60 protein-coding genes (2 of these 60 running past the window's edge) are annotated in these 57,671 nt (G+C 42.2%); 47 read left to right on the top strand and 13 right to left on the bottom strand.

The window, feature by feature from the left end; translation table 11 throughout:
• The 16 genes from SUN_RS08065 to SUN_RS07995 form a co-directional block, all read left to right on the top strand.
• Positions 1 to 1,985, top strand: the 3' portion of a protein-coding gene (locus SUN_RS08065; RefSeq protein WP_012083312.1) for a GumC family protein. It extends 328 nt beyond the left edge of the window; 1,985 of the gene's 2,313 nt are visible here — the last part of the coding sequence; its start codon lies beyond the left edge, outside the window; the stop codon is at positions 1,983 to 1,985.
• Positions 1,986 to 2,030: 45 nt separating this feature from the next.
• Positions 2,031 to 2,765 (top strand): tyrosine-protein phosphatase, encoded by a 735-nt coding sequence (locus SUN_RS08060; RefSeq protein ID WP_012083311.1) that lies wholly within the window; start codon positions 2,031 to 2,033, stop codon positions 2,763 to 2,765.
• A gap of 66 nt (positions 2,766 to 2,831) precedes the next feature.
• Positions 2,832 to 3,593, top strand: a complete 762-nt coding sequence (locus tag SUN_RS08055; protein WP_012083310.1) for a polysaccharide biosynthesis/export family protein — start codon at positions 2,832 to 2,834, stop codon at positions 3,591 to 3,593.
• 8 nt (positions 3,594 to 3,601) lie between these two features.
• The gene (locus SUN_RS08050; protein ID WP_012083309.1) at positions 3,602 to 4,606 is read left to right on the top strand and encodes an MraY family glycosyltransferase; all 1,005 of its coding nucleotides are present in this window, start codon (positions 3,602 to 3,604) and stop codon (positions 4,604 to 4,606) included.
• A gap of 97 nt (positions 4,607 to 4,703) precedes the next feature.
• Positions 4,704 to 5,972: a nucleotide sugar dehydrogenase gene (locus SUN_RS08045; RefSeq protein ID WP_012083308.1), complete on the top strand. Its 1,269-nt coding sequence runs from the start codon at positions 4,704 to 4,706 to the stop codon at positions 5,970 to 5,972.
• Positions 5,972 to 6,844, top strand: coding sequence for a glucose-1-phosphate thymidylyltransferase RfbA (gene rfbA, locus SUN_RS08040; RefSeq protein ID WP_012083307.1), 873 nt, complete (start codon positions 5,972 to 5,974; stop codon positions 6,842 to 6,844). The genes SUN_RS08045 and rfbA overlap by 1 nt, the downstream gene beginning before the upstream one ends.
• Positions 6,845 to 6,867: 23 nt before the next feature.
• On the top strand, positions 6,868 to 7,056 hold the full coding sequence (locus SUN_RS13785; RefSeq protein WP_232501321.1) for a four helix bundle protein: 189 nt from the start codon (positions 6,868 to 6,870) through the stop codon (positions 7,054 to 7,056).
• A complete protein-coding gene (locus SUN_RS13780; protein ID WP_232501320.1) occupies positions 7,016 to 7,231 on the top strand; it encodes a four helix bundle protein in 216 nt (71 codons plus the stop codon). Before SUN_RS13785 ends, SUN_RS13780 begins: the two co-directional genes overlap by 41 nt.
• A 1-nt stretch (position 7,232) precedes the next feature.
• A complete protein-coding gene (locus SUN_RS13375) occupies positions 7,233 to 8,642 on the top strand; it encodes a dTDP-glucose 4,6-dehydratase (protein ID WP_012083306.1) in 1,410 nt (469 codons plus the stop codon).
• Positions 8,629 to 9,375 (top strand): ElyC/SanA/YdcF family protein, encoded by a 747-nt coding sequence (locus tag SUN_RS08025; protein WP_012083305.1) that lies wholly within the window; start codon positions 8,629 to 8,631, stop codon positions 9,373 to 9,375. Before SUN_RS13375 ends, SUN_RS08025 begins: the two co-directional genes overlap by 14 nt.
• 425 nt (positions 9,376 to 9,800) lie before the next feature.
• The gene (locus SUN_RS08020; protein ID WP_012083304.1) at positions 9,801 to 10,868 is read left to right on the top strand and encodes a TDP-N-acetylfucosamine:lipid II N-acetylfucosaminyltransferase; all 1,068 of its coding nucleotides are present in this window, start codon (positions 9,801 to 9,803) and stop codon (positions 10,866 to 10,868) included.
• Between the two features lies 1 nt (position 10,869).
• A complete protein-coding gene (gene rffA / locus SUN_RS08015; RefSeq protein ID WP_012083303.1) occupies positions 10,870 to 12,573 on the top strand; it encodes a dTDP-4-amino-4,6-dideoxygalactose transaminase in 1,704 nt (567 codons plus the stop codon).
• Positions 12,570 to 13,148 (top strand): serine acetyltransferase, encoded by a 579-nt coding sequence (locus tag SUN_RS08010; RefSeq protein ID WP_012083302.1) that lies wholly within the window; start codon positions 12,570 to 12,572, stop codon positions 13,146 to 13,148. Before rffA ends, SUN_RS08010 begins: the two co-directional genes overlap by 4 nt.
• Positions 13,149 to 13,179: 31 nt before the next feature.
• A complete protein-coding gene (locus SUN_RS08005) occupies positions 13,180 to 14,631 on the top strand; it encodes an MOP flippase family protein (protein ID WP_012083301.1) in 1,452 nt (483 codons plus the stop codon).
• 490 nt (positions 14,632 to 15,121) lie between these two features.
• The gene (locus SUN_RS08000) at positions 15,122 to 15,409 is read left to right on the top strand and encodes a hypothetical protein (protein ID WP_012083300.1); all 288 of its coding nucleotides are present in this window, start codon (positions 15,122 to 15,124) and stop codon (positions 15,407 to 15,409) included.
• Positions 15,384 to 15,824 (top strand): type II toxin-antitoxin system VapC family toxin, encoded by a 441-nt coding sequence (locus SUN_RS07995; protein ID WP_198407644.1) that lies wholly within the window; start codon positions 15,384 to 15,386, stop codon positions 15,822 to 15,824. Before SUN_RS08000 ends, SUN_RS07995 begins: the two co-directional genes overlap by 26 nt.
• Here SUN_RS07995 and SUN_RS07990 read toward each other — a convergent pair.
• Positions 15,808 to 16,731, bottom strand: coding sequence for a polysaccharide deacetylase family protein (locus SUN_RS07990; RefSeq protein WP_012083298.1), 924 nt, complete (start codon positions 16,729 to 16,731; stop codon positions 15,808 to 15,810). The two genes, SUN_RS07995 and SUN_RS07990, sit on opposite strands and share 17 nt — an antisense overlap.
• Positions 16,731 to 17,714 carry a formyltransferase family protein gene (locus tag SUN_RS07985; RefSeq protein WP_012083297.1) on the bottom strand — a complete coding sequence of 328 codons (984 nt, stop codon included), beginning with the start codon at positions 17,712 to 17,714 and terminating at the stop codon, positions 16,731 to 16,733. The genes SUN_RS07990 and SUN_RS07985 overlap by 1 nt, the downstream gene beginning before the upstream one ends.
• A gap of 128 nt (positions 17,715 to 17,842) precedes the next feature.
• Between SUN_RS07985 and SUN_RS07980 the strand changes: the two genes are divergently transcribed.
• The 3 genes from SUN_RS07980 to SUN_RS07970 are packed head-to-tail and all read left to right on the top strand — an operon-like array spanning position 17,843 to position 19,594.
• Complete coding sequence (locus SUN_RS07980; RefSeq protein WP_012083296.1) at positions 17,843 to 18,100, top strand: hypothetical protein; 258 nt, start codon at positions 17,843 to 17,845, stop codon at positions 18,098 to 18,100.
• A complete protein-coding gene (locus SUN_RS07975; protein WP_012083295.1) occupies positions 18,093 to 18,635 on the top strand; it encodes a GNAT family N-acetyltransferase in 543 nt (180 codons plus the stop codon). The genes SUN_RS07980 and SUN_RS07975 overlap by 8 nt, the downstream gene beginning before the upstream one ends.
• Positions 18,632 to 19,594, top strand: a complete 963-nt coding sequence (locus SUN_RS07970; RefSeq protein ID WP_012083294.1) for a glycosyltransferase family 2 protein — start codon at positions 18,632 to 18,634, stop codon at positions 19,592 to 19,594. Before SUN_RS07975 ends, SUN_RS07970 begins: the two co-directional genes overlap by 4 nt.
• A 441-nt stretch (positions 19,595 to 20,035) precedes the next feature.
• Here the strand turns inward: SUN_RS07970 and SUN_RS07960 are convergent, their stop codons facing one another.
• The 3 genes from SUN_RS07960 to SUN_RS07950 are packed head-to-tail and all read right to left on the bottom strand — an operon-like array spanning position 20,036 to position 22,410.
• Positions 20,036 to 20,383 carry a DUF2304 domain-containing protein gene (locus tag SUN_RS07960; RefSeq protein ID WP_012083292.1) on the bottom strand — a complete coding sequence of 116 codons (348 nt, stop codon included), beginning with the start codon at positions 20,381 to 20,383 and terminating at the stop codon, positions 20,036 to 20,038.
• Positions 20,377 to 21,093: a glycosyltransferase family 2 protein gene (locus SUN_RS07955; protein ID WP_012083291.1), complete on the bottom strand. Its 717-nt coding sequence runs from the start codon at positions 21,091 to 21,093 to the stop codon at positions 20,377 to 20,379. Before SUN_RS07955 ends, SUN_RS07960 begins: the two co-directional genes overlap by 7 nt.
• A gap of 21 nt (positions 21,094 to 21,114) precedes the next feature.
• The gene (locus SUN_RS07950) at positions 21,115 to 22,410 is read right to left on the bottom strand and encodes a hypothetical protein (protein ID WP_012083290.1); all 1,296 of its coding nucleotides are present in this window, start codon (positions 22,408 to 22,410) and stop codon (positions 21,115 to 21,117) included.
• 274 nt (positions 22,411 to 22,684) lie between these two features.
• Between SUN_RS07950 and SUN_RS13100 the strand changes: the two genes are divergently transcribed.
• From SUN_RS13100 to SUN_RS07850, 20 genes are all read left to right on the top strand, one after another.
• Positions 22,685 to 23,632, top strand: coding sequence for a glycosyltransferase family 2 protein (locus SUN_RS13100; protein WP_012083289.1), 948 nt, complete (start codon positions 22,685 to 22,687; stop codon positions 23,630 to 23,632).
• Positions 23,632 to 25,104 carry an MBOAT family O-acyltransferase gene (locus tag SUN_RS07940; RefSeq protein ID WP_012083288.1) on the top strand — a complete coding sequence of 491 codons (1,473 nt, stop codon included), beginning with the start codon at positions 23,632 to 23,634 and terminating at the stop codon, positions 25,102 to 25,104. The genes SUN_RS13100 and SUN_RS07940 overlap by 1 nt, the downstream gene beginning before the upstream one ends.
• A gap of 8 nt (positions 25,105 to 25,112) precedes the next feature.
• Complete coding sequence (locus SUN_RS07935; protein WP_012083287.1) at positions 25,113 to 26,087, top strand: hypothetical protein; 975 nt, start codon at positions 25,113 to 25,115, stop codon at positions 26,085 to 26,087.
• Between the two features lie 65 nt (positions 26,088 to 26,152).
• Positions 26,153 to 27,025, top strand: coding sequence for a sulfotransferase family protein (locus SUN_RS07930; RefSeq protein WP_012083286.1), 873 nt, complete (start codon positions 26,153 to 26,155; stop codon positions 27,023 to 27,025).
• A gap of 146 nt (positions 27,026 to 27,171) precedes the next feature.
• Positions 27,172 to 28,257: a glycosyltransferase family 4 protein gene (locus SUN_RS07925; RefSeq protein ID WP_012083285.1), complete on the top strand. Its 1,086-nt coding sequence runs from the start codon at positions 27,172 to 27,174 to the stop codon at positions 28,255 to 28,257.
• Positions 28,254 to 28,958, top strand: a complete 705-nt coding sequence (locus SUN_RS07920) for a sugar nucleotide-binding protein (RefSeq protein WP_012083284.1) — start codon at positions 28,254 to 28,256, stop codon at positions 28,956 to 28,958. The genes SUN_RS07925 and SUN_RS07920 overlap by 4 nt, the downstream gene beginning before the upstream one ends.
• Positions 28,942 to 30,201 (top strand): glycosyltransferase, encoded by a 1,260-nt coding sequence (locus tag SUN_RS07915; protein ID WP_012083283.1) that lies wholly within the window; start codon positions 28,942 to 28,944, stop codon positions 30,199 to 30,201. The genes SUN_RS07920 and SUN_RS07915 overlap by 17 nt, the downstream gene beginning before the upstream one ends.
• A 104-nt stretch (positions 30,202 to 30,305) precedes the next feature.
• The gene (locus tag SUN_RS07910; RefSeq protein ID WP_012083282.1) at positions 30,306 to 30,623 is read left to right on the top strand and encodes a BrnT family toxin; all 318 of its coding nucleotides are present in this window, start codon (positions 30,306 to 30,308) and stop codon (positions 30,621 to 30,623) included.
• Entirely contained in the window at positions 30,598 to 30,861 is a 264-nt protein-coding gene (locus SUN_RS07905; protein ID WP_012083281.1) for a BrnA antitoxin family protein, read from the top strand. Before SUN_RS07910 ends, SUN_RS07905 begins: the two co-directional genes overlap by 26 nt.
• A gap of 27 nt (positions 30,862 to 30,888) precedes the next feature.
• Positions 30,889 to 31,875 carry a polysaccharide deacetylase family protein gene (locus SUN_RS07900; protein ID WP_012083280.1) on the top strand — a complete coding sequence of 329 codons (987 nt, stop codon included), beginning with the start codon at positions 30,889 to 30,891 and terminating at the stop codon, positions 31,873 to 31,875.
• Complete coding sequence (locus tag SUN_RS07895; protein WP_012083279.1) at positions 31,868 to 32,638, top strand: formyl transferase; 771 nt, start codon at positions 31,868 to 31,870, stop codon at positions 32,636 to 32,638. The genes SUN_RS07900 and SUN_RS07895 overlap by 8 nt, the downstream gene beginning before the upstream one ends.
• Positions 32,639 to 33,688: an EpsG family protein gene (locus tag SUN_RS07890; RefSeq protein WP_012083278.1), complete on the top strand. Its 1,050-nt coding sequence runs from the start codon at positions 32,639 to 32,641 to the stop codon at positions 33,686 to 33,688.
• Positions 33,689 to 33,694: 6 nt separating this feature from the next.
• Complete coding sequence (locus SUN_RS13095) at positions 33,695 to 34,300, top strand: YdcF family protein (protein WP_012083277.1); 606 nt, start codon at positions 33,695 to 33,697, stop codon at positions 34,298 to 34,300.
• A gap of 96 nt (positions 34,301 to 34,396) precedes the next feature.
• The gene (locus SUN_RS07880) at positions 34,397 to 35,266 is read left to right on the top strand and encodes a decaprenyl-phosphate phosphoribosyltransferase (protein WP_012083276.1); all 870 of its coding nucleotides are present in this window, start codon (positions 34,397 to 34,399) and stop codon (positions 35,264 to 35,266) included.
• Positions 35,266 to 35,673: a GtrA family protein gene (locus SUN_RS07875; protein ID WP_012083275.1), complete on the top strand. Its 408-nt coding sequence runs from the start codon at positions 35,266 to 35,268 to the stop codon at positions 35,671 to 35,673. Before SUN_RS07880 ends, SUN_RS07875 begins: the two co-directional genes overlap by 1 nt.
• On the top strand, positions 35,670 to 36,971 hold the full coding sequence (locus SUN_RS07870; protein ID WP_012083274.1) for an FAD-binding oxidoreductase: 1,302 nt from the start codon (positions 35,670 to 35,672) through the stop codon (positions 36,969 to 36,971). Before SUN_RS07875 ends, SUN_RS07870 begins: the two co-directional genes overlap by 4 nt.
• A gap of 78 nt (positions 36,972 to 37,049) precedes the next feature.
• Positions 37,050 to 37,781, top strand: a complete 732-nt coding sequence (locus tag SUN_RS07865; protein WP_012083272.1) for an SDR family oxidoreductase — start codon at positions 37,050 to 37,052, stop codon at positions 37,779 to 37,781.
• 46 nt (positions 37,782 to 37,827) lie between these two features.
• The gene (locus SUN_RS07860; protein ID WP_012083271.1) at positions 37,828 to 38,448 is read left to right on the top strand and encodes an HAD family hydrolase; all 621 of its coding nucleotides are present in this window, start codon (positions 37,828 to 37,830) and stop codon (positions 38,446 to 38,448) included.
• Between the two features lie 64 nt (positions 38,449 to 38,512).
• Positions 38,513 to 38,767: a hypothetical protein gene (locus tag SUN_RS07855; protein ID WP_012083270.1), complete on the top strand. Its 255-nt coding sequence runs from the start codon at positions 38,513 to 38,515 to the stop codon at positions 38,765 to 38,767.
• A complete protein-coding gene (locus SUN_RS07850; RefSeq protein ID WP_012083269.1) occupies positions 38,764 to 39,939 on the top strand; it encodes a glycosyltransferase family 4 protein in 1,176 nt (391 codons plus the stop codon). The genes SUN_RS07855 and SUN_RS07850 overlap by 4 nt, the downstream gene beginning before the upstream one ends.
• Here SUN_RS07850 and SUN_RS07845 read toward each other — a convergent pair whose 3' ends face one another.
• Together SUN_RS07845 and SUN_RS07840 are read right to left on the bottom strand one after the other, a co-directional pair.
• Positions 39,940 to 41,211: a nucleotidyltransferase domain-containing protein gene (locus SUN_RS07845; protein WP_012083268.1), complete on the bottom strand. Its 1,272-nt coding sequence runs from the start codon at positions 41,209 to 41,211 to the stop codon at positions 39,940 to 39,942.
• A 192-nt stretch (positions 41,212 to 41,403) separates the two neighbouring features.
• Positions 41,404 to 41,955, bottom strand: coding sequence for a YSC84-related protein (locus tag SUN_RS07840; protein ID WP_012083267.1), 552 nt, complete (start codon positions 41,953 to 41,955; stop codon positions 41,404 to 41,406).
• Between the two features lie 72 nt (positions 41,956 to 42,027).
• Here SUN_RS07840 and SUN_RS07835 point away from each other — a divergent pair, with 72 nt between their 5' ends.
• The 4 genes from SUN_RS07835 to SUN_RS07820 all read left to right on the top strand — a co-directional run bounded on the left by SUN_RS07835 (position 42,028) and on the right by SUN_RS07820 (position 46,832).
• Positions 42,028 to 42,318, top strand: a complete 291-nt coding sequence (locus SUN_RS07835) for a hypothetical protein (RefSeq protein ID WP_012083266.1) — start codon at positions 42,028 to 42,030, stop codon at positions 42,316 to 42,318.
• On the top strand, positions 42,315 to 43,238 hold the full coding sequence (locus tag SUN_RS07830; RefSeq protein WP_012083265.1) for a histone deacetylase family protein: 924 nt from the start codon (positions 42,315 to 42,317) through the stop codon (positions 43,236 to 43,238). The genes SUN_RS07835 and SUN_RS07830 overlap by 4 nt, the downstream gene beginning before the upstream one ends.
• A gap of 64 nt (positions 43,239 to 43,302) precedes the next feature.
• Entirely contained in the window at positions 43,303 to 45,024 is a 1,722-nt protein-coding gene (locus SUN_RS07825) for an efflux RND transporter permease subunit (RefSeq protein WP_012083264.1), read from the top strand.
• The gene (locus SUN_RS07820; protein ID WP_012083263.1) at positions 45,021 to 46,832 is read left to right on the top strand and encodes an efflux RND transporter permease subunit; all 1,812 of its coding nucleotides are present in this window, start codon (positions 45,021 to 45,023) and stop codon (positions 46,830 to 46,832) included. The genes SUN_RS07825 and SUN_RS07820 overlap by 4 nt, the downstream gene beginning before the upstream one ends.
• A 212-nt stretch (positions 46,833 to 47,044) precedes the next feature.
• On the opposite strand, the gene SUN_RS07815 is transcribed toward SUN_RS07820, so the two are convergent.
• The 5 genes from SUN_RS07815 to SUN_RS07795 all read right to left on the bottom strand — a co-directional run bounded on the left by SUN_RS07815 (position 47,045) and on the right by SUN_RS07795 (position 52,513).
• Positions 47,045 to 47,890, bottom strand: coding sequence for an efflux RND transporter periplasmic adaptor subunit (locus tag SUN_RS07815; RefSeq protein WP_012083262.1), 846 nt, complete (start codon positions 47,888 to 47,890; stop codon positions 47,045 to 47,047).
• Positions 47,891 to 48,056: 166 nt separating this feature from the next.
• Complete coding sequence (locus tag SUN_RS07810; RefSeq protein WP_012083261.1) at positions 48,057 to 49,310, bottom strand: OmpP1/FadL family transporter; 1,254 nt, start codon at positions 49,308 to 49,310, stop codon at positions 48,057 to 48,059.
• 223 nt (positions 49,311 to 49,533) lie between these two features.
• Positions 49,534 to 50,127 carry an adenylate kinase gene (locus tag SUN_RS07805; protein ID WP_012083260.1) on the bottom strand — a complete coding sequence of 198 codons (594 nt, stop codon included), beginning with the start codon at positions 50,125 to 50,127 and terminating at the stop codon, positions 49,534 to 49,536.
• A gap of 21 nt (positions 50,128 to 50,148) precedes the next feature.
• Complete coding sequence (gene aspS / locus SUN_RS07800; RefSeq protein WP_012083259.1) at positions 50,149 to 51,903, bottom strand: aspartate--tRNA ligase; 1,755 nt, start codon at positions 51,901 to 51,903, stop codon at positions 50,149 to 50,151.
• A 163-nt stretch (positions 51,904 to 52,066) separates the two neighbouring features.
• Positions 52,067 to 52,513 carry a phosphoribosyltransferase gene (locus tag SUN_RS07795; RefSeq protein WP_012083258.1) on the bottom strand — a complete coding sequence of 149 codons (447 nt, stop codon included), beginning with the start codon at positions 52,511 to 52,513 and terminating at the stop codon, positions 52,067 to 52,069.
• A 365-nt stretch (positions 52,514 to 52,878) separates the two neighbouring features.
• Here SUN_RS07795 and SUN_RS07790 point away from each other — a divergent pair, with 365 nt between their 5' ends.
• From SUN_RS07790 to SUN_RS13600, 4 genes are all read left to right on the top strand, one after another.
• Positions 52,879 to 54,069 (top strand): vWA domain-containing protein, encoded by a 1,191-nt coding sequence (locus SUN_RS07790; protein ID WP_012083257.1) that lies wholly within the window; start codon positions 52,879 to 52,881, stop codon positions 54,067 to 54,069.
• Positions 54,070 to 54,157: 88 nt separating this feature from the next.
• The gene (locus SUN_RS07785) at positions 54,158 to 55,261 is read left to right on the top strand and encodes a MotA/TolQ/ExbB proton channel family protein (RefSeq protein ID WP_012083256.1); all 1,104 of its coding nucleotides are present in this window, start codon (positions 54,158 to 54,160) and stop codon (positions 55,259 to 55,261) included.
• Between the two features lie 4 nt (positions 55,262 to 55,265).
• Complete coding sequence (locus SUN_RS07780; RefSeq protein WP_012083255.1) at positions 55,266 to 56,483, top strand: OmpA family protein; 1,218 nt, start codon at positions 55,266 to 55,268, stop codon at positions 56,481 to 56,483.
• A complete protein-coding gene (locus SUN_RS13600; RefSeq protein WP_158298187.1) occupies positions 56,473 to 56,634 on the top strand; it encodes a hypothetical protein in 162 nt (53 codons plus the stop codon). Before SUN_RS07780 ends, SUN_RS13600 begins: the two co-directional genes overlap by 11 nt.
• 57 nt (positions 56,635 to 56,691) lie before the next feature.
• Here the strand turns inward: SUN_RS13600 and SUN_RS13090 are convergent, their stop codons facing one another.
• Positions 56,692 to 57,671: the 3' portion of a L,D-transpeptidase family protein gene (locus SUN_RS13090; protein ID WP_012083254.1), read on the bottom strand. 214 nt of this gene lie beyond the right edge of the window; 980 of the gene's 1,194 nt are visible here — the last part of the coding sequence; the start codon falls outside the window, past its right edge; the stop codon is at positions 56,692 to 56,694.

The raw sequence follows: 57,671 nt of genomic DNA, 5'->3' as shown, positions 1-57,671 counted from the left end.
CGACAAGAAAATTCAGAGAGATTGAACTCTATAAAGATGCTCCGTTTAAAGTAGGTATGTTGAAAGGGTATGGTATACCGTTCAACCTTTACCCGGTAGATGCAAAACAGTATCGCATAGAAGTAAAAGAGGCAGTAGACAGAAATGGGACTTCCTGGAATTATGACAAAATCCACATGTATGGTGAGGAGGTCATTACACCATATTTCCATCTCAATATCCGACGAACAAAACCGGCACAGGACCAAGCGTATCATTTTGTGATAAACCGTTCCAATCATCCGGTAGGAGGTGTCAGTGTAGGACAGCATACAAAAGCATCTACGATCCTGCATATTTCGTATGAAGAGAATGTACCGCTCCGTGCCCAGGAATATACGAATGCATTGGCAGATGCCTATATGACTCAAAATATTGAAAAGAAGACAAGGCAGGCGACACTCCAGCTAAAATTTTTAGATAAGGAACTGCAAAACATTACCGAAAACCTAAAGGGTTCAGCTGTAAAGATAGAAGAATTCAAAAAAGGTGCCAATACCGTCAGTTTGAGTTCCAAGGCAGAAAACATTATTCGTAAGATGAGTGATGCAGAAGCAAAACTTGAAGCATTGCAGATAGAATCTGAAATGCTTGATAATTTGCACAAACAGGTTAAAAAAGGAAAGAATCTTGAAACGATCTCTGTTGCCGGCATGGAAGGAAGTGCCAGTACAGCCTTGGCAGACAAAGTTACACAGCTGCAAAATGCGATCATTAAAAAGAAACTACTGCGGGAAGATTATACCGAACTGTATCCGGGGGTCATTAAGCTGAGAAAACAGATCTCAGAGCTTAAAAATATCATTATAACCACTATTGCAAACCTAAGAACAAACCTGAAGGAAAAGCATTCTCTTTTACAAAAATCGATTGCCAGGTACCAAAAAGAGTTAAACGTAATTCCTGCAGATGAGAGAATGTACGGACAGTTGCAGCGTAAGTTTGCTGTCAATGAAAAAATTTACTCCTATTTGCTTGAAAAACGTTCTTCCACCGCTATCGTCAAAGCATCCACCGTGAGCAAGAACAGGGTTATCGATTATGCTTTAGTGCCCCATGCTCCTATCAAGCCGAAACGTATGCTTATCGTATTGATAGGTGTGGTCCTGGGACTGGTGCTGGGACTTGTTGTTGCCTTTTTACGTTACTACTTTGACGACAGACTGCAGAATGAAGATGATATTGTCGATCATTTGGATATTCCTTTGCTGGGGATTATTCCCCATATGAAAAAAGATTCTGATAAATTGAAAGTCATACTGAAACCAAAATCGTCTCTTGCCGAATCTTTCCGAAATATACGGACCAATTTGCAATTTATGTATACAGGGCAGAAATCTCATGTTATAGCGGTTACTTCTACGATCAGTGGAGAAGGCAAGACAACGATCTGTATCAATCTTGCGGCGATCATGAGCCTTGCAGGGAAGAAAACGATCATTTTGAATCTTGATATGCGAAAACCGACACTGCATGAAAAATTCGGGATCCAGAATGTGAAGGGTATGAGTTCGTTACTTTCGAAAACTGCTTCCCTGGGAAGCATCATTCAAAAGACTGAATATCCCAATCTCGATGTAATCACCTCCGGCCCTATTCCTCCCAACCCCAGTGAACTGATACAGGGAGTTCTTATGGAAAAAGTTATTGAAAAGCTTAGGGAAGTCTATGATGTGATCATTCTTGATACCCCTCCCATAGGGCTGGTGACAGATGCAAGAACATTGATGCATCTTGCAGATACCAGCCTCTATGTGTTACGTGCGGGACATTCAAAAAGAGGTTTTCTCAAGAATATTCAACAGCTTTCAACTTTAAAAGAGATACACGGATTGAGTATTGTCCTCAATGATGTCAAGAGAGATCAGCATGGTTACGGCTATGGCTATGGCTATGGCTATGGCTATGGCTACGGCTACGGATATTATGAGGATGACAAGGATTAAAATGCAGTATAATGAGACACTAAATGTCGAATCGGACAAGCATTAATGTTCTCTTTCTTTAAAAAGAAGAAAGTACTTCAACGGGGTCCACTCCTGGAAGTGGACCTGCATTCCCATCTGATACCGGGGATAGATGACGGTTCTCATAGTATGGATGAAAGTCTATCATTGATAAAGGGACTCAGTGCCTTGGGATATAAAAAACTTATTACCACACCGCATATCATGTCTGATGCCTACAAAAACGGAGCAGAAAATATTAATGCAGGCTTGAAGGAACTTCAGGAAGCAGTAAAAAAGAAAGAAATTCCTGTCGAGATAGAAGCCGCGGCAGAATATTATCTGGATGATATGTTCTATGAAGAATTGAAAAAGCCGGAAGTGATGAGCATCAGAGGGAAATACCTTTTGTTTGAAAGCTCCTATTTTTCCAAACCGATGCAGATGGAAGAGATGGTCTTTGCCGTAGGTACAGCTGGTTACCTGCCTATACTGGCCCATCCGGAACGTTATCGATATATTAAAGATCCTGACAAAGAGTACAGACGTTTGAAAGAATTAGGGGTATTGTTTCAGGTCAACCTGAATTCTTTTGGGGGGCATTACGGTAAAAATGCGAAAGCATTGGCACATTTCCTGTCCGAAAAAGGAATGATCGATTTTCTCGGTTCAGACACGCACCATCAAAAACAGGTCAAAAGTCTTATGACTGTATTTCATCTTGAGGCATATCATCATATTTTTAAGTATAACCAGATCAAAAATAACGAATTATTATGATTTTATAATCACAGCTATGATATCATATGAAAAAATATGAAAGTATTTTAAAACAAGGAGAAGGACATGGGAAGGAATGATACGTTAAAGATTTTAGTATTGATTGGTTTTGTATTCACTCTTGTGGGGTGCAGTAATGACTATGAATTGCTGAAAACAGACAAAAGTGTGTCGCAACTAAAAAGTGTCAAGGTATCCGCAAGGAGTATCGAGTACCGTATTTTGCCACAGGATAGACTGGAAGTCATACTGTACAAAGATCCCAGTCAACTGTCTGAATCACGTACGGGTCTGGCAGGTGACAGTATGAATAGTAAAGGTGTTCTGGTCAATGCAGCGGGATACATTACCATGCCGCTGATCGGGAAAGTCAAAGTTTCCGGACTCACGCAGACCCAGGCGGCAGAAAAGATCACCCGTATGTATAAGAAATATTTGAACACACCTTCTGTCTACCTTGAAGTACTCAATAAACGCATTTTGGTTCTGGGAGAAGTGAATAGCCCGGGTGTAGTCGAGATAGATAAAGAAAAGATGACACTTTTTGAAGCCCTGGCTCATGCCGGTGACCTGAGCAATTCAGCGGTAAGAAATGAAATTATTATCGTTTCGAGTGACAAGAACGGTATGTGGATGAGAATGGTCGACCTGACCAACTTTGACAAAATGAACTATGCGAGTTTGATGTTGCGGCCTAATGACATTGTGTATGTTAAACCAAATAACTGGAAGCAGTTCAAGGTCGCTTCAGGTGATGTGACTTCAGTCCTTGATCCAATTCTGAAAATTGCAGGTGCGTATGCGGCCTTTGCATATATTGTAGATTAATTGCATAGATGACAGTAGAATTTTTACTGATATTCTTTGTCAGTGTCCTGTTCGTATGGGGTATGAAGCATTATTCTCCCAGAATAGGCCTTGTAGACATACCCAACATAAGAAGCAGCCATAACGATGTGATCCCCAGAGGTGGGGGTGTCGGTTTCACTATGGCAGTATGGCTGCTACTCCCTTTTATCTGTTTTTCTGTTGTTACTGAGTACTTTTGGACCTTTATAGCGATTTTTCTTGTTCTTATCGTAGGTTTTCTCGATGACCATAGAGATACCTCCCCCAATACGAAATTCATTGTGATCATACTTGCTACGATATTGATCTATTTTGATAACATAGTCATTGATGATATTGGTGTTTTTTTTGGATGGCATCTGCAGTTGGGATGGTTGGCTTTACCCTTCACTGCGCTGGCAGTAGTAGGTTTTACCAATGCCCTCAATCTCATAGACGGCCTTGATGGCTTGGCAGCGGGAATCAGTATAGTGATCTTCACATCACTCTTTTCTGTAGGGTATATGCATGATGATACATTTATTACCTGTATTTCTTTAGCCTTCATTGCCGCACTGTCTGCATTTCTTCTTTTTAACTGGAATCCTGCCTCTATATTCATGGGTGACAGCGGTTCTCTGGTACTCGGTTTTGTGATCGCTGTTTTATCTGTCAAAGCATTAGCCTATATCCCGGCTGTCAGTATTCTTTTCCTTGCAGCAATACCCAACATGGATGTAATGATCATACTGGTAAGGAGAAAAATGCATGGACATTCAGCTTTTGCTGCAGATAAATGTCATTTTCACCATATTTTACATCAGTTTTTTTCAAACAATACAAAGAAGACGGTATTTTTTCTTATTGTTCTTCAGGTGATCTATTCGATGACAGGATTACAATTGGATAAAAATATCGATGAAGGGTATCTGCTTGTTCTTTTTATTTTAAACACTGTTATGCTCTATCTGATACTCAGCACTATGATCAAAAGGCAGAAGAGAGACTGCTGATTTGAGTGCCAAGTATTACGATTAACACTTAACCAATTACCAATTATCAATTACTAATTTGCTATAATATCTACCAAATAAAGGAAGAGGATCCTCCATGAATTATAAAATAGCTGTTATCGGCCTCGGCTATGTAGGCCTGCCTTTGGCACATGCTTTCAGCAAAAAATATGAAGTGGTTGGTTTCGATATCAACAAAGAGCGAATTGATGAACTGAATACTGGGTACGACAGTACATTGGAACTTGATAAAAACCAGATGAAAGAAGCCCTTGAAAATGGAATGCAGTTCAAAACACAGCCGGAAGAGATAGCAGGTTGCAACATTTACATCGTGACAGTACCTACCCCTATAGACAGTTCCAACCGTCCAGACCTTACACCGCTGGTCAAGTCTTCGGAGTCGGTAGGAGAAATACTCAAAAAAGGTGATATCGTCATTTATGAATCTACTGTCTATCCGGGTGTTACCGAAGAGATATGTGTACCGGTGCTTGAAAAGGTTTCGGGCCAGAAGTTCAATGAAGACTTTTTTTGCGGCTACAGCCCTGAGCGTATCAATCCGGGAGACAAGGAACATACAGTCACCAAGATCCTCAAGGTTACCTCCGGCTCTACCCCTGAAGTTGCCAAGATCGTCGATGATCTCTACAAAAGCATTATTACGGCTGGAACCTATCTGGCCTCTTCTATCAAAGTGGCAGAAGCTTCCAAGGTCATCGAAAATACGCAAAGAGATGTCAATATTGCACTTATCAACGAACTGGCCCTCATCTTTGACACCATGGACATTGATACCAGAGAGGTTATAGAGGCGGCTGCGACGAAATGGAACTTCATCAAACTCACTCCGGGGCTGGTCGGCGGCCACTGCATCGGTGTGGACCCGTACTATCTGACCTACAAGGCACAGGAGCTTGGCTACAAACCAAATCTCATTTTGGGCGCACGGCAGATCAACAACAGCATGAGCAAATACATTGCTGAACGTACCATCAAAGAGATGATCGCACATGACAAGAAGATCAAAGATGCGAATGTTCTGGTTTTGGGTCTTACCTTCAAAGAAGATTGTCCCGATATCCGTAATTCCAAAGTCTTCGATATCATCGATGAACTATCCGACTATGGCTGCATCGTCGATGCCTATGATCCGTGGGTAGAGAAGAAGGACATAATTCAGAACAACTTTACATTTATTGCTGACCCTTTCCAAAGTGACAAAAAATATGATGCAGTTATTGTTGCAGTTGGACATAAAGAGTTTAAAGTACTAGAGCGAGGCAACTATGATTGTATTAGCATAACTAAGCCAGTGCTTATAGACATAAAGGGGATTATTGAAAATCCTACCTGGAGGCTGTAATGAAAGGTATCATTCTGGCAGGAGGAAGCGGCACACGTCTTTATCCTATTACAAAAGGTGTAAGTAAACAACTATTGCCTATATATGATAAGCCAATGATCTACTATCCGTTGTCTGTACTTATGCTGGCAGGGATAAAAGAAGTTCTTATTATCTCAACCCCTCATGATCTACCGCGATTTGAAGAGCTGTTGGGTGATGGTAGAGATCTGGGGATGAAGTTCAGCTATATTGTTCAGCCTTTTCCGGACGGATTGGCTCAGGCATTTATTTTAGGTGAAACGTTCATAGGGGATGACAATGTAGCGCTTGTACTTGGTGACAATATCTTTTATGGACAAGGATTTACGCCTATTCTCAGGAGAGCTGCATCACAAAAGAGTGGTGCTACAGTATTTGGTTATCAGGTAAAAGATCCTGAGCGTTTTGGTGTGGTTGAGTTCGATGAAAACCAAAAAGCGATCAGTATAGAAGAAAAACCGACACATCCAAAATCCAATTTTGCTGTTACAGGACTTTATTTTTACGATAATAATGTTATAGAGATCGCAAAAAATATTGAGCCTTCTCATCGGGGTGAACTTGAGATTACTTCTGTCAATAATGCGTATCTTGAAAGAGGTGCATTGAACGTCGAACTTTTAGGCCGTGGTTTTGCATGGCTCGATACCGGAACACATGATTCTATGATGGAAGCAGGTCAATTTGTACAGACAATAGAAAACAGACAAGGTTACAAAATTGCATGTATCGAAGAGATAGCTTTCAGGAATGGATGGATAACCAAAGTGCAGCTTTTAAAGCTGGCCCAAGCGCTTAAAAAAACAGGATATGGCCAATACATGCTAGAAATAGCAGAGGAAATAATTTAATTATGAATGATGAAGGTTAAGTGATGAGTAAAAGAAATATTACCTTAAATAAATCATTTGAATTTGCCATAAGAATTGTAAAATTATATAAATATCTTTGTGATAATAAAAAAGAGTATATAATTTCAAAACAACTTTTAAGATGCGGTACATCCATAGGAGCAAATATCAATGAAGCTCAAGCTGGTAACAAAAAAAGATTTTATAGCTAAAATGAGTATAGCAAGTAAAGAATCTAGAGAAACAAAATATTGGATAGAATTATTAATTGCAACAAACTATTTATCAGAAGAAGACAAACATACAAAAAGTTTGCTTTTAGAGATAGATGAACTTATCAAACTCTTAACTTCCATAGTAAAGACATCTCAAACAAAAGAAATATGATTTGGAAACACTCACCACTAAACATTCACCACTAAAAACTATCCTCGTAACCGGTTGTGCTGGTTTCATAGGATCAAACTTTGTTCCTTATTTTCTGGAAAAATATCCAAATTACCGCATTGTCAACTTAGACTTATTAACTTATGCAGGCAACCTCGACAATCTAAAAGAAGTCGAAGACATCCTTAACAACAACTCAACACTTCTGGCACTAAATGCCGATACCCCCGTTTCTAAAGAACAAGAGGGGTGCAACACTCAACACTCAACCCTACAAAACGATCGCTATCATTTTGTGAAAGGTAATATCTGCAATCGAGAGTTAGTCGAGTTTATCTTCAACGAGTACGACGTCCAGGCTGTTATCCACTTTGCCGCAGAGTCTCATGTGGATAACTCCATTAAGAACCCTGGTGTTTTCGTAGAAACTAATGTTAATGGGACATTTACACTTTTGGATGTAGCATACAAATACTGGATGGAAAAGCCTTTCAAGTATCGGGAACGATATATGGAAGGAGTGTTTAGTGATGAGTGTTTCACCCCAAGGGCATTTCCTAATCGGGCAGTGATGAGTGAGAAAGAGCAAGAGCAAGAGCAAGAGAAAAACAACTGCCCAACGGAAATGCCTTTAGGTGCAACACTCAACACTCATCACTCAAAACTTGATGAAATTACTCTGCCGAGATTTCATCACATTTCCACCGATGAAGTCTACGGAACACTCAGCGACGACCCGGACGATCTTTTTACTGAAGAGACTCCCTACGCTCCGAACTCTCCATACTCCGCATCCAAAGCAAGCTCCGATATGATCGTTCGAAGCTATGTGGAGACCTACGGTATGGACTGTGTCATCACCAACTGCTCAAACAACTACGGCCCAAAGCAGCATGACGAAAAGCTCATTCCGACCATCATCAGAAAAGCATTGGTGGGTGAATCCATCCCCATTTACGGAGACGGGAAGAATATCCGTGACTGGCTCTATGTGCTCGACCACTGCAAAGGGATAGACCTTGCCTACCACACAGGGAAGAAAGGCGAGGTCTACAACATCGGTGGACGAAACGAACGCACCAACCTCCAGATCGTAGACCGTATCTGCGAGATTCTTGACGAAAAGATACCTCCCCAAACTAACTCAAAACTTCTGGCACTAAATGGCGATACCCCCGTTTCTAAAGAACAAGAGGGGTGCAACACTAAACACTTAACACTCAAATCCTACAAAGACTTGGTAACTTTTGTTGACGACCGGGCTGGCCATGACCGCCGCTACGCCATCGATGCCACCAAAATAGAAAATGAACTTGGCTGGAAGGCAGATGAAGATTTTGATAGTGGGATCGTGAAAACGGTTGAGTGGTATCTGGAAAAATATTTGACAAAACATCATGTTTCTTCTTAAAAAGTTTGTTGCGGCTTTTCTGTTGCCTTTCCCTATCTTTCTACTGTTCATGGCATTCGGATTCTATTTCTTCTCCCAAAAAAGGTATGTGGGTTCAAAAAGGTTTTTTCTAGTGGGGATACTGTGGATCATACTGCTCTCTTATGCGCCTTTTTCCTCCTTGCTTCTGCTGCCTCTGGAACGGCAGTTCTCCTCTGTCGACCTGAATGGTACCAATGCGGGGTACATCCATGTGCTGGGTACGGCACATGTGGCCAGAGAGGGCATTCCCCTCTCTTCCGAACTGGACCCCTCCGGCCTGGCTCGTGTGACCGAAGGTGTACTATTATACAAACAACACAAAGGCATGAAACTGGTCTTCAGCGGCTACGGCAAGGATGAGCCTCTCTCCAACGCAAAATGCAGTGCTGCTCTGGCACAGGCACTTGGAGTGAGGGAAGAAGATATCATCGTATTTGAAACCCCCAAAGATACCCTTGAAGAAGCTGGAGCGATGAGCGAAATGGCCCAGGGGAAGCATGTCGTTCTTGTCACGTCTGCTTCCCATATGCTGCGTGCCTCCAGACTCTTTAAAAAAGCCGGTATCAAAGTCATTGAGGCGCCGACGGATTTCAAAGTAAAAAAACCTGACGACCTGCTGCAACTCCCCGGTGCCGAAGGGCTGAGACGGTCCGAAACAGCTTTTCATGAATATTTGGGGCTTTTATGGTTCTGGCTCAAGGGAGACATTTGACAGGGTTGCACCCGGGGTATACCCCTCAAAACCTCTATAGGTAGGATGGGTAAAATTCACCGAAGCAATTCTTTAACACCAGGAAACATTGAAAGGATAGATTGCACCCACCCTGCGGGAAATCCAATGTTTTTTGCTATAATAGTATTAATTTTTCAGGGCGGGGGAATGCATTTGTGTTTTAGGAACCGATGCTTTAGCTTCGGAAAGTGTTTTGGTGAAGCTGAAGCATCACTTCCAGGAGCAAAAATCATCAACGAAATGGTATTGTTGGGGTATTGACGTTGAGCTGAGGCTCTTTGGAAGTGAAGTGTTTACACTCACCGCTTTGTTCGGCAGTGCTGTCTACAGGTAACAATATGGAGAAACAACAATGATCAACGTAAAAAAACCTATCTTTCGCATTAAGAGAAATATAATTAAGTATGCACAAATATAAAATTGTCCATCTCATTCATAACGACAAGTTTATTGTTCCGTTTATGGACTTTATCGCCAAACACTTTGATGAAAATGAACACCTTTTTGTTTATCTTTTCGATGACAATGTTGTAAAATATCCTATTCCGGAATCCAGAAATGTATTGAATCTGTGTAACCGGTATCTTGGCAGAAAAAATATATTTGGACTTTCCAAGGCGTTGAATCCGCTTATGGAAAAAGCGGAAAAAATTATTTTGCATGGTCTTTTTTCGGATGATTTGATCAATTATCTCTATTACCATCAATATTTTTTAAAAAAATGTTACTGGGTCATGTGGGGTGGCGACCTTTATGGACATATAGATCCCATAAAAATATGGAAAAATATTTTTAGGCTTCACAGAAGGCGTAAAGTTGTTCAGGAAATGGGTGGGTTAATTACCTATATAAAAGGTGATTATGAACTGGTATGTAAGCATTACGGTGCAGCAGGAAAGTACTATGAGTGTTTTATGTATACAAGTAACCTTTACAAAGAGTATGATATCAAGCATAAAGAACATTCAACTATAAATATACAGCTCGGTAACTCAGCAGACCTTACAAACAACCATATAGAAGTGCTAAATGAGCTCAGAAAATACAAAGGTGAAAATATCAAGATATTTATTCCTCTTTCATATGGAAATCAAGAGTATGCAAAAGAAGTTATAGCAAAAGGTAAAGAGCTTTTTGGAGATAAATTTGTAGCACTTACAGAGTTTATGCCTTTTGATAAATATTTGGAATTTTTGGGTGAGATAGACATAGCGATATTCGCCCATAAAAGGCAACAGGCGATGGGAAACACTATCACACTTCTTGGGCTTGGTAAAAAAGTCTATATGAGAAGCGATATCACACCTTGGAAACTCTTCAAGGATATAAATGTCAATATTTTTGATATAGAAAATATTGAGTTGAAATTGATAGCAGAAAAAGATAGATTAAATAATCAAAAAAACATCAAAGAGTATTTTTCAAGAGAGAATTACCTTAACCAATTACGAAATCTGTTTGAAGGTGAATAATATGGCATACTATACAGAAGAACAATTAAAAAAATTAGGTTTTAAATACATAGGGAAAAATGTAAAAATAAGTGATAAGGCTAGTATTTATAATTGCGATCAAATAGAGATAGGTGACAATTCAAGAATAGATGATTTTTGTGTGATATCTGGGAAAATAAAAATTGGAAGGAATGTTCATATTACTCCTCAGTGCTTGGTGGCTGGTGGAGAAAAAGGTATTATTTTCGAAGACTTTACGACTATTGCATATCAAGTACAAGTATTTACACAATCGGATGACTATAGTGGTCGAACAATGACTAATTCAACTATTCCTTCTAAATACAAAAATGAATATAAAAAAGAAGTTGTTTTACGTAAATTTTCCATTGTTGGTGCTGGTTCAGTGATAATGCCTGGAGTAATTTTAGCTGAAGGAACATCAGTTGGTGCAATGGCATTAGTATTAGCTGATACTGAGCCTTGGAGTATTTACATTGGAAATCCAGCGAAAAAACTAAAAAATAGAAAAAGAGATTTAGTAGAACTTGAAAAAGAATATTTGAAAATGAAGGTAAATAACGTGATTCCATTCAACAAACCACCTTTTACAGGTAATGAAGAAAAGTATGTTTTAGAATCAATGAGAAGTAGTAAAATTTCTGGTGATGGAGCGTTTACAAAGAGATGTACACAATGGTTTGAAGAGAAGCTTGCATGCAAGAAAGCTCTTTTGACGACAAGTTGCACTCATGCGCTTGAAATGGCAGCAATGCTTCTTGATATACAAGAAGGTGATGAAGTCATAATGCCTTCATATACTTTTGTAAGTACGGCTAATGCTTTTGTCCTTCGAGGGGCCAAAATTGTATTTGTAGATATTCGCCCTGATACTATGAATATAGATGAAATGAAAATAGAACAAGCTATTACAGAAAAAACCAAAGCTATAGTTCCAGTACATTATGCCGGTGTAGGTTGTGAAATGGATGCCATTATGGTATTGGCTGACAAGTATGATCTTTTCGTCGTTGAAGATGCTGCTCAAGGGATGATGAGCAGCTACAAGGGTAAGGCACTTGGGACTATAGGGCATTTAGGCACATTCAGTTTTCATGAGACAAAGAACTATACCTCTGCAGGCGAAGGTGGTTTACTCATTATAAATGATGAACGTTTTACAGAGCGTGCTGAGATCATTAGAGAAAAAGGAACAAACAGAAGTGCTTTTTTTAGAGGTATGGTTGACAAATACTCCTGGGTAGATGTTGGAAGTAGTTATCTTATGAATGATGTGAGTGCTGCGTATTTGTGGGGAAATCTTGAAAAAGCTGATGAGATCAGTGAAAATAGACTATTTGCTTGGCAGAAGTATCATGATGGGCTGAAAGCCTTGAAAGAAAAAGGCTTGATAGAACTTCCAACTATTCCCAAAGAATGTAGCCATAACGCTCATATGTTCTACATAAAAGTTAAAGATATTGAGACAAGAACTAAATTACTTGAATATTTAAAACAAGTTGATATTCTAGCAGTGTTCCATTATGTTCCATTGCATTCTTCTCCTGCAGGATTAAAGTTTGGAAGATTAAATGACAAGGATGAGTTTACAACATCAGAAAGTGAACGATTGATACGTTTACCAATGTTTTATGGTATTACTAAAGATATAATTGAACTTGTAATTAAAGAAATTTACACATACTATAGGGTTGATTTATGATTAAAACATATAGACAACTCAAATATTATTGGTATGCCGATGAAATTAGAAACTTTGGAAGAAAGAGAAAACTATATTTCAAACTTAGAGATTTAAGATATAGGCTTTTGTTTTTATTAAGGGCATGTAACCATTTATATAACAAAAAAAAATCAAATATACTTATGAAAGGAATAAGAAAGATTGTATGTTATTTGTATGCAAGAACACAGTTGAAGCTCGGATGTGAAATAGATCCAAAAACTGATATTAAGGAAGGGCTATTTCTCCCTCATCCAAATGGAATTATTATTCATCATAAAGCAAAAATTGGTAAAAACTGTACGATATTACAGCAAGTGACGATAGGAAATAATGCCAATAAAGGATTGGAAGACATAGCATCTATAGGTATGAATGTTTCTATTGGAGCAGGAGCAAAAATTATTGGAGCATGTGAAATTGGTAATAATATTATTATAGGAGCAAATGCAGTAGTGGTAAAAAATATTCATGATAATAGTGTAGTTGGAGGAGTGCCTGCCAGATACATAAGTGATAATGTGCCTCCTGCATATAATGCCTATTATGAATAAAAAATACAATAGTATTGTATAGAAGTAGTTTATGTCACTGAGAAAAGAAACATTAAGCGGTGTCAAGTGGACAAGTCTCTCCTCCGTTATTGTCGCAGTGGTTCAGTTACTTCAGTTAATCATACTCGCACACTATCTTGATGCTTCCGATTTTGGTCTGATGGCCATCGTTTCTGTCATCATCGGTTTCAGTGCGCTGTTCATGGATATGGGTATCAGTGCGTCGATCATTCATAAACAGGACATAAGCCATGAACAACTTTCCAGTTTGTATTGGCTTAATGTGGCATCGGGCATTTTTTTATTTTCTTGCATCTATATTCTGTCACCATACATTGCTTCCTTTTACCATGAAAAAGAACTGGTACCGCTCATGAAGATCCTTGCAGTGACATTTGTTGTGACAGGCATAGGAAACCAGTATGGTATATTATTGCAAAAGCTGCTTCGGTTCGATGTTATGGCCAAGATCAGCATAGCCACCAATGTGTTTGCCTTTTTGGTAGCCGTTATCCTGGCAATGGAAAATTTCGGGGTGTATGCTCTTGTCTATGCCACATTGGGCAGAAGTGTCGCTACAACTGTGCTAAATACGCTTATAGGTATCAAAGAGCATAGACCGTCTCTGATATACAGACATAAAAGCATTACCCCCATGATCTCCTTTGGAATGTTCCAAATGGGTGAACGCAGCCTGAACTATGTCAATTCACAGTTTGATGTCATACTCATAGGAAAACTACTGGGCGTTGAGGTACTGGGTGTCTATACGATTGCAAAGAACCTCTCCATGAGACCTGCCCAGATCATTAATCCCGTTATTACCAAAGTGACCTTTCCAGTTATGGCAAAAGTACAGGATGATATTCCGAGACTTAAATCGATCTATCTTAAAACAATCAACTATCTTTCCTCGATTAATTTTCCGGTGTATCTGCTGATCGCTATTTTAGCTGAACCTGTCATTCTGCTTCTTTTTGGTGAAAAATGGAGAGATGCCATCATTCTTTTGGAGATACTGTCTGTGTATGGAGCACTTCGTTCCACAGGAAACCCCATAGGCTCTCTGCAGCTGGCAAGAGGGCGGGCAGACCTTGGGTTCTATTGGACTTTTGCCATGTTTCTTGCCATGCCACTGGTCATTTACACAGGAAGTTTTTGGGGTGTTTCCGGAGTAGCATACAGTCTGGTAGCCGCAGGCATATTTTTCTCTTTTCCTGGATGGTACTACATGGTAAAACCTTTATGCGGTGCTGGGTTTAAAGAGTACTTTTGGCAAATTTTAAAACCTTTGCTGGTCTCCGCGCTTGCAGGATCATTTTCTTATGGAATCAGTCTTTTATTCAATATTGAAAATATGTATGTACATGTCAGTTTGGTTGCTGTCACAATGGGTATGGCTGTACTTGCTTTAAATGTTTTATTTAATCGTGATTTTATTGAGACAGGTCTGGAAATGATAGGAAGAAAAAAAGTGGGGTAATGTTCATAGACTTTCCAATGTGTCAGAACACATTGAAAGAGTAGAGAAAGAGATTTAGGTCTTCAGGGTAGGGAACCCCACCGTCATAAAGATGGTGAAAGAGAAGAAAAGTAGATGATATGCATTTCTATATGTATTTATTGGTTTACTTGCATAAAAGAAAATAAATAATGTAATCTTCTTTATGAAAAAGAAATGCCGTCTTTTAGGAACTCAAGAGAAATAACAAAGAGATATTCACTACCGTGATGCCAACAGTGAATGTGATTTTATAGTGTATAAAAAAATACTATTACAGAAGCCCGAATGGAGTAACAGTGATGTAAAATAGCATCCGTTTGGATGTTTGACTGGGTAGTGGAGTGCATACACCCTACGGCTGATATGCCAATAGCATGAAAAAGAACAGTGGAAGATAAAGATGGTTTTTATCCTATTGACATCAAGTAATTAATGTAGTATAATGATAAAAAGTCAACAAGGATATATTGTGACAACAACAGTAGGCATGAGAGATTTGGTAAGGAACTCAAATATACTCCAGGATTATGATTATGTTGATATTGAAGATAAAAAAACACATGAGTATAAAGGGTTGCTTATCTCTCCACGGTATGCCGATGAAATTAGAAAGCTTTTAGAGCAAAAAATCTTAAATGAAAAGCAAAAAGAGATAGATGAGATCATGCAATTTTCTGGTATTGCAGATGGTGATACCGAAAATATGACAGCAAAAGAGATGAGAGCTGCACATGCAGCCAAGTTTGGCAATGCGTAAAAGTATTTATCTTGATATCAATATTGTGATTGACATACTCGACACAAACAGGCCTAACAGCCAGAGTGCAAAGGCACTGTTGAAACATCTAAGCTATGAAAATATTAAAATTGTTATCAGTGAAGATATGCTCAGTACTATTTTTTATATCGTCAAAAATAAGCAGGCGGTATTGGAATTTTTTCAACTCATTCAAAAAAGATGGCTCATATCACCTTTCGGGCAAGATGTGATAAAAGAGGCTATAAAATTGTCTCTTGCAAAAAATCTTGATTTTGAAGATACTGCTCAATGTTTATGTGCAAAAGAAAACGGATGTATGGCTCTAATAACGAACGACCATAGATTTTATGATTGCGGTATAAAACAATACACCAGTGACGAAGCGTTAAAAAATATCAGTACCTTTCATTGACATTGGAAGGTATGAACTTCAGATATCTCACAAGTTCCTTGCCGTTCAGATAGGGCGGGTCGATGCGGTAGATAATTTTTTGATGCGGATCGTAGGTTGTATTGACCCTGTTGCCTACGAGCACCAGATGCCGTTCGTTGGTGTCTGCATTGTAGAAAACCTTCAGCAGATCATCCAAGGGCAGGCTCTTTCGGTCAAAGGGGAGTACCCAGAAGCGGGTTTCGATGCCGAGATGTGTTTGCAGCGCCTCATCACACTCCGTAAACTCTTCGGCAAAATGCTCGATGTACGCCGCTTCGCTGAGGGGGTAGTGGGCGGAGGAGTGGTTGGTGATCTCCCAGCCGTTTTGGTGCAGTATGCCTATGCCCTCCATCGTATCGAAGATGCGGAAGGCATCGTCCCTGACATGTTCGGGGGCGAACTCCTCGTATACTGTGTCGATGGCTTCGATGATTTTGGGCGAGAAATGATCCATTGTGAAGGCTTTGATCGGCCGATTGAGTGTGTACCCGAAGGGTTTGAGCCTGCTTCTTAGAAATCTCAACCCGTCTGTCTGGCTGAGGTAGGAGAGTTTGGCACGCCAGAACATTTCTTTTCTGAGAGTAAAGCGGGAGTTGATAGAGATGGCTCCTTTTACACCGAAAGAATCCATGATGGGCATGGCATAGCGACGCACCCCGGCAAAACCGTCGTCGAACCAGAAGCTGATAAGTGGTTCATCGATGCTACCCTGCTGCCAGCGCTCGAATCCTTCCTGTACGGAAACCAGTTTTCCATGTTGACTCAGAACTTCAAGATGTCCTCTGAAAACATCGGGAGGGAAGCTGCCGCCTATGCCTCTGAGAAAAGGGTTCTCTTCCCAGGAAATATCATGATAGTTGAGAATGTACCAGCCGTTTTTGAGCATTAGAAACTCCTTTCTCTGTTCAGTTCCTCACGCAGCCATCCGGCGCTGAAGTCGCGTACGATAGCTTTGGCCACCTGAAAAGTGTAGGACTTGTTCAGGTAGGTCAGGCCTTCTCCTTTGGGCTGTTCAAACACGGTGACATGCTTGTCTGCTATGATCCCCTGAACGGACTCTATCATCAGTTCCGTTCCGAGTGCAACGGTGCGCAGAAATACCGTTTCCACATCATCTTCAGGAAACATACAGGGGTTGGAACGTCTCAGGATCTGTCCCGCGTCTGCTCCCGTATTGGTGATGTGTACGGTAGAGCTGACATAGTCAAGCCGGCGGTGGTAGAGTGCCCAGTGGATAGTGTTGCTTCCTTTGTAGAGCGGAGAGTGGCCGGCATGCTGGTTGATGGCGGCACCGCGGATGCTCTCCAGCAGCGGTTGATGGTAGAGCGGGCCGCTGAGGGTCAGGAAAAAGTAGGGGTCGAGCTTTTGGACCTCTTCTCTGAACCCTTCGCTGTGCACATCATCGGGATGGAGTTTGCGTGCCTGCATCGCCGTTTGCTTTTGGAGCGCTTCAACTTCTTTGGCAAACAGTCTCTCCTCCGCCAAAGCCATTTTTTTGCCCACCTGGCGCAGAGGGCCGAAGCGGTACCAGGCATCGTTGGCAAGTGAAGCGATACGTTTGAGTGTATAAACAGCACCGTATTTCCTAAAGCGCTTGGGGAGTTCCTCAAAGAGTACGGCTTTGATTTTCTGTGCTTTGGAAGCCCCCGGCTGTACCTGTGCAGCTGTACGGGTCTGGTTTTTGTCGACAAAACGTGCTTTCACGGAAGCGTCAAGTTCATACCAGGCTACCACGTCATTGCCGAATGTTTCAATGATGCGTAGGGCAAAACGCCTGTGGCGGAGCTCTTTTCCCGTTACAATGACGATGGTATGTTCATCGCTTTGGGGCAGGGTGATCTGCTGGGGTGTTAGTTCCGGCGGTAGCATCGTGGAGCAACCTTCTTTTTTTGGATGTATTATACCAAATTCGGGATATGATATAGTCAAAAGAGTGGATGAACATTGACAAAATATATTTTTTTCTATAAAATTGTAGAAAATAGAAAAGGATAAGCATGTCGGTACAGATATCTGCGTATATCGAAGATGATATTAAGCAAAAGATGGAAAAATACTCTTCTGCCCATGGACTTAAAAAAGGTTACATCATACAGAATGCCCTGGACTACTACCTGAATGCCTTGCAGGCAATACCCTCAAGTGTCATCGTCCCCAGTCATATCTCTGTAAATGAAGAGACAATGAAGACTCTGCTTCAATCGGAGAACAATGAGCCCAACAGCAAGCTTAAAGACCTACTGAACGATGATTGAGATACGCCTGCTTTCCAAAGAGGATGACAGATCTTCTTTTGAGTGCGGTGAAGCCTCTTTGGATCTGTATTTCCGGCAGTATGCCGGACAAAATCAGTTCAAACATTATATCGGTACTACCTATGTGGCATTACATGAAGGAAAAATAGTCGGTTATGCGAGTGTGAGCCCCGGCAGTATAAGGATCGATGATCCGGTAAATATTGACACTCGAAAACTACCGAAATATCCTTTGCCTGTTCTGAGACTGACAAGATTGGCAGTTGATACACACTATCAAAAAAACGGTATAGGGAAATCCTTACTGAAGTTCATACTCAAACTGACACTTTTGCAAAAAAAACAGTTTGGCTGTTTTGGTTTGGTAGTCGATGCAAAAATGCAAAGCATAGGGTTTTATGAACAGTTTGGATTTGTACCCTTCAATATTGAGGCAGGAGCATTGGATATACGTCCCTATGCCCAGAGCATGTTTCTCTCGACAAAGACTATAGAAAGAGTTGCTGACCAAACAGATAAAAAGGATAACCATTGAGACCTCCACCTCTCGTTTCCATTCTCATTCCTCTCTACAATGCCGAAGGGTACATAGCCCAGACACTAGACAACTGCCTGGCGCAGACTTACGAAAACATCGAGATCATCGTCGTTGATGACGGATCGGCTGATGGCGGGCTGAAGATCGCCAGAGCATATGAAGAGAAATATGACAACGTCCATGTGCATGAGCAGCCGAACAGCGGGGCACCGCGGGCGAGGAATCTGGTGTTTGAGAAGTCCAAAGGGGAGTACATACAGTACCTCGATGCGGACGACCTGATGTCGGAAAATAAGATCGCTTCGCAGATGGAGATGGCTAAAAAATGTAACTATGACAGCAAAGTGATGTTTAGTTCGAAGTTCAGTTATTTTACCAAAAGCATTGAAGATGCGGCGTATTTCTACCAGCCCATCGACCACTCTTACGATTCGGGGATCGAATGGCTCATCGATGCCTGGTCGGGTGGCGGTTTCGGCGTGGTGATGGGGTGGCTGACTCATAGAGCACTCATAGCGAAAGCAGGTCCATGGAATGAGTCACTACGTAAAAATCAGGATGGAGAGTTTTTTAGTAGGGTAGTAGTGCAGGCAGAGAGAGTGATGATGAGTGACGATACGATGGTGTACTATCGCCGTACGGGAGAGAGCTCCGTCAGCGCGCAGGTTACGGAGGCTTCCGCCGCTTCGACACTGGCATCGCTCAAGCTTTACGAAGAGAATATCTCAACAGTGGGCGACCCCCGTCTGAAGAAAGCACTGGCCTACACCTACCTGGCATTCATACGTGACTACTACCCCCGTTTCCCTCAGCTTCGCAACGAAGCGGAAACCCACATAAAACGTTTGGGGTTCACCTTTCACACACTCGAGACACCGGGAAAACTGGGCCTTCTGGCAAAGGTCATTGGGTCTGACAATGTTATTAAACTGCGTTATTGGTTGGGTAGACTGTAGGGTGAGCTGATTGTGACAGTGGTGGGGTAGGGAAATACATAATAAAAAATATTTTTATATAAATGAATTATGTTTCATATGAATACAATTTTTTTCCCAATAATATAACCATATACATATACTATCAATAAAGAGATAAGTTTTGCAAAATAAATATTTAAGCCATATTCAAGTAGCTTTTCAATCATTATTAATGTTATAAAATAAGAACCAATAATCAATAAAATATATTTAATAATCACAATAAAATGATTACTATTTGTAGTTTCCGAAAATGTGTAAAAGCGATGCATTAAAAAGTTCAGTATAGTGCTCCCCCAAAAACCAATACTGATAGATACTGAAGAACTTAAACCAAAATGACTATATGACAGATATAACAGAAAATAATCTATAACAACAGATATGACTCCGACAATTCCATATTTTAAAAATTGAATATTATAAATTTTTAATATTTTCGATCTCATATTTAAGAAGTCCCACTTCTTGAATCAATTCTTTATTTTGCCGAGACAATCTACTTAATACTACCGAAAAATGGATTAACATAGATAATATAAAAGCAAGGATAATAAGTATTAGCAGTGAAGGTGCATAAGAAATTCCGAAGATCATTCCCATAATATCTATTGTTTTGGGAAATATAGACAGAAAAAGAAAAATTATTCCTATAAAAAACCACAATATGGAATATTCTTCCGAGATTTTTTTCTTTCTAACCATTTTAAATATAAAATAAAGTATAAAGGTACTAAACAAAAAAGAAGCTATTTGAATTTTCAACATTTTTTATCTCCTTGTATTCCAAGATAAGTCATAAATATTGATAAAATTACTTTTATCATATAATAAGCAGATTTAAAGCCACTTATTGATGAATTACCAGCTGTGCGTTCATTCATCATAACAGGGACTTCCAAGATTCTGTATCCTTGTTTTCCAAGTATTATTACAGCTTCTGGCTCAGGGAAGTCCGATGGATAATCTTTGGCAAATAGTTCAATGATATTGCGATTGTAAGCTCTAAATCCTGATGTATTATCTGTAATTCTTTGTTTTATTAAGATAGAGTTTATAAATTCTAATATTTTTATTCCAATTCTTCTTGATTTGGTTGATTGAAAACCCCTCTTGTCTCCTATAAATCTTGAGCCTATGACACAATCTGCTGTATTCTCGATAATAGGCTGTATTATTTTGTTTATTTGACTTGAGTTGTGTTGACCATCTCCATCAAATTGTATAGCTATATCATAATTATTTCTATACGCAAATTTAAAACCTGTTTGTACAGCACCGCCAATTCCAACATTCCCAGGCAAATCAATAACTGTTGCATCTCCTGTTTTTTTTGCTTTTTCGCTGGTATTATCAATTGATCCATCATTAATGACAATTATATCTACAGAAAGCTTATTTTTTATGAGTGATTTTATCACGTTTTCTATATTTTTTTCTTCATTATATGCTGGAACAATAATAAGTATGTTATTCATTTTTTATATAATCTTTCCTATTTAAAATAAGTATGAGATCCGCCAAAGATATCCCATAATCCAAATTGCGAGTACTGACAAAGCAGCTATCCGCCACTTTGGGAATCCTGCAGTAGCTATCTGAAAGATCAATGCCGTTTGTATAGCAATTTCTGTCCAGTAATAATACCGGAACTGTGAGGCAACACCTATAATTAAATAAGCGAAGCCATACATGAGAGCAGAAATAGTCAAAGCACGAGGAATGTCGCCAAGTCCCGACAATAACATGACAATCCCCAAAGTCAACCATGCTACGGGCCAAAGCAGACCGTTTTTGCTTACAAAGTCGGACAATAAGCTTCGCGGACAATCATGCGCTTCAGGCGCTTCAACACATTGTTGTACGGGTGGTACGAGAAAAAATGTCTCATAATTGAAGTGGGAAAGTCGGTGCTGCATGTAGGCCAGTGGATGTGTGATAATACCTGTGATCCACTCACGTGTGATGCTGTTGTCCAACTTGCCAAAGGTATAGTCACAGCGTGCAGCACCCAATGTGTCCCAATAATAAGGTGTGTAGCACTCAGATAGATTAGTGATGTCGACCGGCAGTACGGAAGTGTCACCTGAAAAATAGGCGATACCTGCAAGATCATATATCTGGAGGGATCTCTCCAGACCAGCTCGTTCTGCACCAAAGATATCATGGTTTATCCATTGAGATAATGGAATAAGTGCAATCGAAATGATGAGTGCATAGATTAGAGACTTAAAGAGTGACAGTTTCAGTCTTAGTGCAAGGAAAAGTAATGAGGGGAAAGCAAAAACGGCATTAAGGCGAGTGAGCATTCCTGTCGCTCCGAGCAGTAGTCCTACAGACCTTAACCGCACATCTTTCCATGCAGCCAAACCAAAAGCGGCGATAAAAAAAGATGTCATAAGTGAGTCTTTCAAAATGACCCCTGTATACATTAGCGCTATTGGGGTGAAACCGCTGATAAGCATGACCAGTGCAGCCCGATGGTGATCTTTTTGGGCAAGAACAGCGGCAAAGAGGCCTATCCCCAGCCAGAACAAAGTGGTCTGTAACACTAACATAACTACAGTAGGGTCAGTGATCGGCAGCAACTCTCTCCAAATTATTGCCATGATTGGAGGATTTCCATCACTATAATGACCAGAAATGGCTTGCCGAAGCTGATTCGCACTGTCTGGAGTTAATTTTCCGGGCCAGCGAAGCATCAAATTTAACAGTGTGAACAAAATGGTAGCCAATCCAACGTGAATAGATTTTATGTTAATAAATTTCCATCTGTTTTTTGGGGATAATGTCATTTTGCCAAGTACCTTTAAAGTATCGTAAATTATACCTGAAATAGTCAGTATTTCTCATACCCAAGACTAATCAAGTTTAAGATCATCTATAAGAACTTATATAATCTGAAAAATTTCCCTGTTGCTTGCAGCAGGGTAGTTCATTACTTAAATTCTTTATTAAGCTAATTTTAACTGAACTTGATTAAAGTTTTAGTAAAATCTTTTACTCCTATCCTGCGCAATCCAATTCTAAGGATGACAACACACACTAAAAAGAGATAAAGGACCAATTTTGCACAAAACACCTCTCGTTACAGTGATCATTCCCCTTTACAACAAAGAAAAATGGGTGAAGCGCGCGATAGATTCAGTGCAGGAACAGACATATGAAAATCTGGAGATTTTGGTTGTCAATGATGGTTCGACGGACAGAAGTGTTGAGGTAGTGCAGAGCATCAAAGATGAACGCATACAGGTCTTAGAGAAAGTAAACGGCGGTGTCTCATCCGCAAGGAACAGGGGCATAGAAGAGGCCAAAGGCGGGTTTATTGCTTTTCTTGATGCCGATGATGTCTGGTTCCAGAAACATATCGAAGTTCTGGTAGAAGGGGTTGCCCGTTATCCTGACGCAGCTATACTTGCCAACAGGTTGGTGTACTGTTTTGAAGGTGCTGAAAAAGAAGTAGGTGAACACGTTCACACCTCAGTAAACTATGACTCATTTGACTTCATCGCCGCACTGGGAAAAGGAAATTTCCCCATTCACATAGGTAGCACACTGGTTAGGACTTCTTTTTTGCAAGAAAAGCATCTTCTATTCAATGAAAGTATGAGGCTTGCTGAAGATGTCAACTTTACACTGCGTGCAAGCAGATACGGTATGGTCATACTCTCCGACTATACGGGGCTGGTCTATTATCAAGACGATGTACAGAGTGCCATGAAGCAGAAAGCAAAAACCGCTGCTTTGGTTCCGCTCTATTTTGACGGAATGCAGGATGAAAGCTGGTCAGAGAGTGAGAAAAAACAGATACGAAGATTTTTGTTCCGGGAGTATATGAAAAAAGCTTATCAGAACCGTGGGCTGCCTTTCCGCAATGAAGAATTGTCTACGGAACTGGGGGGAAGCGGTATCAACATAGGAAAATGGTCTGTTGTACCGTATTTTCTGCTGAGATATGCACCGGAAGCTTTGTTCGTGTTGTATCGTAAAGTGAAAAAAGTGAGGGACCTGCGCTAATGCTCTTCAACAGCTACGAGTTCATCTTTGCCTTTTTGCCGTTCACCTTTTTCGTTTATTTCTACCTGAACCAAAAAAGGTTGACAGAAGCAGCAAAAGCCTTTTTGGTCTTTGCATCGCTGTTTTTTTACAGCTGGTGGAATATCGCCTACCTTCCCATTATCCTGGTATCGATGCTCTTTAACTATGTCGTGGGAGTATCACTTTCCAAAAAAAATGAACACAGCAAAGTGGGTAAAAGAAACCTGCTTATCTTCGGTATAGCAGCCAATGTTGCCCTGCTGGGGTATTTCAAATATGCCGATTTCTTTATAGAGAATGTGAACTATGTTGCGGGAAGCCATTTGTCGCTGCTGCACCTTGCACTGCCTCTGGGGATTTCCTTCTTTACCTTCCAGCAGATCGCCTACCTGGTAGACAGTTCCAGAGGAGAGACAAAAGAGTATGATTTTCTCAACTATGCCAACTTCGTGACTTTCTTTCCCCAGCTTATCGCAGGCCCCATCGTACACCACGCAGAGATGATGCCGCAGTTTGCAGCCAAACGAAACAAGGTTAGGCACTATAGCAATATCGCCAAAGGGCTTTTCATCTTTTCCATAGGCCTGTTCAAAAAAGTGGTCATTGCTGACACCTTTGCCCAATGGGCCAACAGCGGCTTCGATGTAGCGACAAGCCTGAACTTCTTTGAGGCCTGGGCAACCTCGCTTTCCTATACCTTTCAGCTCTACTTTGACTTCAGCGGATATACCGATATGGCCATAGGAGCAGCACTGCTCTTTAACATCAAGATACCCATCAACTTCAACTCTCCCTACAAAGCGGTCAGCATACAGGATTTCTGGAGAAGGTGGCATATTACCCTGAGCCGTTTTCTCAGAGACTACATTTATATACCTCTTGGCGGTAACCGCAGAGGAAAGTACAGGACTTACTACAACCTGATGGTCACCTTTCTCATAGGCGGGATCTGGCATGGGGCAGGATGGACATTTCTGTTCTGGGGGTTCCTGCACGGGATCGCACTGGTCATACAGAAGGCCTGGGATGCTCTTGGCTTCAAACTCCATACGCTGCTTGCATGGTTCATCACCTTTAACTTTGTCAACATTGCCTGGGTATTCTTCCGGGCGAAGGAGTGGAATGATGCGCTGAAAGTGCTTTTAGGGATGGCAGGAGCCAACGGAATGACACTGCCCGGATTTTTGCGTACGAAACTCTCTTTTCTTGCCGAGCATCATGTGTCATTCGGACGATGGATGATGCATGTCGCCTACCCTGGTGACGGAGGGAAACTGACGGTTTTATGGCTCCTTGCAGGGTTTGTACTTGTTTTTGCCTGTAAAAACTCCACAGAACTGCTGGAACGTTTTCATTTCAGAAAACGGGAACTGCTTTTTATGCTCATTATTTTTTACATTGCCATTCTGTCGCTTACCAAACAGTCTGATTTTCTGTATTTTAACTTTTAGAGGTCTTTATGAACGCAAAAAAATTTACTTTGACTTTTCTTCTCCTTTTTATCGTCTCCTATGCGTTGCTGTATCTTCTGTATGTTATGGTCAATCCGGAACAGATTTACAATGGAAGTATTACGGAAAAGAAGTTCTTTTATACTAAAGCATACTCACGGAAGCAGTATGAAGCACTTAAAAAGAAAAAGTATGTACTTGTCTTCGGCACCTCCCAGATACACCGCATCTCTTCAAAAATGCTGGGGAAAGACTTGCTCAATATGCACAATATTTACGGTGTTCCTGTAGATATAAATAATTTTTTAGATCAGTTGGATACCAAACAAATTTCCCATATAGAAGAGATATTTTACTTAATAGATCTAAGCGCACGTACTACGAGTGCAGACAAAAAAATAATAGACTATAAAAATCCAAGTTATGATTTTCATCCATTAAATATGGAAAAACTAAAAAGACTTTGGATAGATATAAATAATAATTCAACTTCTTATCAAGCTTTTTTAAATATAGATGGAAGTGTAGAACATGTTAACCCAAAAGAACATGTAAAAATGCTCCCCCATGAGTATTTTACTCATGGCCTAAAATATAATAATAATCTAATAAAAGGTATATTGCGAGTAAATCAATTTGCAGAAGAACATCATATTAAAATTACGTTCTTTACTCCCGTAATGAGTGAAACCCATTTCAAGACATTGGATCTTGCTACACTAAAACCGTTTTTCTCTAAATTACTTGATGGAGGCATTCAAAGTATTGGACTTTATTATTTTATTCCGGGGTTGAGTGATCTTAAAAACAAACACGGGGAACCAATTTCTTTTATGGATGAAAATCACCTTAATCAGTATTATGTCGATATATGGTTCAAGCGATATGTATTGACTGATAACAATACCTATACTGTACATAACCAAAAAGAACTTGAAACATATATTGGAAAGATGTTGAAAAAGCAAGAAATATTGAAATAACTTTTCAGTATAGAGATTAAGTAAAAAAGATATAATCAGATTGAATAATATATGGGGTAAATCGTATGATAACACAGAAGCCAATTTTTATTTTTGGTACAGGACGAAGTGGTACGACTGTATTTCACGAAATGTTGTGCGAACACCCAAATCTGGCATGGACGTCACATTTTTGTAACTTCTTCCCAGCTAAACCTGTGGTGAACAGAGCTTTGATGCATGCTATCGATATACCATGGCTTGGAAAAGTGTTGAAAAAAAAGATCGTTCCTGTGGAAACTTATAGATTTTGGGATCACTACTTTCCCGGTTTTAGTCTGCCTTGTCGCGACCTTGTCGCTTCAGATGCCAGTGTACGTATAAAAAAAAGATTGAATGCGCCTATGTCGAAACTTACGACGCAAAAACGTGACCGTATCGCTCACAAGATCACCGGATGGCCAAGAATAGGGTTTTTGAATGAAGTCTTCCCTGATGCAAAGTTCATTCATGTAGTCAGAGATGGACGGGCTGTAGCCAATTCTATGCTGAATGTAGATTTTTGGGATGGTTGGGAAGGTCCGGCCAAATGGATCTACGGATCTTTACCCAAGCAGTATGAAAAGGAGTGGAACAGCTATAATCAGTCATTTGTCGTTTTGGCGGCACTGCAATGGAAAATGCTGATGGATGCAGCCGCTGAAGCACTCAAGCAGATAGATCCGTCACGTGTATTGGAAATAAGATATGAAGATATGTGTCCTGACCCCATACCAACTTTTAAAAAAGTTGCCGAATTCTGTGACATACCATGGGATGAGAAGTTTGAAGGAAAGCTTAAAAACTATACTATGCGAAATACAAATGACAAGTATAAAAAAGATTTGACCCTTCAACAGCAAGATATGCTCAATGCAGTACTGCATGAATATCTGCATGAACTTGGATATTCTGTGTAATATATTATTCAGTAAAATTGTTCAATAATGGAGAAAGATTTGAACACTTTTCAATATATTTCTTAATAATACAATGCAGAAAAATAGGGTGACGTACAGGTATATGAAACTTAAAGGATAGGATTTTATGAAAAAGGGGTTTATTGATGACTAAAGTATTGATATATTCTCCCACACATACCAATGTTTGGGGTGGAGGGCAAATCTACATCGAGCAGTTGTGTCGATATATGAATGAAAAGGGAGTTGAGACATATATTTTAAGTTCTAATCCTGATAGTTTTAATGTGCCTACATTGCCTATGCCTATTGCACATCCAAAGTGGCGGCGTTTCACGTCGGCTTTTGGTTTGGCAAAACATTATAAAGGAGAAGGTTTTAATACTATAATTCTTAATGACCTTGCTTCTTTGTGGTTGGCTCCAATCTTCAAACTATACGGGTATCGTGTTATCTCTTTACTGCTTAACTATCTGCAAAGACGGAGTGAAAATCCACTTGGCCATTCAGAAGTAGAGTATAGGCTGCTTAAATGGAGTGCATACTTTTGTGATAATATGTTTAGTGTCGATAAGAATAATCAAAAAATTTTTGGTAAAGATAGAGTCGTATTTGTAGGAAATTATGTGCCGGATTGGTTTTGGGATATTCCTGAAAAAGTCAATACCAAAGACAAGTATGATTTTCTTCTGCTTGCGAGATTTGCAAAACAGAAGAACATTCCTCTTTTTCTGGAAATATTACACAATTCACATAAATTGGGAAAAAAATACAGTGCATTGATAGTGGGAGATGGCCCTGAGCGTGAAAACATCCTGGATATGATTGAAAAGTATGGCCTGAAGGATTCGATCACAATTGAAGGGTGGGTCAGCCGTGAAGAATTGCCAAATGTTTATGACCGTGGTAAATGTTTTGTGATCAGTAGTTTGCATGAGGGGTTTGCGACTACCCTGCTGGAGTCTCATGCCAGGGGACTTCCTGCTATTGTTACGAAATCATCCGGATTTTGTGGTGAGTTTGTTGAGGGATATGGTGCAAGTACGGGTTTTGTCTTTGAGCCTGATGATTTGAAGAGGGATTCATTTTATAATAAAGTCTCCAAACTTATAGCAGAGTACGAATCTTACGGAGAAAAATGCAGGAAGAAAGCAAAAGTTTTTACAGAAGAGAATGTGTTGGGAGAAATTTTAAATACGGTAAATGATATTGATAGGGCAGACGTTAGATGATAGTGGGAAATGGTCAAATAGCATCAGCTTTAAAGGAGTGCGACAGGGACGACGTGGTGTACTTCGCCAGTGGTGTGTCAGACTCGACCTGCAAGGATGAACGGGCGTTTGATAAAGAAAAAGAGTTACTGGTAAAGATGTTGTCAAACCATAAAGATAAAACTTTCATATATTTCAGTTCGTGTGTGATCACAGTGCCAGAATATCCAAAAAATGTCTATTATAGACACAAGATACAAATGGAAGAGATTATTAAAAACAATACTGAAAATTATTATATTTTCAGGCTTCCGCAGCTGTTTGGTAAATTAAAAAAACACAAAACGTTGATAAATTTCATTTACTTTTCTATCATTGAAAACAAATCTTTTGAAATATACAAAAATGCATATCGTTATGTACTTGAAATTGATGATCTTCGCTCTTTTGTAAAATATTATATACAATTGGGTCACTCTGGAGATACCGTTGACCTGGCTAATGATTATAGATATAGTGTAGAAGAAATTGTAAAAGTTTTTGAAAAGCTCCTGGGTAAGAAAGCAAAATATAAATTAGTGGAAAAAACAGATGGTTATGTATTGGATCTAAAGAGCATGAAAGGCTTTATTCAGCAACATAATTTAAAATTGGATTTTGGAAAAAGCTATCTCATGGAAAAGTTAAAAATACATTTGGATAACTATGAACCGCAAATGTAAAAAAATCGCATTGATCACCCCTTCACTGGCTAAAGGCGGATTGGAAAGGGTTGTTGTCGAAACGGCACAGGGGCTGGAGAAGTGGTATGATGTCACGGTCATCGTGATGGATACGTTTCGTACTGATTACCCCTATGCAGGCAGATGTCTGGACCTTGAGATCTCCTGGGAGGACCGGCGGATCGCGGTGCGTTTTTACAATTTTCTGAAATCGATCGTTAGTTTGCGAAAATTGCAGAAAAAAGAGCAGTTCGATCTGATGATAGCACACGGGGAGTTGACGAGCTTCCCTGCCATTTTGAGCGCTATGTCTGCCTGCGTACCGGTAGTGCATGAGAACCGTCTGAATGCGCTCAAAGACCTTCAGGGCAGAGCTACGAACTTTCTGCTGCGTCTCTTTTTCAAACGCGGTAGTGTCAAAAAAATCGTAACGGTATCTGAGGGGATAGGCAAAAGCCTTCAGTGCGGGCTGGAGATAGCCCCGTCGAAATTTAAAACGATCTACAATCCTTTCGATATGGAAACCATACGCTCTGCCGCACAAAAAATCCCTGAAGGGTATGAAGGAATCTTTATGCCTTCGGCCAAAGTGCTGATAACAGTAGGAAGACTGACACACCCTAAAGCACAATGGTACCTGTTGCGGATCTTTGCCGAGTTGAAACAGAAAGAAGAGACTGCCAGATTGCTGATACTTGGAATCGGGGAGATGAAAGAGGAGCTCCTTGAGCTATGTAGGGCACTGAACCTATCCGCCTTTGACGGAATAGAAGAACAGGTACCCGGAGATACCTATGATGTGTACTTTCTGGGATTTCAGGAAAACCCCTATGCTTTCATACGCCAGTCTGACCTGTTTGTGATGACTTCGCTCTGGGAGGGCTTTGGCAATACCATCGTTGAAGCGATGGTATCCGGGACACCGGTGATCTCGACAAGCTGCCCTTCCGGACCCAGGGAGATCATTTGCCCCGATCTTCCCGAAGAGGCGATCGTTGCTAAACCGAATGAAGAGGGTTCCGGGGTGCTGATGCCGACATTTGAGAACCGTTTTGTCGGTGAGGATGAGCCGTTAAGTAACGTGGAGAAAGTCTGGGCAGATACCATATACGAATTGCTTCACGATGAAAAGAAACGGGAAATTTTTTCCAAAAAAGGCCTTAAAAGGGCAGAAGATTTCCGCAGAGAAAGCATTGTGGGGGAATGGAAAGAGATGATTGAGTTAGTGTTGAATGTTGAGTGATGCACCCCAAGGGCACTTCTTTCGGGGCGAGTGATGAGTGTTTGGTACCTTTACTTATATACTTATTTTGTATATAATACAGATATACATAAAGGTTCTGAAAAATGTATTTTGATTGTTTAACGATAGATGATGTCATCGGATTTGAATGGGATGAAGGCAATATTTACAAAAATGAAAACAAACATGGTTTAAAGTGGCAGCTAATAGAAGAGATTTTTTTCAATGAACCTTTGCTGGTATTTGAAGATATAAGGCATTCTCAAGATGAGTGCAGGTGCTTTGCACTGGGCTTTACAGATGATAAGGTCCATCTTTTTGTAGTGTTTACAAAAAGGGAACAAAAAATAAGAGTTATCAGTGCAAGAAAGATGAATAAAAAAGAGAGGAAAATATATGAAAACTTCAAAAAAGATTCCTGAATTTCAAAATGAAGAGGAAGAAAGGCTATTTTGGGAAAAGCATGATTCTTCAGAATTCATAGACTGGGAAAATGTAAGATCTGTGCGTTTTCCAAATCTGAAAAAAAGTACGCGATCAATTTCACTTAGATTGCCGGAAGATATGCTGGAGCGGCTGAAAAGCAGAGCAAATGCCATGGATATACCGTATCAGTCCTATATTAAGATGCTTTTACAAAAAGAACTTACCGGCATATAAAGGGTATTTTTTGAGAAAAGAGATCATATGACGAAAAAACCGGGAAGCTTTACCATATCACTGGACTTTGAACTCTACTGGGGGATGCGTGATGTCGTAACACTCGATGCGTACCAGGAAAATCTGCTTGGTGTCTGGGAAGCTGTACCGCGGATGCTTGAGCTGTTTCAAGCATATGACATACATGCTACATGGGCGACCGTTGGTTTTTTGTTTCATGAAGATCTGGAAGCTTTAAAAAATAGCTTCCCGAAGGCGCTTCCTGCGTATGAAAATAAAGCTTTGTGCCCTTACGTTTACGTCGATACGATACTGTCTGATATAGAGACATCTGAACATTTTAAAAAGATGCATTTTGCCAAAAAATTGATAGATAAGATCAGGCAGATGCCCCATCAGGAAGTGGCTACCCATACCTACAGTCACTACTACACACGTGAACCGGTCATCTCACCCGAAGCATTCGAAGCTGACCTGAAAAAATCTGTTGAGGTTGCAGCAAAAGACGGAGTAGAGCTTTGCTCGCTGGTCTTTCCCCGCAACCAGGTAGACAAGGAGAGTCTTTTTTCTGCGTTGAAAAAAAACGGTATAAAAATTTACAGAGGAAACCCTGAACACTGGGCATACAGAGAAGGGGAGACGGATAAAACTTTTTTACAGAGAGTGTACCGCTTCTTTGATATTTACATGAATCTTTCGGGAGACCATGCTGCACTGCCTACAGTAGATAAAGACGGATTGGTAGAGGTTAAAAGTAGTATGTTCCTGCGTCCTTACAGCAGAAAATTTGCTATGCTGGAAAAGCTGAAGCTGCATAAGGTGAAACGTGCCATGGAAACCGCAGCAAAAAAGGGAGAGAATTTCCACCTTTGGTGGCATCCGCACAATTTCGGCGTGAACCTCTCGAAAAATATGGCAAACCTTGAAGAACTGCTGCAGCACTACAGAGCACTGAATGAAAAATACGGTATGGTTTCACTCAATATGCAGGAGTTGGGAGAAGGGTATGTCTAAAAGACTGAAAGTGATGATGCTTGCGGGGAAAGACGAGAGTTCTAACATTATGTACCATGCCCTGAAAGAGGACTTTGATGTAGTAAAAGTCATCGTCGAAGCACCGGTATCGAGAAAAAAGCTTTTGAAAAACCGTGTGAAACGGCTTGGGTACCTGAAAGTATTCGGGCAGGTGCTTTTCATACTTTTCAATAAACTGCTGACAAAGATTTCCGTTGACCGTATGGAAGAAATAAAAAAGATGTATGGTTTGAATGATGCGCCGATAGACGAAAAGAAAGCTGTTCGTGTTGAAAGCATTAACGATGTCAAAGTGATAGATCTGCTTCAAAAGTACAGTCCCAATGCAGTGATGGTCAATGGTACGCGTATCATTTCCAAAAAGATCCTTGATGCAGTGGACGTGCCGTACCTTAATACTCATGCCGGTATTACCCCGAAGTACAGAGGTGTACACGGCGGCTATTGGGCACTGGCAAACGATGATGCGGCACACTGCGGCGTAACAGTACATCTGGTCGATACGGGGGTCGATACGGGAGATGTACTTTACCAGGAGACCATAGAAGTAACTGACAAAGACAGTTTCAATACTTACCCGATGCTTCAGCTTGCCAAAGCCACTCCTCTGATGAAGCAGGTGTTGAACGATGTGGAACAGAGAACACTTAACCCGCACAAGGTGGATCTGCCTTCAAAACTCTGGTATCATCCGACGATTTGGGAATATATTTTTAATTATATGAAAATTAGAGTAAAATAAATGTTTCCCTACATTATACTTTTTACTTTTCCTGCGTTAATGGCGGTTTTTCAGCCCACATCAAAACCCTGGAAGAGTTTATTAGTCTGGATACCGACATGGATCGTTTACACACTCTACATTGGCTTGAGACATGAGGTGGGATCTGATTGGTTCAATTACCTTGCTATGTTCAATCGGGATGTGCCGTCTATGAATTACATGGATGCACTTAAGCACGGTGACCCGGCTTATTGGCTGCTTCAGGTCTGGGTCTATCAGAATGGATGGGATATTCATATAATCAATTTGGTAGCCGCTGTTCTTTTTATGACAGGCCTTGTTGTTTTCCTTCGTCGTCTGCCTAACCCCTGGCTTGGATTGGTCATTACGCTTGCCTATGTGGTACTGGGTGTTGCTATGGGGTATGTGCGGCAGGGGATCGCACTGGGTTTGACACTTTGGGCGATCACGGCACTGATAGATCGTAAGTTTATAAAATATATTATATTGATTGCACTGGCAGCCGCATTTCATAAGACTGCCGTACTGATGCTTGGTTTTGGGCTTTTTCAGGGAGGAAAAGGAAAATATTTCAAAGCCTTGGCAGCTGTAATTATGGGAGTAGGGATCTATGTTGCATTTATGTCAGGTTATGAAGAGCAATATGTAAAATCTTATATAGAGAGTGGTATGTATTCTTCGGGTGCTTATATTCGTGTGATTATGAATGCTATACCGGCATTTTTCTTTTTGTGGTTTCGCAAGAGATGGAAACAATTCTGGCCAAAAGGATACGTACTGTGGCTTCTGATGGCATTTGGCTCAGTTGCTGCGCTGTTTTTGGTACCGTTTGCAACAACAGTAGTCGACAGGATGTCACTTTATTTTGTACCCATGCAAATCGCTGTTTTTGCAAGTCTTCCTTTGTTTTTGAAAGGAAAAGTATCTCCAAAACTGACCACTTTTTTGATCGTAATTTATTATGCGCTGGTCCATTTTGTCTGGCTTGGATTTGCCAAATGGGCATATATGTGGCTGCCTTATCAGAATATCTTGTTCATGAATTGAAAAAGTATGATGAAAAAGAGAGGTATGGTTTTGCTCTTGGTACTGCTTGTATTTTTTTGTATAGTATTTGCAAATCTTGGGAAATGGCTTGACGTTACGGATAAGCCTGTTGAGTCAGACATTATCATTTGTCTGGGTGGGGGAGATTATCACAGGATCGATAAAGCCATTGCTCTTTACCGTGCAGGATACAGCATGAAGCATTTGCTTGTCTTGACAGGAGATGATGTAACACCCGTGCGAAAGAGAGCCGGATATAAAGATTTTCGTGTAAGGCTGCTTGAGAAAAAATATACTACTATACCCTATAGCCATGTTCCCGGGCTTTTATCGACACGGGAGGAAGTATTGTTTATTAAACGTTATATGCTTTCACGGGGGTATCGCAGTGCTTTGATCGTGAGTGATCCTCCTCATTTAGGACGTGTTGCTTTTTTAAGTCAGGTACTGTCTGTTTATGGAGACAGTGCACTACAGTGGCATTATGTAGGAAGCGGTGTCAAGTGGTGGGACAGGGAACATTACTACAGAAATGAAACGGCAAGGCACTATGCGTTGACCGAACTGTTGAAGATACCCTACAATCTGTATAAGCTCTGTTGTGACAATTAGTCAAGCGTGAGTAAAATAATAGCTATTTAGTGTGATGGCATAGTATTTTTGGTATAATTTATTTTTTATGTAAGAGGATTTTAAGGGGCTGTTTAAATGAAATTGATCGATATAATAAAACTCATACGCCCCCACCAGTACGTCAAAAACCTCTTCATCTTTCTCCCGCTTTTTTTCGCCATGAAGATCACCGAGCCGGCGTTACTCTTCAATACTATCATCGCCTTCATCGCTTTTTCCCTGACCGCCAGTGCTGTGTATGTACTCAATGACTATCATGATATCGAAGAGGACAGGCAACACCCCAGGAAGAAAGAGCGCCCACTTGCATCCGGAGCGATCAGCAGGTCCCAGGCGGTGATGATCATGTCCGTACTCTTTGTATCGGGCTTTTTAATGATGGCACTGCTCTCGCTTAAGGCCGCTGCCATTCTTGCAGCGTATGTCGTTATGAACATTGCCTACAGTTTTTCCCTTAAGCACATTTCCATTGTCGACGTGAACATCATTGCCATCGGTTTTGTGCTGCGTATTTTTGTAGGGTCGACAGTTACTGGTATTGCGCTTTCCAAATGGATCGTGATCATGACCTTCTTGCTGGCACTTTTCATGGCACTGGCAAAAAGAAGGGATGATGTGCTCATCTATCTGGATACAGGCAAGAAGATGCGTAAAGTGATAGACGGATACAACCTTCAGTTCCTCGATACGGCTATGGCGATCATGGCGTCAGTGGTCATCGTCGCCTATACGATCTATACGACTTCCCCTGAAGTGGTCGCAAGATTTCACAGTGACTATCTTTACCTGACAGCCTTTTTTGTTATACTGGGAGTGATGCGCTACCTGAAGATCGCTCTGGTTCTCAAAGACAGTGGTTCCCCTACAAAAATCGTCATCAAGGACCGGTTTATGCAGTTGATCCTGTTGGGGTGGATCGGTACCTTTGCCTGGATACTCTACTGATGCTGGCTATTAAATACAGTATCTTCGCCGCCATCTCCACACTGGTCAACCTTTTCTTCCAGTGGCTGAGCTTTTTGGCTTACAGCGGTTTCGGTTCACTCTATGTGGCGATGTTTGTCGGAACCCTGGCAGGACTGGTCTCCAAATACATCCTTGACAAGAAATGGATTTTCTACCACACCCCCAAAGATAAAAAAGACGATGCGAAGAAGTTCATCCTCTACTCTTTCATGGGAGTGTTTACGACCATTATCTTCTGGGGAACGGAGATGGCGTTCTATTACCTCGTTCCCAACCCCAATGCCAAATACGTCGGTGCCATTATCGGACTGACTATCGGCTACATTATTAAGTACTTCCTTGACAAGAAGTATGTATTCATACACAAAGAAGAGGTAAACATATGAAACCCTGTACCGCCTGGGGCATGTACCCACAGATAGAGTGCCGACACTTCAAGTTCGATAAAGAGCAAACCCTCAGAAAAATCATCATTGAGCAGAATTGCATTATCCCTTATGGCAATGGTAGAAGTTACGGTGACAGTGCTTTGAGCGAGAATATCATCGATGTCAGACAGAAGGACTACTTCATAAACTTCGATGAAAAAACAGGCCTGCTGCATGTACAGGCCGGTGTATTGCTCTCGGAGATCCTCGAACACTTTGTCCCAAGAGGCTGGTTTCTCAAAGTTACCCCTGGCACCAAGCTCATCACTGTAGGTGGCGCTATCGCCAGTGACGTACACGGGAAGAACCATCATGTAGAGGGGTGTTTCTCCAAGTGTGTCAAAGAGTTCACCATTATGCTTGCAGACGGAGAGGTCGTCACCTGCACCAAAGAACAAACACCTGATCTGTGGAAAGCGACCTGTGGAGGTCAGGGGCTTACGGGTATCATCCTCGAAACAAAGCTTACCCTCAAGCGTATCAATTCCCAATATATCAACCAAACCACTATCAAGACCAGAAACCTCAAAGAGACCTTCGAAGCCTTCGAGGAGTACAGCCACATGCCGTACTCTGTCGCCTGGATAGACTGTCTTGCCAAAGGGGATGAAGTAGGTAAATGTCTGCTGATGGTCGGAGATTTCAGAGATGACGGCAAACTGGACTACAGACTCAAACCCCAAAAGAGCATCCCTTTCAACTTTCCAAGTTTCGCACTTAATAATCTAAGTGTCAGAGCCTTCAACTGGCTCTACTATGGTAAAGTCAAAGAAAAAATCTCCATACAGACAGTGGACATAGATACTTTTTTCTACCCTCTCGATGCCATAGGACACTGGAACCGTATCTACGGTAACAACGGCTTTACCCAGTATCAGTTCATTTTACCAAAAGAGACGAGCTATGAAGGTCTTGAAGAGATACTGACAGCCATCTCAAACTCGGGGAAAGGCTCCTTTCTTGCTGTACTCAAACTCTACGGAAAAGCCAACGAAAACTGGCTCTCTTTCCCTATGGAGGGTTACAGTCTTGCTTTGGACTTTAAAATAGAAAAGGGACTCTTTGAACTGCTCGATCATCTCGACGAGATTGTACTCAAATACAAAGGCCGGATCTATCTCACAAAAGATGCAAGGGTCTCCAAAGATACCTTCGAGCAGGGCTATGCCGACATAGAAAAGTTCAGGCAGTTTAGAAAAGAGAATGGGATGGTCAGTAAGTTCCAGTCGTTACAATCAAAAAGAGTAGAAATATAAAAATAATGTTGAGTTTTGCACCTAAAGGCATTTCCGTTGGGCAATGTTTAATGTTGAATGAAAGAGGGAGAATATAATATGAGTTATGTATTGATAGTGGGTGCTAAGAGTGATATTGCCAGAGCATGTGCGAGGGAGTATGCAAAGAATGGGTATGACCTGTATCTTGCTGCAAGAGATGTGGAAAAGCTGACAGATTTCGCACAAGATGTCGTTACCAGAACGCAAAGAGATGTAAATCTTGTAGAGTTGGATATTTTGGATTACAAAAGCCATCAGGCTTTTTATGAGAACCTTGAAGAAAAGCCTCTTGGTGTCATCTCGGCTGTAGGCTACCTTGGAGACCAGCAGAAGGCTCAGAGTGATTTCACTGAAGCAAAGAAGATCGTCGACACCAACTATACAGGTGTTGTAAGTCTGTTTAATATTATTGCTGATGACTTTGAAAAGAGAAGAAGCGGGTTCATGGTAGGTATCTCGTCCGTTGCCGGCGATCGTGGACGTAAGAGTAACTACATCTACGGCTCCGCCAAAGCAGCGCTTACTGCTTACCTTTCGGGGTTAAGAAACAGACTTTATGAGACTCAGGTGCAGGTGCTTACCGTCAAGCCCGGATTTGTGGCGACGAAGATGACGGAAGAGTTGGACCTGCCTGAAAAGTTGACGGCTCAACCAGAGGAAGTGGCACAGGATATCTTCAGTGCACAGCAAAAAGGTAAGAATATACTTTATACGAAGTGGATATGGAAATACATTATGATGATTATCAAAGCTATTCCAGAGTGGAAATTTAAGGGGATGAGTATTTGAACTTAAAAACTAAAAAAGTTTTTTTTATCTAAAAAGTTAATGAAAGTTGCAACTGCATGGAAGGAAGAATAGTATTCAAATAGCATTTTTTGATTTTGATGGTACCATTACCACCGACGACAGTCTCATTAAATTCATCCAGTTTGCCGTAGGCAAGCCGGCTTATTACATGGGATTGCTGAAACTAAGCCCAATGCTGACGGCATATACACTAAAACTCATTCCAAACTATATAGCCAAAGAGAAGTTGTTAGGGTGTTTCTTCAAAGGATGGGATGTCGAACGGTTTTCCAGACTTGCCGAAGCGTATTCGTTGGAACAAATCGATTCCATTATTCGCAGGCAGGCCATGGAAAAGGTCAGATGGCACCAGGAAAAGGGACACAGGGTTGTGATCGTGTCGGCATCGATGGCCTGCTGGCTTGAAGCATGGTGTCACAAACAGGACATTACACTTGTTTCAACGCAGCTGGAAATGAAAGATGGAAAGCTTACGGGGAAATTTGCGACAAAAAACTGTCATGGAGAGGAAAAAGTTCGACGAATAAAAGAGATCTATGATCTTGATGAATATGACTATATCTATGCATATGGAGATAGTGGAGGGGACAAAGCCATGCTTGCACTGGCCGATGAAAGCCATTATCGGCCCTTTAGGGAAAAATAAATGCTGAAAAAAACATTATATTGCCTTTGTTTATGCACCTGAACTGCGGTCGATAAAAGATGAGGTGCGTTACCTGCATGCATTCATGAAAGAGAGAGGCTACAGAAGTGCCTTGATCGTGACCGATCCACCCCATAGCAGGCGTTTCAGTCTTTTGAACACTATTATGGGAGATAAAACCATCACTCTGCATTTTGCCGGAAGCGGTGTCAAGTGGTGGGACAGGGAACATTACTACAGGAATGAAACGGCAAGAAAATATGCTATGATTGAAGTATTGAAAATACCGTATAATTTGTACAAGGTTTACATAAAATGAATTTGGAAAGTAGTGAAAAAATGCAAAATAAAACCATAGCTATTGTAAGCAATACCTCATGGTTTGTTTACAATTTTCATCTTTCTTTGGTTAAAATGCTTCAGGAAGAAGGCTGGAGGGTTGAAGTGCTGGCACCCAGGGATGACTACTCACAAAAGCTGGAAGAAGAGGGGGTTGCGTTCCATGATGTGAAGATCAACAGCAAGGGAACGAACCCGCTTGAAGACATGAAGCTGGTTGCAGCATTCTACCGGCTCTACAAAGCACTTGAGCCTGATGTGATCCTGCACTATACCATTAAGCCTAATGTCTACGGTTCCATGGCGGCAGGCCTGCTGAAGATACCTGCGATCAGCAGTGTTACGGGACTGGGAACGATCTTTTTGAGTGACAATCTTGCTTCAAAAGCAGGGAAGATGCTTTACAAAATAGCACTGAAAGTGCCCGAAAAAGTCTTTTACCTGAACCAGGCCGACCGAGACCTTTTTGTGGATTCCGGGCTGGTCGATGCAGGTAAAGCCGAGCTGATCCCTGGTTCGGGTATCGATACGGAGAAATTCAAACTGCGTTTGTCTAAAAACAAGAGGGATACAGTACGGTTCCTTTTCATTGCAAGACTGCTTAGAGACAAAGGGATAGAGGAATTTGTAGAAGCAGCGAGACAAATTGGCATCCAGCATTCAGTACCCCAAGGGCAAGAGCTCAAGATTGAGTTCTGTATTTTGGGTGCCTTCTACCCCGGAAACCCTACGGCGATAACGGAAAAAGAGATGCAAGCATGGACAGAAGAAGGTGTGATAAGCTATCTTGGAACGAGTGATGATGTTCCCTCAGTCATTGCCAAAGCGGACTGCGTGGTACTACCTTCCTACAGGGAAGGGATATCGCAGGTGTTGCTTGAAGCGGCAAGTATGGTAAAACCACTTATTGCTTCGGATGTACCCGGGTGCAGGGAAGTACTTGAAGATGGTGTGAACGGTTTTTTATGCGAAGCGAAAAATGCGGATGATCTGGCAGAACAGATGATGAAAATGCTCGCGCTCTCCCAAGAAGAACGGGAATGGATGGGACAAGAGGGGAGAAAAAAGGTGCAGCAGGAGTTCGATGAAACCGTGGTAAACCGGAAATACCTTGATACAGTCGAAAAAATACTGAAATCTAAAAAGAGATAATTACTTTTTTGTGAAGTATTTTTCGACAAGGCGGTAAAGCCGAACAAGTGGGTAAAGAAAATACAGATATCGGGGGAGTCGAATATAGTTGATATCATTGAACTGTGTGGCAAAAAGAGCTTGCCAGGCAAACCGTAAACGGTCTGAAGGATGCTCTCTCATCTGCATCACGGTAAAAAAATAGCTGCGGTCGACAGTATTTTTTCCATGCTTTGCTGAGTAGGATGAAACGATCTTTTTTTTCAGGCCTGGTAGCGTGCTGTCTTTCCGGATGGCCTGTGTGATCTCTTTGGGAAGAGAAAGGCCGATGAGGTCTGATGCCAAAGAAAGTCCCAAAAGCAGCATACGAAAAACACCAAGCTCTTTGGATGTCGTGATAATATAATGCCAGTCTATCTTTTCCTGCATCCGGACAGAACGGTCGATGTCGCAGATCCACTCGATACGTTCGAACAGATGTTTGCTCCCATGCAGGCAGAGATAGATCAGCTGCTTCTCGAAAGCCATAGCTGGGATGTTGCGGTGGTTGATCTCCACTTCATCTGTACACTGCCATAACGTTGTGCTCTTCCATGCGACCGCATAGTTCTGCGAAAGAAGTTCCCAGTGGATCTCTATACGCATATTGTTTGGCCGTTTGTCAAATCCGATGGTTGTCAGCAGTGTATAATAGTAGGCAGACTCCTTTGGTGGGATTTTGACATCGGGCACATACCCTTCTGAAAGCATGCATTCCATGATCTTCGGAAGATCTTTGGGTTTGACCAGAATATCAAGATCACCGAACTGTCTGAGAGTGATATCTCCATAGGCTGACTTTGCAAGTGCCGGTCCTTTGAAGGCCAGCATGTCGATATGGTTCTTTTCAAAAAGTGTCATAATGTGGATAAGTTCTGCTGACATGAACATGTTGCGTTTGGAAATACTCATATAGCGTGCTTTCAGCTCAGAGAGAAAAGTGTTAAGCGTTAAGAGTTCAGCATTAAGAGAAGAGAGGGTTTTGTAGATTAAGGGCAGAATACCATGTTGATTGGCAAGGCTGATCAAAGTGTGCAGTGTTAAGTGTTCCGCGTTCAGGAAAGAGCGAATGGTATCGATGTCATTTTGAGATGGTTCTGTCTGGCAGCAGGCGATTAGAAAAAGCAACTCCAGGGAGAGATCGTTTTTAGCGTTGCAGACCTTCTTTGTTTTAACAATGGAGGTATCGGAACTTAGTTCCAGAAGTGTTAAAGGGTGTGTGTTGCGAAAAGAGCTGTCTGGATTATTATGCATGAGGCATTATATCGTTAAGTGTTTAATTTTGATGCCGAGGAAAAGATGAAGCATAGCCAATGTGTTCGCGAACATGCAGGGACTTGAATCATTGTGCTATATGAGCTTTTTCAGATTTTGATAGACCATAGGCAGCACACCGTACTACTTTGCCGGTGTGAACAATTGTGTAGGATCAATCAAAAGAACGGTTTAACGATTAAGCTTTGTGAACTTCGTACCTTCCAGGTTAAGATTGTACATCAAACCTTTTTCCCCAAATACAAAAGCATAGATAGGGTTCTGATAGCTGATCGTACTGATATCGGTACCTGCACCCCATTTAGCAACGGTGATCGCACCGTCCACACCGGCTTCCCAGCCATTGCTTTTCATAAATTTGTCCAGTGCATCCTGTGTAACGAAGGCTATGATGTAGGAAGCTTTTTGTGCACCAAGCTGGAATCCTACGGAGCCAGCTGCAATGCTGTAGTAACCAACACTCTTTCCGTCGACACGCAGTACGCCTTCACCGTATTTTCCTCCGACAACAAAACCGGCTTTGACAACGGAGGGGAACACAAGATAACCTTTTACTTTTGAGAGAAAGGCTTCGCCCCCTTTAACATCTTTATAAAACTGTTGGATGGCTGCATTGGCATTGGCATCTATAATTTCTTTTGGCTGATTGATGAAGTCCGCATGCAATGCAGTACCAAGAAATAACGTTAGAAGCAGTAGTGTTTTTAAGAAATTTGTTTTCATGGGTATGTCCTTATGTGATAATAGACAAATTATATCAAAATAGTGTAAACTAACCATTTAAAAGGATATATAGTGGAAAAGATGACAATGAAAGCCTATGCAGTGAAACACAAATTGAGCCTTTTCAATGTTGTCAAGCTGGTCAAAAGCGGGAAATTGAAAAGCGAAACCGTTACGGAAGAGGGAAAAGAGAAGGTCTACATCATCGCGGATGAACATGAAGTTGATACGCTGAAAGAAACAGAGACCATCGGATCTCATAAAAAAGAAGAGATTGAACTTGAAACACGTGTTTCACAACTTGAAGCAGAAGTGAAAGTGCTCCAGAAAGAGATAGAAGCCTTAAAAAAGGCTCTTTTATGAAAGTAGCCTATATTACCGACGAGATCTATTTGGAGCATGATACTGGTACCGCCCATCCTGAATCACGCTACCGTCTGGAAGCAATAGAGAAAGCAGTAGCGCCTCTGAAGAAGAGGCTGATAGATGTTTCGCCCATATCTGTCTCAGAAAAGGTACTTGAACTGGTGCATACTCCTGAACATATAGAGACTGTGCGTGAAGCAAGTCAACAAAACAGATCCATCGATTCAGATACCATCTGCAGTGAACACTCTTACGAGGCCGCGAGAAAAGCTGTAGGTGCAGGGATCGTTGCAGTGGACGGCATTAAAAAGGGAGAATTCGAACGTGCCTTCTGTGCCGTGCGTCCTCCCGGCCATCATGCCAGGCCCGAGCATGCTATGGGTTTCTGTCTCTTTAACAACATAGCTATTACTGCACGCTATGCACAGCAGCAGGGGTACAAAAAAGTGATGATTATCGATTTCGATGTGCATCACGGCAATGGAACGCAGGACACTTTTTATGATGATGACAGCGTTTTCTACTTCTCATCTCATCAGGCTTTTGCCTACCCCGGTACAGGCATGGAGAAGGAGAGAGGAGCTGGAAAAGGAGAGGGGTATACAGCAAATTTTCTCGTGATGCCCGATAGCGGTGACGAAGAACTGCTTGATATCTATGAAAATGACCTTCCCCCTTATGTCTCCGCGTTCCAGCCTGACATCATACTGGTTTCTGCCGGGTATGACCTGCATGAGAGTGATCCTCTGGCACAGCTCAATGTGACGACAGATGGGATACAAAAGATCGTACGCCTCATTTTGAAAAGTGCCGATGTGCCGTACCTCTTTTTTCTGGAAGGCGGGTATGATGTGAATGCTTTGGGGAGGAATGTCAAAGTGACGTTGGAGGAGATGTTAACTATAGATACAATCTGATCAAATTTATCCTATTTGATAAATTAAATTTATACTTATAAATTAATAAAGATATAATGAATTTATGGAAGTTTACAAGATAAAGAATATTGCCGGACATATGTCGAAAGCGTTTTTAAGTAATCCGCTTACCCCTATACTGGCTATAGCCATTTTACTGCTTGGATTCGTCTCTTTACAGACGATGCCCAGAGAAGAAGACCCGCAGATCGAGGTGAGCGGCGGTGCGGTCATGGTCGCTTTGCCGGGTGCTTCCCCCAAAGAGGTGCTTAATGTCGTGGTTAAACCTCTGGAGCGGCGTATTCGTGAGATCAAGGGGGTGGAGCACGTCTATGGCACTGCCATGAACAATTTCGGGATCGTGAATGTGCAGTATTTCATCGGAGAGGACCGTGAATCTTCCAACCTTAAACTCTATGACAAAGTCATGCAGAACATGGACCAGCTTCCCAAAGGGACTATGCCCCCGCTGGTAAAGCCTTTCGATATCGATATCGATATCCCCATACTTACTGCAGCCTTTTATCAGCTGCCCAATGTTCAGCCCAATGTGGTTGAACTCTATCAGACTATCCGTGAACTGCAGCAGGAGATCAATGCACTTGATAATGTATCGAAGACCACACTCAAAGGAGTTAAACGCCCGCAATTCAATGTACTTATAGACCTAAGCAAGCTTTCTGCCTATCATATATCACTTGGCCAGGTCGCGCAGGCGATCAAGTCCATCTCTACCAATGCACCGATGATCGATACCATTAACAAGAAAGGCAAACTGGTCGTCTTCGGTGTGGAGAATGCCATCGATACCATCGATGACCTCAAAGAACTGATCATCGCCCAGTATATGGGATCACCGATTTATCTGAAGAATATTGCGGATGTTGAATACAATTATGATATCCAGAATTTTCAGGAATCCCTTATCACCTATCAAAAAGGGATGGACAAGGACCCCGAAGCTGTCAGAGAACACGAGGAAAAAGAGGAGAGTAGTGAAGAAAAAGAACATGCCCCGGTCAGTTTCAGAGGTTTGACAGACCAGATCACGCTGACCGTATCGAAACTGAAGGGAACCAATGCCGTCTACATCGCGAAAGAGGCGATAGAGAAGATACAGGAAGCCAAAGAGAAACTGAACAATGCCGGTGTAGGATTTATCATTACGCGGAACTATGGTGTTCGGGCGGATGAGGCGGTCAATGAACTGGTCCATCACCTGGAGATCACCATTTTTATCATTATGCTGATCCTGATTCCTTTCCTTGGGTGGAGGGAGTCGATGGTCGTTACCATTGCTGTTCCGATGATCCTCGCTGCGACGCTCTTTATCGCGCAGATAACCGATCAGACCATCAACCGTATTACACTCTTTGCATTTCTGCTTTCTCTGGGGCTTATCGTTGATGATGCCATCATTGTGATCGAAAATATCCACAGGCGTCTGCATCTGGACATAGAGAAGAAAAGTGTAGACGAGATCATCGTACAGGCGACCGACGAGATAGGTCCGTCGACCAACATTGCCACTATCGCCATTATCCTGACGATGGTGCCCATGGCATTCGTCGGAGGGATGATGGGGCAGTTTATGAAGCCCATACCGCTCAATGTCCCGGTAGGACTTGCCGTATCTCTTTTCGTCGCCTATGTCTTTGCCCCCTATATGGCGAGGAAATTCATCAACTTCAAGAAGATCAAAGCTGAGGTACATGCGCATCATAAAAAAGAGCATGGGGATGCCCTAGAAGAAGATGTAACAGGCAAAGATGAGGAAGGCAAATGAAATTTGAGCATTTCCTCTACCGTATCCTCGATAGCAGACGTAACAAATGGATCGTCATAGGCCTGGTACTTCTTGCGTTGATGGGGTCGGTCATGATGATCCCTACCAAACTTGTATTGGCAAAAATGCTGCCGGGTAAAAGTGCCAATACGCTGACGGTCTATATAGATACGGCGACCAATGCGTCCATCAAAGAAACACGGCAGGTGGCCCAGTGTGTTGTCAGTGAACTGGAAAAAGAGCCTGAAATAACCGACATGGAAGTTTTTTTGGGGCAGGGGGCACCACTTGACTATGCTGGCCTGGTTAAAGGAAGTGCATTCAAGCGTTTTCAGAACCAGGCGGAAGTGGTGGTCAACCTGACAGACAAGCACAAACGTGACGAGCCTTCGTTCATGATGGTTCACCGTTTGCGCCCTAAGATACAAAAAGTCTGCGGATCTCTGCTACCTTCAACCAGTATCCGGTTCATCGAAATGCCTTCCGGACCTCCGACGCTGGCTACGGTCGTAGTGGAGCTTTACGCAAAGAGTGATAGACAGCTGCGCAAAATGGCCGGGAAAGTCTCGCAGATACTTTCCCGGACCGAGGGACTGGTAGATGTAGATATTATGATGGATGATATTTACAAGACCTATATGCTTTCTCCCAATAAAGAAAAGATCATACGCAGTGCCCTGAGCGTAGACCAGGTCAACAAGATCATTTACCTTGCATTCAAGGGAATGCCGGTCGCTGAGAAAAATACCAAGAATCAGCAGGATCAGATACCGATCTTTCTGCGCCTGAACAAAGATTCCCGTATGATCGACGGTGAGAGCAAAAGGACGCTGAAGAACAAGCTTTCAAGCCTGCGGCTGATGAACCGGAAAGGAATGATGGTCCCGGTGACTGAAGTAGTGGATATCAAAGAGGTTGACTCCAGTCCTACGATCTTCAGGAAAGACTTGAAAAATATGGCGATCATCACGGCAGAATGCGATATGGTCTCACAGGTCTATCCTCTGCTTGATGCCCGCGACAAAATGCTTAAAGTCCTGAAGGACCAATACTATATAGAAAAAGTACCAGGTATCACCACTTATATGTTCGATCTCAAAGCAAAAGACAAACTGACAGGTGAAGAGATACTGATACGCTGGGATGGAGAGATGAAAGTTTCACTCGATACCTTCAGGGATCTGGGAGGTGCCTTTATTGCGGCATTGATACTGATGTTTCTGCTGATGGTCGTGTATTATAAATCGTTCGCACTCAGCGGGATTGTACTGGCGGGCAGTTTTCTTTCGATCATCGGAGTGATCGTCGGGCACTGGGTGACGGACAAGATCTCTCTGGCTATTACCGATACTCACTTCTTCCTGACCGCGACTTCTCTCATCGGTTTCATTTCGCTTATGGGGATCTCTGCACGCGGTTCACTGCTGCTGATCGATTTCTCCAAATCATTGATGCAGGAAGGTCATGAGAAGAAACGCGCCATTGCCATTGCCACGGCGACCAGAGCCAAACCGATCCTAATGACCGCCGTTGCGATCATACTGGGTTCCCTGCTGCTTTCAACAGACCCGATCTTCGGAGGACTGGGGATCGCGCTTATCTTTGGAAGTATTGCCGCGACACTTGTAGCACTCTTCTTCATTCCTGTATTGATGGACAATGCCAAAGCGATGGACCCTCATGCAGGCAACAAGTGCGGGGAGGGTGAAGAGTTCGATGAAGATGAACATCTCTGTGTACTGACGGACAATCTCAGAACAATCCTCTTTCCCGAAAAGCATAAAAAAGATTGTGACAAGGATAAATAGAGGTGCCCATATCTGTACATCGTTCTGAATTCGTTTCAGAATCTCTTAGAGCAGGAAGTTACTCAAGGGATCCTGAATCACGTTCAGGATGGCAATGGGGCAGTGTCTTTTTCAAAAGCCGATGCTTTAGCTTTGGGAAATGTTTCGGTGAAGCTAAAGCATCACTTCCAGGAACAAAATTTTTTTAGCTTCCATCGCAGGAAAGAGAACTTTTAGTCTGAAGAAGCAAAATTCTGTTCATACACTGTGGGGTCATACTCTATCTCTATCTTGGCATACATACCGGGATAGATCTTTTCACTGTCTTTCTTGAATTTGATGCGAATGGTAAATGTATGTGTCATAGGGTTGGCACTCGGTACGATGGACTTGATGCGTCCTCTTCCATGATATCGGATGGATGGGATAGTGAACTTGACAAAATCTCCTTTATTTATCTTGAGCAGGTCACTTTCAGAGACCTGGGCTTCTATTTCAGGATGATCGAGATCGACCAGGACCATGACGGGGAAACCGGGCATGACCATATCTCCCACATGCAGATTTTTCTGGACGATAATCCCGTTGCTTGGGGCCTTGACCTCCAGGTAATGGGAAATGATACTCACCTCTTTCGCTTTCTGTGAAGCGCTTTTGACGATCGCTTTCATGGCTTTGAGCATCGATGATGTATGTTCTGCAGTTATCGAAAGATTTTCGTTCATATCTTCAAAATTGAATGTGCTGTTCTTGTTCCTTGAAAGCAGGGCTTTGTTTCGACGTATTTCATCGAGTTTGCTTCGGTAGACATCAGTCAGGATCTCTGCCTGTTCAAGTGCGAGGTTCGCCTGTTCCTTGAGAATGTCAAACTCAGCCGAGTCCATTTTAAAGAGATCGTCCTCTCTTTTGACCCTGTCCCCGATGTTCACAAAGACTTCTTTGACATAACCCATATAGCGTGCACCGATGTATTTCTGATTATCAGAAACGATCGTACCGGTAATATTGATGGTATTGGCAAGAAGTGTCACAGTAGGAAGAGAAACAAGGAGAAAAGCGGCTAAAAAAGATTTTTTCATAATACACCTTTATTTATTAAATTGTTTTAATGAAATAAGTTATATTTATATTTTACACTAAGCCACTTAAGAATGAAAGAGAGAAGGGTAAAGTTTTAGCTGATTTGGTAAAAATGGGAAGAAAGGGAAAAGGTTTTGTACCAAACCGGAGTTTGGTACACTGTTTTTAAAATGTATAATTAAGTTGGATAGAGACAGAATTCTCTGAGTGATCAGTAGTAACAGAATCTATACCCATTCCTAATGCACTTACATCAAATGTTTCAGTATTCTCTGCAGCATATACATAAGCCAGATCCATAGAGAATTGATCATTGAAAGCATACGTTCCACCTATTGTATAGTGTTGCTCTTCTGTAGCAGGGAACCCAAGGAGGTTAAACATATTCATTGCAGGGTTAATGGTTTCTACCACAGCACTGGATGAGTAATTGTAACCTGCTCTCAGAGCCCAATTATCCTGCGCATATTCATAACCGAATGCGTAAACATTTTGATCTTCCCATTGAAAATCTTTATATCCTTTAGCATCTGACCATTGAATTTTCTTATAATCGAATGCAAAAGTATGTTGCCCCATGGAATAGGCAATACCTACACCAAACTCGGCTGGCTGCTCCAGATGATTACCGTCCGGTAGCTGTATCCCAAAAGGTTTTGTTGCAGTACTAAGCTGGTTTGTATATTCCATATCTATTTTTGATTTATAAACTGCACCAAGGACAAGTCCATTAGAAAAATCATAAGTTGCACCAAGGTTATAACCAAAACCAAAATCCTGTGCCAATCCTGCACCAATAGTAGGGTATGGAGGTGGAGCAAATGGAGATGGAAGCGTATAGCTGATATCAAGGTTACCATACATGATAATCGGTGCTATGGCAATACTCAAACCTTCTATTTTGTAGGCAAGAGGAACTGCAAACTGCATAAGTTGAAGGTTAGTTACCATATTGAAGTTTGAAAACTGTCCACTCATGATAGTCTGATTGAGACCAGGACCCTGACTGTAGTCTGTACCCATACCACCGGTTCCCCACATACCGACACCTATATAAAAGTTTTCAGTAATCTTACTGGCAAGAGAAACTTCCGGGATAAGGTTCATATCTGCATCAGATGTCATTTTTGCTTGAGGAGGGAGTGGTGCCATTGGATTTGTATTCAGCTGTGTTTTGATGTCCGGCATGAAGACTGTACCACCAAAAGAGATTTCAGTTTTTTCAACAGTTGTAATAAGTGCGGGGTTTGCCAACCCGGATTCTGCACCATGAGTTACAGCAATACCGACTCCACCCATACCTCTTGCTTTGGCACCGAGACCAATAAGTGTATCTCCATTCGTAGCATGTAGAAGAGTTGAAGTCACAAGTGACAGTGCAATACCGGTTCCAAGTAGGTTTAGGTTACTTTTTTTCATCATTTTCCTTGAAGTATTTGTTTGATTTCAAGTAGTATAGTTTAATAATAAATTAATGTCAAGTATATTTATTATTTTTATTTTAATATAAATTAAAAGAATAATACTTATTATTTGAGTCTATGAAAATAGTGGTAAAACATGTAAATGTAAAGAAAATTATTGGAAGAATGTAGGGGGAGGGAGGGTGCGTAACCACGCACCGCTCAAAGAAGAAATAAGATCAGATCTTGCTGAGTACGAATTTCTCCATTTCGTCAACCACTTCATCGAGTGTTCTTTCTCCGTTGATAATGGTAAGAAGGCCTTTATCCGTGTAGAATCTCTGGATGGCTCCTAACGGATCGGTGTAGATCTTCATTCTGTCGTTGAATACCTCTTCGCTGTCGTCGCTTCTCTCTTCGCCCGGAGCCGCTTCCGCTCTACGTCCGAGAATTCTCTCTCTGGCTACTTCTTCGCTGACTCGTACTTCGATGACAGAAACAAGATCGATATCGTCTTCTTTGCTGACAAGCTCGTCAAAGGCGGTCATCTGCTCTTCACTTCTTGGATAACCGTCAATGAGAATGGTATCGACTGGTGCATGCTTGATCGCAGAAACGATAGTGTCTATGATGATGTTCAGCGGTACCAGTGCACCTTTGGCAATGTAGCTCTCAATGGTCTTGCCAAGTTCCGAACCGCTTGCTACTTCTTCTCTGAGCATATCGCCTGTCGAGTAGTGAACGATCCTGTCAGGATGTTTTTCTGCAATGATGCTGGCATCTGTTGTTTTTCCGGAGCCGGGTGCTCCGATGATCAAAAATAGTTTTTTCATGTCTGTTCCTTTTTTGGTATATTATGCTGTAGGTGCAGCCTGTCTGACACGGATGCTGAGCTCTTTCAGCTGTTCATTGTCCACTTCGCTTGGCGCCTGTGTAAGTAGACACTGGGCTTTTTGCGTTTTAGGGAAAGCGATGACATCCCTGATGCTGCTGGCACCTGTCATGATCATGATCATCCTGTCAAGGCCAAGTGCGAAACCACCGTGCGGTGGTGCACCGAACTTGAGCGCATCAAGCAGGAAGCCGAATTTGCTCTGTGCTTCTTCTTCGCTGATACCGAGAAGTTTGAAGACCTCTTCCTGCACATCCTCTTTGTGGATACGAATGGACCCTCCGCCAAGTTCCGTACCGTTAAGGACCACATCGTAGGCGATCGATTCTATCTCTTCGATATCATTGAAATCAAGCGATTTCGGCTGTGTGAACGGGTGGTGAAGCGCTTTGACCTTTCCGTCTTCAACTTCGAACATAGGAAAATCCATAACCCAGAGGAACTCGAATGTATCTTCAGGGATAATATCCATGGTTTCTGCCAGGTAGATACGGAAACGGCCCATGTAGTCCCAGACCAGTTTTTTCTCACCGGCACCGAAGAAGACTGCATCACCAACTTCAAGGCCACATCTGTCGATGATCGCCTGGATGTCGTCTTCCGTGAAGAATTTGGTCAGTGGCCCTTTGAGTCCGTCTTCTTTCATCTGGAAATAGCCCAGCCCCTGTGCGCCGAATTTGCGTACATAATCCTCAAAGCCCTTCATCTGGCGTTTGGAGAAGATCTCGTCGCCTTTGGGTACTCTGAGTGCCTTGATACGGTTCTTTTTAGGCATTTTTGCAATGCCTGAGAATATCTCGTTGTCACATCTCTCGAAGATATCGATGACATCCACCATGGCAAGGTCATAACGCATATCCGGCTTGTCTGAACCGTACTTTTCCATGGCTTCGCTATGTGTCATACGGTTGAATTTTGTCGGTACGTCAAAACCGCATTTGATAAAGACATCGGAAATGAGTTTTTCCGCAACGGTAATGACGTCTTCCTGGTCACAGAAAGACATTTCGACGTCTATCTGGGTGAACTCCGGCTGTCTGTCGGCTCTGAGGTCTTCATCTCTGAAACATTTTGCAATCTGAAAATAACGGTCGAATCCGCCAACCATCAGAAGCTGCTTGAAAAGCTGTGGGGACTGTGGCAGAGCATAGAACTCGCCACCATGCACACGGCTTGGTACAAGGTAGTCTCTTGCCCCTTCAGGTGTCGACTTGGTGAGGATAGGAGTCTCCACTTCAAGGAAGCCGAGTTCATCGAGGGCATTTCTGGTTGCTATGGTCGCTTTGGAACGAAGTTTGAAAGTATCGTATGCTTTTTGTGTTCTAAGCTCGAGGTAGCGATATTTGAGTTTGATCTCTTCGTTCACTTTCTCGTCATTGAGTTCGAAAGGCATCGGTTTGGAACGGTTCTCAATGGTCAGGGAGTCCACCACCATTTCGACCTTACCTGTCTTGAGGTTCGGGTTCTCGAGGCCTTCGCCTCTGGCACGGACCTTGCCCGTAGCGATCAAAACGAACTGGTCCCTGACTTCTTCAGCGATCTTGTGTGCATCGGCATTATCTGCCGGGTCGCAGACAAGCTGAAAAACTTCGTCTTTGTCTCTGAGGTCGATAAAAATAACCCCGCCATGGTCTCTACGGCTGGCAACCCAACCGGCTACGGTGACAGTTTCACCGATATGTTGTTCATTTACGTCAGCACAATAATGTGTTCTCATCAAAAATCCTATGTAGTTATAATGCCGCGATTATAGCTAAAAGTAGTTTAGGGTTTCGTGCAATATGCCTGGAGGTGAAGACTTCAGTCTCACAAATGCTGATTGCAGATTCTGTCTGTTTGTTCCTGCAAACTGGAAGGGAAACGGAAGTACACACATTCGCTTAGTCCGACAGATAGTCCTTTTCCCAAAAAAATTCGATCCATTCATCTGTCTTATACAGTACGTAATCGGGCTGAATTACAGCAGTTTTTTTATAGTAAATCGAAGCAATCCTGAATTCGATATGAGGAAACTTGTTTTTTAAATGGTTTAAAACTTCTTTCATGGTCTCCCCACTGTCAACAATGTCGTCCATCAGTAACACTTTTTTTGCTTTATCCAGTTCAGGGATATTGAAAACTTTGCACTGTTTGCCTTTTTGATCACCTTCATAGAGAATGGAGTTGATACTCATGAGCTGTCGATTGTCCGTAGCGGAAGCATAAGCATGCCCCAGTGTCCATCCGCCTCGTGCAATAGCGATGATGGTATCGGGGTTGTACTCTGCTGTAAGCCTTACCAGTTTTTTGACATCTTCCACAAACTGTTCATAACCGTAATAGACCATACTTGACTCCCCATATTGTATTGTAGTGTGAGATCCGGACTTATAAATGGTGTCGTCAGGGGACGGCACCCTACGCGCGTGGTTAAGAATTAAGATCATTTTTATGCCTACCACGTAGGGTGCTGTGCCCTCACAGCACCATAAACCCGGATTATGCATTAGAGATTACAGAACGCTACGCAAACCATTGCACCGTGGGCACTTACGGAGAAACCATCAATGCACCTGCGGGTGCACCTCAAATTTTCCGCAAATACCCACAGCACAAGCGTTTGGCAGACTTCAAGTAATTCTAATGCATAATCCGGGATAAAGTCAACAACAGTGTAACATGATATGCAATAAACTTTGATATAATCGCCTCTATGGACCACAAAGAGAAACTCGAAAAAGCCAAAGTAAAACTGATGCTGGAACATCCCTATATCGGATCTGTGGCTACGGCATTGAAGATTGAAGATACACAGGAAGTGCTTACCTTTACCAGTGACGGGAAACAGTTGCGTTACAATCATGAGTACTTTGAAAAAACGTCGCTTGAAGAGATAGAATTCGCCCTGGCGAATGGTGCGATGCATGTTGTCCTGAAACACAGTGAACGGGTGAATGAACGTGTCGGACGTGTTTGGCAGGCGGCGATCGACCTGGTGGTCAATTCCATGCTGGTAAAGAATGGTTTTGAATTGCCACCCTATGTCTATTATGATGAACGTTTTGAGGGGATGTATGCCGAAGAGATCTACGATGTTCTCAAAGACGAGATGATCACCAACGATACACGTGACGAAGCCGAAGCGACGGCAGAAGATGAACTGTCCGAAGACGCCAAAGAACAACAGGGAAAAGGTGAGAACAGTGGAAATGACCGTACCCCTGATACTACTCCCCAACAGGCATCCCTGCAAGAGAGTGAAGCGGCAGAGATGGAGATGGATGAAGCGGAACTGCAGGAGCTGTTCGAACAGATATTCCAAAAGCACAAACGGCAGGGAAATTTACCCAAAGACCTGAAGTTCGTGGTACCGGAGTATTTCTTCCACAAGGTCGACTGGCGTGAAATGCTTTACCGGTACATCGCTTCCTATGCCAAAAGCAGTTACTCGTTCGTACCACCAAATATGAAATACCTCTATCGCGGTATCTATTTGCCAAGTCTGAGTTCGGACCTTCTGCGCATCATCATTGCTGTGGATACATCCGGTTCCGTCGATGAGGTACTATTGGGAACCTTTCTGGGGGAAGTGAACTCCGTGATGCAGAGCTACCCAAACTATGAGATAGACCTGATCACGGCAGATGCAAAGATCCAGTCACACAGGGTTTTCCTGCCCGGAGAATCCCTGGAGTACAAGGTCAGCGGAGGAGGAGGGACCGATTTTCGTCCGGTGTTCGAGTATATTGACAACTACATCGATTACCCGACTTTGCTGCTTTATTTTACGGACGGTATGGGAACCTTCCCCCAGACTGCACCGGGGTATGATGTTCTGTGGGTGATGCCAGAAGAGAGAGAAGTGCCTTTTGGCGAGGTTCTTGCTTTGACAGGTGATAATTAACATTCCATTTAAAGAGTTTTGATATACTATTATTCATAATGGGCATCTAGGGTTATTAGAGGTGCCCTAATCTATTACAGGATATTTTATGCAACTTGACAATTCTAACAATAGCTCCTGCTTTGCAAATGCTTTTGTGATCATTCTTCTGCCGCTGCTTTTTTTGCTAGGGCTTGTTCTTGGCTATATAGGGATCATCCCGTTTAAGGTTGAGATACATACGCTGATCATCATCTCATTCATTTTTGTGGTCTTTGTCGCATTTGTACGTCACAATGCCAACTATGCCGCCTGTCATATGAGAGGTTCCTTCAGACGAATGGAAGATCAGTTGCAGCATGAGCTCAGGGCCAATGCGCTGACCATTATGGGAAAGACCAAATCGACGCTGCATGTCAAGGATTTTATGACGGAGTATTATAAAGATATCCGTAACGACAATTTTGCGCGTGTCGCTCCCTCTGTTTTCCCGATGCTGGGTATTTTGGGTACCTTCATCGCCATTGCCATTTCCATGCCTGACTTTACGGTAAAAGACCTTGAGTCTCTCGACCAGGAGATCTCGATACTGCTTTCGGGTATCGGTACGGCATTCTACGCTTCCATCTACGGGATTGCGCTTTCTCTGATCTGGACCTATTTCGAGAAACGGGGAAACAGCAAGGTTGACAAGAACCTGCATGATCTTGAAAAACTCTACGATACCCGTGTCTGGAAAAAAGCGGAACTCATCAAGCATGAACATATGCAGAGCGAACTCAAAGACCAGGAGATCGTCAAAACGCTCAAAGAGACCTTCAATATGGATTTCATCCGCGAGCTGAACGAACAGTACCTGAAGAATTTCACAACCATTATGAACGAAACTTCTCAGAGTTTCAATGAGCTGACTCAGCAGATGCACAATGCTTCCGTAGAGCTGAGAACGACGCTTGACAAGGTACAGGACAGAAGGGAGAGTGTCAATGCTGTCTCTACGATTAAAGAGAACATTGAAGGCTTTAACGAAAATGCCAGAAACCTTCAACGCACAATGGAGCGTTTTGACGGTACTGTGGACCATACTTTTGACAAGATAGACGCTGAAGTAGGGCAGATCGTTGATCAGCTTGGCTCTTTTGCCAAACTTCTTTCTGAACAGAATCAGCTGATACTGAAGAATCTCGATACGATCAACGAGGGTAAGAAGTAAGCGGATGTTTAGAAAAAAATCCACAGACGAAGGCAGCAACTTCTGGATCTCCTATGCCGACCTGATGGCTGGCCTGCTCTTTGTCTTCATCCTGCTTATCGGTGCCATCGTCTCCAAATCCATTATTCTCAAAAGTGATCTGCACGAAAAAGAGGACCGTCTTGCCTTGATCTCCGCCAATCTGGAGAGCAAAGAGGAAAAGCTTGATGATACGCAGAAACGACTTAAAGAGAACATGATACTTCTAATGAACAAGAAAAAAAGGCTTGATGTAACAGAAAAAAATCTTCAAGAGAGTAAAATGCTCTTAAAACAGAAAGATGAGAATATCAAGCAGGATAAAGAGCAGATCAAAGAGCATCTGCATACACTCAAACTCAGAGAAGATGAGATCAAAAAGCTCAACCGTATGCTGCTGGCTGCCAATACACAACAGGACCTGCTCAGCAAAAAGATCGTTCTGGTACAAAATCTGCTCAAAGAGAACAACAGTACACTCAACAAGACCAAAATGAGCCTGGAAGAGCGCAACAAAATACTTGAGCAGTACAAAGGGCAGATCGTTGTGCTCTCGGATCAGCTCAGTGATGTGAACGAGACTGTGCAGGAGAAGGACAAGAAACTGCTGGAACTGCTCAATGCGCTCGATGAAAAAGAGACGAAGTATGACACACTGGTAGAGAACCTTCAGAAACAGAAAGCCAAGATCAAATCGCTTACAGGTATCAAGCTCAAAGTGATTGCGGCACTGAAAGAAGCTTTGGGAGACAAAATAGATATCGACAAAAAGAGCGGTTCGCTCAGGCTCTCGTCGAATATTCTCTTCGACAAGGGGAGCGCTGTGCTCAAAGATGAGGCCAAGGCTCAGCTGAAAAAAGCATTCGAAGAATATATCGGCACACTGGTGACAAACCCGAAGATTAAACCGCATCTTGACAAGATCATCATCGAAGGGCATACCGACAGTGACGGTGGCTACCTGTACAACCTGGACCTGTCGCAAAGGCGGGCCTTTGCTGTCATGCACTACCTCTTGACACTTGACTTTGCCAAAAAATACAACCTTCAGCCGTTGATGATCGCTTCGGGACGCTCCTATCTCGACGCTATCAAGGTCAACGGCGTGGAAGACAAGGATGCTTCCAGACGTATCGAGATCAAGTTCAGGCTCAAGAACGAAGATGCCATGCATGAGATAGAGAAGGTGCTGGATGCGAAGTGATTTCAGGCCTGTACAGACAGTAGAGGCAAAAAAGAGGCTGTCAAGCTATTTGAATGAGGCAGAGAGAAAGTTGACAACGGAGAAAGAATATTACAGAGAGATGCGGAAACGCCGCTCTGTATGGCAGAAGTTACTTGGATTGTTCCGGTAAGAGGAGTTTCTGGAAATACAACTTTATAACTGCGGTCCATCAAAGGTGGGAGTAAACTCACCACTTCCGGGAAGTGTGGGGAAAGAGTTTTCTTTCGTAACCGTAGATATCAGGCCTGAACTGCACGATGCCGTTGTCATCCACCCAGACAGTATGGTACTCGACATAGACGGGAATGGTATGCTTGAGCGTAATCCATCTGGTCTTACCCGGTCTGTAGGTATAGCCAAGTTTATTCAATAGGGCAAAAGGCTTTTCAAGTCTGATGCAGCCATGGGAATATGCCCTTCTGTATCGTTTGAAGAGATACTTTGAGGGAGTATCGTGCATATAGACATTAAATCTGTTGGGGAAAAGGAATTTGACCAGTCCCAGCGAATTTCGCCTTCCGGGTCTCTGATAGAGTTTTCCGTCACTGTTGTAGAACAGGCCCTTTTTTCTTAAGTAGCTTTCCGACTTGTTGGCATACTCTTTGGCGTAAATGGACGGTGGTACGTTCCATCTCGGATTTTCCACGATGTACTGCATGTTCCTGTGGAAAACCGGGGTTCTCATCTTTGGCTTTCCCACCACGACCTTCATGTTCAGTGCAGGCCAGCCGTTCTCGTAGTAGTGCATAGCGAATTCGGGTATGTTGACCAACACATAGGTAGCGGGCTTTTCGTGAACGATACTTTTAAGCACTAGGTTCTTTTTGACCTTCCTGATGATGGAAGAGATAGGCTGCTTCATGCTTCGCCTGGTCTGTGGGCCGATCTTCCCGTCCACTTCCAGACCATGTCTTCTTTGGTACTCTTTGACCGCTTCAATAAAGGAATCCGTTATATACGGGTCATCCGGAAGATCTGCTATCCCAAGAAGCCTGAAGATTGCTTTGATTCGCATAATATCTTCAACTTCATTTCCTCTGAACAGGGGTGGTGTGTAAACATCCCGAATGGAATAGAGGTAGTCAATATAGCGTCTAAGCTCTATGTAGCGTCTGCTCTGTGGCAGTAACTGCATGGTATATTCGAAGAGGTCGCCGTACTGTTCCG

This window comes from Sulfurovum sp. NBC37-1, assembly GCF_000010345.1.
Lineage (GTDB): Bacteria > Campylobacterota > Campylobacteria > Campylobacterales > Sulfurovaceae > Sulfurovum.
Note: the sequence above shows the minus strand (reverse complement) of the source record. Positions and strands in the feature narration are given on the sequence as shown.

Excerpts from the sequence above, each read along its gene's own strand:
- SUN_RS07870 (WP_012083274.1), top strand. The coding sequence starts at position 35,670 with ATGAAACCCTGTACCGCCTGGGGCATGTACCCACAGATAGAGTGCCGA.
- SUN_RS07840 (WP_012083267.1), bottom strand. The coding sequence starts at position 41,955 with ATGAAAACAAATTTCTTAAAAACACTACTGCTTCTAACGTTATTTCTT.
- SUN_RS07995 (WP_198407644.1), top strand. The coding sequence starts at position 15,384 with ATGCAGCCAAGTTTGGCAATGCGTAAAAGTATTTATCTTGATATCAAT.
- SUN_RS08010 (WP_012083302.1), top strand. The coding sequence starts at position 12,570 with ATGATTAAAACATATAGACAACTCAAATATTATTGGTATGCCGATGAA.
- SUN_RS13095 (WP_012083277.1), top strand. The coding sequence starts at position 33,695 with ATGATGAAAAAGAGAGGTATGGTTTTGCTCTTGGTACTGCTTGTATTT.
- SUN_RS07850 (WP_012083269.1), top strand. The coding sequence starts at position 38,764 with ATGAATTTGGAAAGTAGTGAAAAAATGCAAAATAAAACCATAGCTATT.
- SUN_RS13600 (WP_158298187.1), top strand. The coding sequence starts at position 56,473 with ATGCGAAGTGATTTCAGGCCTGTACAGACAGTAGAGGCAAAAAAGAGG.
- SUN_RS07865 (WP_012083272.1), top strand. The coding sequence starts at position 37,050 with ATGAGTTATGTATTGATAGTGGGTGCTAAGAGTGATATTGCCAGAGCA.
- SUN_RS13780 (WP_232501320.1), top strand. The coding sequence starts at position 7,016 with ATGAAGCTCAAGCTGGTAACAAAAAAAGATTTTATAGCTAAAATGAGT.
- SUN_RS07825 (WP_012083264.1), top strand. The coding sequence starts at position 43,303 with ATGGAAGTTTACAAGATAAAGAATATTGCCGGACATATGTCGAAAGCG.
- SUN_RS07930 (WP_012083286.1), top strand. The coding sequence starts at position 26,153 with ATGATAACACAGAAGCCAATTTTTATTTTTGGTACAGGACGAAGTGGT.
- SUN_RS07875 (WP_012083275.1), top strand. The coding sequence starts at position 35,266 with ATGCTGGCTATTAAATACAGTATCTTCGCCGCCATCTCCACACTGGTC.
- SUN_RS07845 (WP_012083268.1), bottom strand. The coding sequence starts at position 41,211 with ATGCATAATAATCCAGACAGCTCTTTTCGCAACACACACCCTTTAACA.
- SUN_RS07805 (WP_012083260.1), bottom strand. The coding sequence starts at position 50,127 with ATGAAAAAACTATTTTTGATCATCGGAGCACCCGGCTCCGGAAAAACA.
- SUN_RS07915 (WP_012083283.1), top strand. The coding sequence starts at position 28,942 with ATGAACCGCAAATGTAAAAAAATCGCATTGATCACCCCTTCACTGGCT.
- SUN_RS07895 (WP_012083279.1), top strand. The coding sequence starts at position 31,868 with ATGTCTAAAAGACTGAAAGTGATGATGCTTGCGGGGAAAGACGAGAGT.
- SUN_RS07940 (WP_012083288.1), top strand. The coding sequence starts at position 23,632 with ATGCTCTTCAACAGCTACGAGTTCATCTTTGCCTTTTTGCCGTTCACC.
- SUN_RS07975 (WP_012083295.1), top strand. The coding sequence starts at position 18,093 with ATGATTGAGATACGCCTGCTTTCCAAAGAGGATGACAGATCTTCTTTT.
- SUN_RS07785 (WP_012083256.1), top strand. The coding sequence starts at position 54,158 with ATGCAACTTGACAATTCTAACAATAGCTCCTGCTTTGCAAATGCTTTT.
- SUN_RS07955 (WP_012083291.1), bottom strand. The coding sequence starts at position 21,093 with ATGAATAACATACTTATTATTGTTCCAGCATATAATGAAGAAAAAAAT.
- SUN_RS07960 (WP_012083292.1), bottom strand. The coding sequence starts at position 20,383 with ATGTTGAAAATTCAAATAGCTTCTTTTTTGTTTAGTACCTTTATACTT.
- SUN_RS07880 (WP_012083276.1), top strand. The coding sequence starts at position 34,397 with ATGAAATTGATCGATATAATAAAACTCATACGCCCCCACCAGTACGTC.
- SUN_RS08005 (WP_012083301.1), top strand. The coding sequence starts at position 13,180 with ATGTCACTGAGAAAAGAAACATTAAGCGGTGTCAAGTGGACAAGTCTC.
- SUN_RS07925 (WP_012083285.1), top strand. The coding sequence starts at position 27,172 with ATGACTAAAGTATTGATATATTCTCCCACACATACCAATGTTTGGGGT.
- SUN_RS08025 (WP_012083305.1), top strand. The coding sequence starts at position 8,629 with ATGTTTCTTCTTAAAAAGTTTGTTGCGGCTTTTCTGTTGCCTTTCCCT.
- SUN_RS13785 (WP_232501321.1), top strand. The coding sequence starts at position 6,868 with ATGAGTAAAAGAAATATTACCTTAAATAAATCATTTGAATTTGCCATA.
- SUN_RS07985 (WP_012083297.1), bottom strand. The coding sequence starts at position 17,714 with ATGCTACCGCCGGAACTAACACCCCAGCAGATCACCCTGCCCCAAAGC.
- SUN_RS08020 (WP_012083304.1), top strand. The coding sequence starts at position 9,801 with ATGCACAAATATAAAATTGTCCATCTCATTCATAACGACAAGTTTATT.
- rfbA (WP_012083307.1), top strand. The coding sequence starts at position 5,972 with ATGAAAGGTATCATTCTGGCAGGAGGAAGCGGCACACGTCTTTATCCT.
- SUN_RS07905 (WP_012083281.1), top strand. The coding sequence starts at position 30,598 with ATGAAAACTTCAAAAAAGATTCCTGAATTTCAAAATGAAGAGGAAGAA.
- SUN_RS07890 (WP_012083278.1), top strand. The coding sequence starts at position 32,639 with ATGTTTCCCTACATTATACTTTTTACTTTTCCTGCGTTAATGGCGGTT.
- SUN_RS08055 (WP_012083310.1), top strand. The coding sequence starts at position 2,832 with ATGGGAAGGAATGATACGTTAAAGATTTTAGTATTGATTGGTTTTGTA.
- SUN_RS08060 (WP_012083311.1), top strand. The coding sequence starts at position 2,031 with ATGTTCTCTTTCTTTAAAAAGAAGAAAGTACTTCAACGGGGTCCACTC.
- SUN_RS07920 (WP_012083284.1), top strand. The coding sequence starts at position 28,254 with ATGATAGTGGGAAATGGTCAAATAGCATCAGCTTTAAAGGAGTGCGAC.
- rffA (WP_012083303.1), top strand. The coding sequence starts at position 10,870 with ATGGCATACTATACAGAAGAACAATTAAAAAAATTAGGTTTTAAATAC.
- SUN_RS07935 (WP_012083287.1), top strand. The coding sequence starts at position 25,113 with ATGAACGCAAAAAAATTTACTTTGACTTTTCTTCTCCTTTTTATCGTC.
- SUN_RS07795 (WP_012083258.1), bottom strand. The coding sequence starts at position 52,513 with ATGGTCTATTACGGTTATGAACAGTTTGTGGAAGATGTCAAAAAACTG.
- SUN_RS07910 (WP_012083282.1), top strand. The coding sequence starts at position 30,306 with ATGTATTTTGATTGTTTAACGATAGATGATGTCATCGGATTTGAATGG.
- SUN_RS08045 (WP_012083308.1), top strand. The coding sequence starts at position 4,704 with ATGAATTATAAAATAGCTGTTATCGGCCTCGGCTATGTAGGCCTGCCT.
- SUN_RS07810 (WP_012083261.1), bottom strand. The coding sequence starts at position 49,310 with ATGAAAAAAAGTAACCTAAACCTACTTGGAACCGGTATTGCACTGTCA.
- SUN_RS07830 (WP_012083265.1), top strand. The coding sequence starts at position 42,315 with ATGAAAGTAGCCTATATTACCGACGAGATCTATTTGGAGCATGATACT.
- SUN_RS07790 (WP_012083257.1), top strand. The coding sequence starts at position 52,879 with ATGGACCACAAAGAGAAACTCGAAAAAGCCAAAGTAAAACTGATGCTG.
- SUN_RS07980 (WP_012083296.1), top strand. The coding sequence starts at position 17,843 with ATGTCGGTACAGATATCTGCGTATATCGAAGATGATATTAAGCAAAAG.
- SUN_RS07950 (WP_012083290.1), bottom strand. The coding sequence starts at position 22,410 with ATGACATTATCCCCAAAAAACAGATGGAAATTTATTAACATAAAATCT.
- aspS (WP_012083259.1), bottom strand. The coding sequence starts at position 51,903 with ATGAGAACACATTATTGTGCTGACGTAAATGAACAACATATCGGTGAA.
- SUN_RS07815 (WP_012083262.1), bottom strand. The coding sequence starts at position 47,890 with ATGAAAAAATCTTTTTTAGCCGCTTTTCTCCTTGTTTCTCTTCCTACT.
- SUN_RS07990 (WP_012083298.1), bottom strand. The coding sequence starts at position 16,731 with ATGCTCAAAAACGGCTGGTACATTCTCAACTATCATGATATTTCCTGG.
- SUN_RS07820 (WP_012083263.1), top strand. The coding sequence starts at position 45,021 with ATGAAATTTGAGCATTTCCTCTACCGTATCCTCGATAGCAGACGTAAC.
- SUN_RS08050 (WP_012083309.1), top strand. The coding sequence starts at position 3,602 with ATGACAGTAGAATTTTTACTGATATTCTTTGTCAGTGTCCTGTTCGTA.
- SUN_RS07900 (WP_012083280.1), top strand. The coding sequence starts at position 30,889 with ATGACGAAAAAACCGGGAAGCTTTACCATATCACTGGACTTTGAACTC.
- SUN_RS07780 (WP_012083255.1), top strand. The coding sequence starts at position 55,266 with ATGTTTAGAAAAAAATCCACAGACGAAGGCAGCAACTTCTGGATCTCC.